The following is a 57,671-nucleotide window of genomic DNA, read 5'->3' as shown; positions in this document are numbered from 1 at the left end:
CATCTAAATATAAATCATCAAAATACGGTAAACCACGATCGTCTATTTCATATTCTTTCGTCACATCAATATAATATTGCACTAAATTGTGCCTATCATCTAACATAGCTGTAATCGCAAAGTTCTTTCCATTAATGAAATATTGAACCCACGTATACCCATCACTTGCAATACAAATTTCTTTACCATCATATTCTTTACAACTAGGCTCTCTCACCTTTTTTATATCCAGTATTCCGAGCATTCCCTCTTCCACTTGCTTAAGCCTATAACTCTTTTCTATTAGTCTTTTCCACGAAGAACCGTCACCATATTTACGTTTCATTATGTATACTCCTCTTCTATATACAGAAAAGCTCCCACATATTATGTGAGAGCTTGTTCATATTATAATTAAGCAGCTTGACCCTTTTCAGAAATCTCTTTTAAATAAGCTTGTCCTTTTTCAGCGTCATATTGACCTTCCCACTTAGACATAACTACAGCTGCTAAAGAGTTTCCTACAACGTTAACTGCTGTACGAGCCATATCTAAAATACGGTCAATACCAGCAATGAACGCTAAACCTTCAGGTGGAATACCTACTGTACCAAGTGTCGCTAATAATACAACGAATGATACGCCCGGTACACCTGCGATACCTTTTGATGTAACCATTAATACAAGTAATAATGTAATTTGTTGTGTAATAGATAAATCAATACCGTACATTTGCGCCAAGAAAATAGCCGCAATTGCTTGATATAAAGTTGATCCATCTAAGTTAAATGAATAACCTGTCGGAATAACGAAAGATGTAATTGCTTTCGGACAACCGAATTTCTCCATTTTCTCCATGATTTTTGGTAAAACTGTTTCTGAGCTTGCTGTAGAATACGCTAAGATCAGCTCGTCTTTTAAAATCTTAAAGAATTGGAAAATGTTAATTCCAAATATTTTCGCTGTAAGTCCTAAGACAACTACGACGAAGAAGATCATTGCCCCATATACGACAATTAGCAATTTCCCTAATGGAATTAATGAAGCAAGACCAAATGTAGAAACTGTAACACCAATTAGTGCAAACACACCAAATGGTGCAAATTTCATAACTTGGTTTGTTACATAAAACATTGCGTCAGCTACACCTTGGAAAAATTGAAGAACTGGTCTTCCTCTTTCACCAATTGCTGCTACACCTAAACCAAATAGTACAGAGAAGAAGATAATAGCAAGCATATCTCCGTCAGCCAATGACTTCATAATGTTTGTTGGAACAATATTTACAAACGTATCTGCAAATGAATGACTTTGTACTTGCTCTGTCGTATGTGTATATTTCGAAATATCTGTCTTTGTTAACTGCTCCATATTTACGCCTTTTCCTGGTTGGAAAATATTCGCTATTAATAGACCAACAATAATTGCAATTGTTGTAATAATTTCAAAGTAAATAATTGTTTTTCCGCCTAGTCGACCTAGTTTTTTAACATCGCCAACACCAGCAACCCCAACAACAATACTTGCTACAACAATCGGTACAACGATCATTTTAATTAATCGGATGAAAATATCACCAATTGGTTGTAAGTACTTCACAACAGCTGGATTATCAAAGAAAATCGCCCCAACCGCAATACCAAGCGCAAGCCCTATTAATATTTGCCATGCAAGTCCTATTCTTTTCATATTTGTTGTAACCCCCTCTTCGATGTGTCACTCTATCTCTCATTCTATCTCTATAAAACTAAGAAATTAAGAGTATTACATATTATTCGACAATTCACTACATTTTGTCCCTGTTAAAAATCATAAATCAAAATTTAAAATCTGACAACAAAATAACTTTGCCCGAATGCAAATAATTTTCTTGACAAAAAATAAACCCATGTTAGAAAACCTCACATGAGAACGATTCCTTACTAGTGTTTTATTAGCTTTCTAAGTACTATTTCACCCCATAAAAACTATTACTTTCCTCCTGTATTTTACAGATAAATCCCAAAATATACCTTTATTACAGCCATAAATAAAATGTAAGTACTATGACAATTAAAGTTGAAAAATGATAAATTCCGACAAAACTTAGCAATTTTATAAAGTTTTCTTTACATTATGATTACAACGATAGACACTCTTCTTCTTATGATATATAACATTCATAGGGAAAGGAGTCAGACAACTATGAAAAAGAAATTTGCAGCGTTTAGTGTTTTAGCAGCAGGAACGATTTTTGCTTCCCCGTTACTTTCACCCGTATACGCTGAAACAAATCAAGATAAATTATCTAACATTCAATCTGAATTAGAAGGCAAACAAAGTGACTTACAAAATAAATCAGTCGAGAAAGAACAAATAGAAAAAGAAATTCAAGAATTACAGAAGAAAATCGATGAATTAACTACTTCTATTAATAAAAACGAGGCTGAATTAAACGATACAAAAAAAGAAATTAGCAAAACACAACAAGTAATTACTGACAAAAAGAAACATATAGAACAATTACAAACAAACATAGATACACGTCAGGAAGTTATTAAACAACGATTACAATCTATGCAAGAAAAACCGCGTACAAATATCATTACAGAAGTATTAACAAACTCTACAAACATTGCTGATCTTGTTGATAATATGTACTCCGTAAGTTTAATATTAAACAACGATACAGATATTGTAAAAAAACAAACATCTGATCAAAATGCTGTAACTACAGAAAAAGAAGCTGTTGAGAAAAAAGAACAACAACTGAAAGAATCTGAGCAAAAACTAGAACAAAAACAACAAGAATTACAAAATAACCAACAGCAGCAACAGACTCTTATTAACGATCTACATACGAAAGTAGCAAAAGTAGATTCAGAGATTGAAGGATTAGAAGAATCCAAAGGCATTTTAGAAAATCAACGTCAAGCTGTGCAAAAAGCAATTGAAGAAGAAAAACGGGCCGAAGAAGCTCGTAAAGCGGAAGAAGCTCGCCAGGCAGAAGAGGCTCGCAAACAACAAGCTACTAAATCTACTCAAGCAACTCAAGCAGCTCCAACACCACATGATACAAACATCGGTGGCTTTATCAAACCAGCAGCTGGATCAAAAACTTCCGGATTTGGTGTACGTTCTTTAGATAACCATAAAGGAATTGACATCGCCGCTTCGGGAACGGTTCCAATTATCGCTGCTGCAGATGGCGTTGTTATTCGCTCAGAATTATCATCTAGTTACGGAAACGTAGTGTATTTATCTCACCGTATAAACGGAAAAACATATACGACAGTATATGCTCATATGAATAGCCGTTCTGTATCGAATGGACAAACTGTAAAACAAGGCGATCAGCTTGGATTTATGGGGAACACGGGCCAATCATACGGACAACATTTACACTTCGAACTTCATCTTGGAGAATGGAATGTCGGCAAGACAAACGCAGTCGACCCATCTCCTTATATCGGATTATAAAAAACCTCGGTACCTACCGAGGTTTTTATTTACACTTCACACAATATAGGCATTCTACATAGACTATAACTAAATGCCTATAGTTTACGAGGTGATCAATATGAATACGCAATTACAACAAAAAATAGAAGAAGCTAGAGCGACATTTATCGGCCGGATATTTACATTTGGCGGATCAGTTTTATTTTTAATCGGTTCATTCCTCGCAGTCACCACAGCCTATAAAGCGTATAATCGTCTATTACATTCAACAACATAAAAAAAGACGGGAGATCCCCGCCTTTTTTTATGCAAACATTTTAAATACACCTATCACATTTAAAAATACAATTATTACAGTTACCGGAATGACATAACGAAGTAAGAAGAACCAAATGTTAAATAACGTTTTCCCCTTCGTTTCCGTCACTTCTAATTCTTTCATCAACAACTCTTTACTCATTTTATTTGGTACAAATAATGAAATAGCTAGTACTCCTAACGGCAGCAATACGTTACTTACCGAAAAGTCGACTAAATCAAAGAATGTTTTCCCAAATATTTTCACGTCACTCATAATCCCAAATGATAACGCTGATGGAATACCGACTGCAAAAATAAGAATACCAATTAATAATGATGCTGACGGACGCTTCTTCTCATTACCTTTCGCAACAGATGCTACTACAATTTCAAGCATTGAAATTGCTGATGTTAAAGTCGCAAAGAAGAATAAAATTAAAAACATAATAAAGAAAAATTGACCAAATGGTATTTTTGCAAATACTGCTGGAAGGACGATAAACAGTAATCCCGGTCCTTCAGTCGGTTTAACTCCTAATGCGAAAATCGCTGGGAAAATTGCTAATCCTGCAAGTACTGTAACAAAAACAGTTAAACTTACAATAGATGTTGCCGATTTCGCTAAATGTTCCTCTTTCTTCAAATACGAACTATACGTTACCATTACCGAGGCACCTACAGTTAGCGAGAAGAAAGATTGTCCCATCGCATATAAAATTGTATCTGCTGTAAGCTTTGAAAAATCTGGTTTTAAGAAGAACTCTACTCCAGCAAAAGCACCATCGAGTGTTAACGCACGAACAATAATCGCAATAAATAAAATAAATAATAGCGGCATCATGTACTTACTTGCCTTTTCTATACCTTTCTCTACACCTTTACTTACAACAAAAATCGTACAAAGCATAAAGATAAATTGCGCTCCAATCGCACTTAACGGATTTGAAATCGTTTCACCGAACAATTGTCCATAATCAGCTACTCCATTCCAGAAACTTCCTGTCACACTATAATATAAATAAAGTAAAATCCATCCACCTACAACACTATAAAAAGATAGTACACTAAAACAAGTAACAACTCCCATACGACCAATCCAAGGATATAATTTGCTATTTGGCACTAGTACTTTATAAGCTGTAACCGCCTCTTTTTGCGTGCTACGTCCAATAACAAACTCCGCTATTAGAAGAGGCATACCTATAAATAAAGTTAGAAGTAAAAATACAAGGAAGAATGCACCTCCCCCGCCATTACCTGCAACATATGGAAATTTCCATATCGCACCAAGACCTACTGCGGCTCCGGCTGCTGCGAGTACAAAGCCTATTTTCGACGTCCATTGCTGTGTTTCTTTCATCATAAATTCTCCTTTTCTGAATATTTAAACTTTTGTTAATTATACACTTTCATTTCATACTCGCACACCTCCTTTAGAAAATAAAAAAGTCCCCTACACGCAAATATGCATGTAGAGGACGATATATGTAATGTAAATACCGTGGTACCACCTCAATTGGATTGATAAATCCCACTTGTTCAAGTACAGGAATAATTCCGATACTCTATCCTTTTAACGGCGGAACCCGGGTTGCCTACTACAATGTTCAACATACCTCTCGCAAGCCCATTCTGTATAATTTATCGTACCGGGCTCCCACCTAACCCCAGCTCTCTGAACGCATCAAATATACGTACTCTTCTTGCTCATCGATTTCATCTATTGAAGTTACTTGTGATTATAAATTATATTTTTATATTTGTAAAGCGCACTTTATCTTTTATTATTTTAAAACCTTCCCCTCTAATTCTCGCAAAAAACTTTCTCTTTCTCTCTCATTTTGCACATATACTGATTTCAACACTTCTTGGAGTAATATATTTCGTTCTCTCTTTTCTAACTGTAAATCTTTTAACTTCACCCTTACTTCATATAAAAAATCTAAATACGATTCATATGTCTCATCATATTTATTTGCAATCTCATCTCGAATTTTTTTTGCGAGCTTTGGGCTCGCTCCCCCAGTAGAAACTGCTATATTAAGCAAACCATGATGAATCGCTGCTGGAAAGTGAACATTACCACTTTCCGGATTTGTAATAACATTTACTAATTGATTCTCTGCGGCATCTTCAGCAACTTGTTCATTTAATATTGAATCACTACTCGCTGCAACAACTAAAAAAGCATTTTTAATATCACTTTTTTCATATTCTCTTTGATACCAACGAATTTTCTTTTCTTCCACAAGTTTTACTAAATTCGCATCTAATTCTGGACTGATCACAACTATATCCGCACCTTGTTTGAGTAAAGGAATAATTTTAAATCCTGCAACTTTTCCCCCACCAATAACAACAACGCGTTTCTCATTAACTCGCACTGTAAGTGGATACATACTGATCTCCTTTCAATAACTCCGTCGTTTTCTGAATTAACATATCTTGTAACGCTTCATTCTTCCCTAAATATGGAATGATTTTAATCTCTTCCAATGCATATTGGCGCACTTCTTTCTCAATATGTTTCATAAGTAAACCTGTAAATAACAAATAAGGTAGCACAACGATGTTCTCCACTTCCCGTTCTACAACTTCCTTCAATTTCCTCTCAAATTTCGGCTCCGCAGCCGCTAAATAACAAACCTCAACTTTTTTAATTTTCTCCTCAGCTTGAAATAAAGAGGCGATCCATTTTATATCTTGTAATACTTCAGGATCACTACTTCCTCTTGCAACGAGCAGAAGGGTCACTTCAGCCTTCCCTTCCTTTTCAATACCACTTCCGTTATATACTGATTTGATAAGTGTTTCTGATACACCAAACGGATTACCATAAGTCACTTTAACATTCGGATATTGATTCTTGAGCTTTACCAATTCAAATGGAATATCTTTCTTCACATGACCTGCCGCTAATAAAAAAACAGGGATGGCAATAATCTCCGTGGCCCCACGCTTCACACATGTACGAAAACCATCTTCAATAGAAGGATTCGCTAACTCTAAAAAACAAACTTCTTGAATATTCGCTTCTATACGACTCATACACGATGTAATAAATTGAATCGCCTCTTCTTTCGCTGTCTTCAAACGACTTCCATGACATATATATAAGACGGCTTTCATTTTACAACACTCCACTTACTTGATAAGCATTTTCCGTTTGCTTCTCAAACCAATGGATTTTTTCTCTAAAACGGACAACTTCTCCAATTACAATCATGCTCGGATTTTGAATTCGCTCTTTTTTCGCAACATCTACAATTGTTCCTAATGTCCCAACAACTGTACGTTGCATAGACGTCGTCCCCTGCTCAATAATAGCAGCTGGCGTACTTTTATCTTTTCCATGCTTCATAAGTTGCTCACATATGTAGGGCAAATTACTAACCCCCATATATATCGCTAAAGTCTCTACACCTTTCGCTAAACTTTCCCATTTCACTTCTTCTTCAGCACCTTCTTTCCTATGCCCAGTCACAATAGCAAAACTTGCACTTGCATCACGGTGCGTCACTGGAATACCAGCATAAGCAGGTGCAGCTATTCCAGATGAAATACCTGGGACGATTTCAAATGGTACACCTTGCTTTGCTAATGCTTCCGCTTCTTCTCCCCCTCTACCAAATACAAATGGATCGCCGCCCTTAAGCCTCGTTACTACTTTCCCTTTTTTCGCATACTTAATAAGAAATGTATTAATTGTTTCTTGCTTCATCGTGTGATAATTCGGGAGTTTCCCGCAATAAATTAAATCCGCGTCAGGCTTTGCGTGTGAAAGCAGCTCTTTATTCACAAGGCGATCGTATAAAATAACATCTGCCTTCTCAATACATTTCAACCCTTTAACAGTAATTAAATCTGGATCGCCAGGACCCGCTCCAACAATATAAACCTTCCCCATCATCTCTCCTCATTTCTACTATTAAAATGAAACTTCCATTCGTATATTAGAATGGAAGTTTTTATTTTTTCGTATTACTAATCTCTACTCATGAATAACAAATGCTGCACCTTTTCGAATCTTCTTTTTTTCAAACAAAGAAATCTCTTTTACCTCTGGCAACGGTAAAAAATGTTTTTCAAGCTCAATCTCCGCAAGCTTAAATGCCTGTTCTTCACTTTGAGCAACAACAACAATCGGAACAATATCACTCACTAATACAGCTTCAAATCGATATAAATCCATATTGTCCCCCCTAAGACGCTATGACTTCTTCTAACACGTTATTTAACGCTATTTGTAATGTGTCTACACCAACACGACCTACAAAATCATAAAATGTTTCGGCTGGTAATTTATTCTCTTTGAAATAACTTATAAATGATGCGAGTACATCAGGTAAATCCTCGCCATCTATTTTTCCTTTTAACTTTTGATTGTAGGCACCGCCATCTAACAACGTTCCACCTACATATATCTCAAATGCTTCAACAATTCCCTTTTCCTTCGTTTTCATTTTCACCCCTTGTAACCCAATGTCAGCAATTTGACGTTGACCACATGAATTCGGGCAGCCTACCATATGAATTCGAACTGGAACATCGAGTGCAATTTGTGTATCTAAGTATTCTGCAATTTTTCGTAATCTTTCTTTCGTTTCTACTAATGCAAGATTACAATATTCAATACCGGTACATGAAACCGCATGACCAATAAATGATTTTGGGCTTGCAGATATCGCTTCAAACAACGGTTCACTAAGTAATCCTTTTACATTTTCCGGAGGAACGTTCGGAATAATGAAATTTTGTGAATTACATGTACGAATTTGTCCATTTCCATATTGCTTTGCGATTCTTGCAATCTCAAACATTTCTTCTGCATGTAAACGACCTACCGGTACATTAAAACCTACATATTTTAATCCCTCTTGTTTTTGGTCTTGAACACCATAAAAATAGCCTGCATTCCATCCTTTGAGTGCACTTTCCCCTTTACTTTGTAAAGGCCCTGTATACTCTATTAGTTTCTCTTTAAATTTCTCTGCTCCCCAGTCCGCAACAAGAAATTTCAAACGGGCTAAATGACGTTTCTCACGATATCCAAAATCACGGAATATAGTAGCAATCGCAATTGCCACTGCCTTCACTTCTTCTGGTAAAACGAACACATCTAATTCATCAGCTAAATATGGACGGGCTGATAATCCTCCGCCTACTTTTATATGAAAACCAACTTTTTTCTCACCATCTATTTCTTTCGTAGCAGGTGTAAATGCAACACAGTTAATCTCTGCGTTTGCTGAGTTATAAATATTAGAACTAATAGACATTTTAAATTTACGTGGCAAATTAGAAAACTCTTCATTATGTTGGAAATAGTCATATACCTCTTTCACAATATGTGTCGTATCAAATAGTTCATTTGCATCAATTCCAGCAAGCGGATTACCTGTAATATTCCGCGTTATATCACCACAAGCCCCCGCTGAAGATAATCCAACTCTTGCTAATCTTTTAAAAATATCTGGTATTTGCTGAATTTCTAACCAGTGAAACTGAATCGCCTGTCTCGTAGTAATATCTATTACATCACGTCCATAATCCTCAGCGATAGAAGCAAGTACTTCTGCCTGCGCATTTGTAATAATCCCTGACGGAATATTTACCCGCATCATAAAATAACCAGCTTCTTTTGGACGTTGTAAATACAATCCCGCCCATTTAAAGGCATCCCACTCTTCTTTCGGAATAGATTCAAATCCATTTTCCGCATAGTAAGGAATATCATTAAAAATTTCTAATCCATCTTTTTCTAATTTATTTTTCTCCGTTTGATTTAGTTTTTCATTGTTAGCCCATACTTTTTCATAACTCATTTTTAAATCCCCCTATATAAAGTGAAACTTTAATCAGTAGAGTTTTGTTCATCCCACGCTGATTATTAGCCTTAACCAATCGGGTATTTACGGGCAGCCCGCCCCCCACCTAACTTCCTTGCCCCAATCGAACTTTGAGGTAGGAATTTTACTTCCCGGCAAATAGCGGGATAAAACTACGCTCTTGTAAGTACTTCACGATTTGTTCTGCACATTCTTCAATAGAATATTTGTGCGTTTCTACAATTAATTCTGCTTGCTCTGGCTCTTCATAAGGCGAATCAATACCTGTGAAATCCTTAATATCACCTTTTCTTGCCTTTTTATAAAGCCCTTTCGGATCACGTTTCTCACACTCTTCAATCGGACACTTCACAAAAATTTCAATAAATTCATCTGCCGCTAATAAATCTCTTACTTGTTTGCGGTCTACTCGAAATGGTGAAATAAATGCTGTAAGGACAACTGTTCCTTGATCTACAAATAACTTTGCCACTTCGCCAATACGTCTTATATTTTCCATGCGATCACTTTCAGAAAATCCTAAGTCTTTATTTAAACCGTGGCGAATGTTATCCCCATCCAGCACATAATTTCCAATATTCTTTTCAAACAGTTTACGAGCGACCGCATTCGCTACTGTAGATTTACCCGAAGCTGATAAACCAGTAAACCAAATTACAAAACTGTGATGTCCATTCTTCACTCTTCTCTCATCTTTTGAAACCGAAGCTGTATGCCAAGTAATATTCGTATCCATCTCGTTCTCTCCCTATTCTGTTACTACTTCTTTTTTTAAACCTTTAATTAGCACTTCTACTACTTCTTTACGACTAAATGTACTTGGCGGAATCTCACCGTTTCTTAATAATTCTCTTACTTTCGTACCTGATAAAATAACATGATCTTCTTTTCCGTGCGGACATGTTTTTGTTGAAGCCATCGCTTCACATTTCGTGCAGTAAAAACTATGTTCAAAGAATAGTGGTGTAATGCCTAACTCTTCTATCGTAAAATTCGTGAAGATTTCTTGCGCTTCGTATGTTCCGTAATAATCTCCTACTCCGGCATGATCACGTCCTACAATAAAGTGGGTACATCCAAAATTCTTTCTTACTAACGCATGAAATATCGCTTCTCTTGGTCCTGCGTAACGCATTGCAGCAGGAAATACACTTAAAAAGACACGATTTTTCGGATAATAGTTTTGAAGGAGTACTTCATAGCTTTCCATTCTTACATCAGCAGGAATATCATCCGATTTCGTTTCTCCAACGAGTGGATTTAAAAAGAGACCATCTACAATTTCAAGAGCAGATTTTTGAATATACTCATGGGCACGATGTACCGGGTTTCTCGTTTGAAATCCGACTACTGTTTTCCACCCACGTTTTTTAAATTCTTCTCTCGTTTCAATTGGGTCTAAATGATAAGAAGGAAATTGATTATTTTCAAAGCGTTTTGTTAGAATAATAGTTCCTCCAACGTAAACGTTTGGTCGTTCATATAATTTTTTCACTCCTGGATGAGCCTCATCCGTTGTTTTATATACAAGTAACGCTTCTTTTTCTTTATCTGGTACGAAAATATCTTCTATTTTAATAGCACCATATATATTTCCATTGTTGACAAGCTTTACTTCCTCTCCGGTCTTCAGGCTTTCTGCGACTTCTTCTGTTACCGGTAATGTAATTGGTATACTCCACACACTACCATTTGCTAAACGAAGCGTTTCTACGACTGAATCATAATCTTCCTTCCCCAAAAAACCAGTAAGCGGGCTATATCCACCTGTCGCCAATAGTTCTAAATCACTTAAAGCTATGTTGTCTAATTTAATTTCTTTTTCAATTTGTGATATATCATATGTCTCATCTATACAGTTTACTAATTCGTTTACTGTGCTCATTTTCTATATCCCCTCTTAGCTTTATTTCAAGATTCATCTTATTGATAATGAAGACCACATTCGGTTTTCACTTTCCCAGCCCATCTACCATCTCTTGAATCGCCACCATCCCCTACAGGTAAAGTACATTTCTCACACCCAATACTTGGATAGCCAACATCATGCAACGGGTTATACGGCAAGCTATGTTTGTATACATATCGCCAAACTTCTTTCCACGTCCAATGAATGAGTGGACAAACTTTAATAGATTGAAAACGATGATCTTGATTTATAAACTTTGTATGCTTACGTGTTTCTGATTGTTCCCTTCTTAAGCCCGATATCCATGCTTTTTCCACGACTAATGATTTTTCTAAAGGTAAAATTTTTCTAATCTTACAACAAAGATTCGGATTGCTCTCCCACAGTTTTTCACCATGCAACTTCGCCTGTTCATCAAGTGTAAGTTCTGGCTGCTTTTCTATAATATTCAATGAAGGAAATCGTTCCCTCACTCTTTGAATTAATTCATATGTTTCTTGAAAATGAACATTTGTATCCAAAAATACAACTTTAGCAGATGGATTTACTTGGTTTATAAGGTGCAGCAATACCATACCTTCGACCCCAAAGCTACATGCGTAGACGATTTCATCTTTATACTCTTCATAAGCCCAATTTAATACTGATAACGCGCCTTTTGTTTCATCTTCTTCCGAAAACGAAACAACATTTTCTTCCCACGTTTCATACGTCAACATGTTTTTTCCCCCTGTAAAAGCAAAAAGACGGTTTTAACCTAATGAAAATAGGTTAAAACCGCCTCTAGTTTTTCTAGTCAGCGCTTTTCACTTTAAACGTACTTTTTCACTTTTCTCTAACTGAATTACTTTTCCATCTTGCACAACAATTGTAATTGAGCCATATTTCATATCAGCAAGCATCGCTTCAATCTTCTCGGATACTTCATCAAAATGTTCCCGTACACCCACGCGAACAGCCCCCCTTTTTATTCATAAAAAAAATCTTTCCCATTTCGAAAAGACTGTTCGGTAATATATTTTACCTTATCTTTCAAAATGGATTCCATTTTGCTGGATTTAGCACCTTGCTTTCTATAAGCAGGTTGCCGAGCTTCTTCGGGCCAGTTCCCTCCGCTTCTCTTGATAAGCTTTGTATTTGTATTTTATCACAATTCTGATTTTTTTCAATCCTAGTTTTCCGATATATTTTAATTATTTTATTTTACAAAAAAGGAATTGCCCATCCGAACAACTCCTTTTTCTATTTAAACAAGCTCTTTAATACGTATGCGATCGTTCCCAATAATATTTTCATATGTTTCGCGTTCCACAACTACTTGCGATGTTCCGCCTTTTGCAAAGACAACGGCTGGTCTTCGAATCCGATTGTAATTATTCGCCATCGAGTACCCGTAGGCTCCTGTACAGGAAACTGCTAGTAAATCAGCAGAAGCGACTTTCGGTAAATGAATATCCCAAATCAACATATCTCCGCTCTCACAACATTTCCCCGCAATCGAAACGAGTTCCTCATTCTCATCATTCCCTCGATTCGCTAACATTGCTTCATAACGCGCACTATATAAAGCAGGTCTTAAATTATCTGTCATTCCACCATCGACTGATACATATTTCCGAATACCAGGAATATCTTTCACAGACCCAACTGTATAAATTGTTGTCCCAGCATCACCTACAATGCTACGGCCTGGTTCAATCCATATTTCTGGCAATGGATATTCACATACAGTAAATTGTTCTCTCACTGCACTTGTTACAGCTCGCACATATGTCTCAAGAGTTAACGGTGTATCCGACTCTGTGTAGCGTATTCCAAATCCCCCGCCTACATTTAACACTTTTACTACATAGTTTGTTTGCTCTCTCACTTCTTCTAAAAATTGGCGAAGAACTTCAATCGCTCGAACAAAGCCAGCTGTTTCAAATATTTGCGATCCGATATGTGAATGAATCCCTAGCACATTATAATTGGATTTTTGTAAAGCAAATCCAATTGCCTGCATCGCTTGACCGTTTGAAACGCCAAATCCAAATTTCGAATCATCTTGGCCTGTTGTAATATATTCATGTGTGTGCGCCTCTACTCCAGGCGTTACACGAATTAATATGTTCACAAACTTTCCATGTTGCATCGCTAAATCGTGTAAAACTTCTAATTCAAAGAAATTATCTACGACAAAACAACCGATATTCGCCTGAAGAGCCATCACTATCTCTTCTTCTGTTTTATTATTTCCATGAAAATGAATACGTGATGCTGGAAATCCTGCTTGGAGCGCAGTATATAATTCTCCTCCAGAAACAACGTCTAATGACATATTCTCTTCACGAGCTACTCGGCACATCTCCATGCACAAGAACGCCTTGCTTGCATATGCTACTTGATAAGAGAAACCACTTTCTTTAAAAGCACGATGAAATGCTCGGCATTTTCCTCGAATAGACTCTTCATCGTATACATAAAGTGGTGTTCCGTATTGCTTTGCTAGCTGCGTCGTATCGCACCCTCCAATTTCTAAGTGTCCTTGCCCATTAATTCGGCTTGTGCCGTGTAAATACATTTAAATTCCTCCCTTATTTCCTCTAAAACTCATAACCCCAATCTTCTATTCATTGCAGCACGCTTTTAGATAGACAAAAAACGCGCGGAACAATGTTCACACGCGTTTCTTATTAGGAAAAATATATATTGAAAAAATAAACGAGTTGTTATCTCCTCAAAATAAGAAACCGCATCAACATCTCCAAATAGCTCTCCATAAAATAAATCTTATGACAGTACTACATTTATTCAATGTAGTCCCAATATATGAATAAGATGGTTATTCTTATATTTCGGCAATAGTCCCTTTCAGCCTATGATCACAGATTCCATGAAATCTCCCATAGCTTACTCTTTCCTATCGCGGCCTCTACCTTTGAGAGTAGATGAGGTAAGTCTATTTAATTTTCAAACATCTAATTGTTGCTATTAACAATACCAAAGGACCATTTTATTTGTCAAACAATTTTTTATATTGTTTTTTTACAGTTTAATTTTGTATCATTTGGTAAGCGCTTTACTGAAATCTTTTTCACTTCCCATTCGCCTTCTTCGTTATTAAATGTAATCGTTACCTTCTCAAATGGGGGAGCAATTTTCCCAGCAACACGTTCATACTTTGTCACTTCAATACTTGCTTGAAATAAATATGTACCGCTATACACTTTTTTTAAACTAATAATTTTAGGACATTGATACGGTTTCAAACTTCCATATTGTTTTTCAATTGCTTTATTTATTTTTGGAAATAAAACAGAATAAAGTGCATCTTCCATAAGAGGTGCATCATATTGAGCTATTGACACACTCGGTGAGGTAAAAAGTATAACACTACTACATGCTATAAAATATAATAATTTTCGCATTATAACCTCCGTATTATCACGCGATTCTTTCTGCGTACGATAATTATCATACATAGAAATTCTGTTTTATTGTCTCCCACCACTCTTTTTCTACTCGATTATTATAAAAAAGCCCACAACTCTCTTTTATTTTCGTATAATGATACTCATAGTATAATAATCATAATAACAAAGGACTGTTCGTATATATAAAATGAGTCGTTAAGCAAACTGACTCACAAGAACTGTCATGCTTTTTAGGAGAGGAGTATATTATGCTACAACATCTGTTTCCAAAACTGCGATTTGCACTCGTTGCAGTCGTTTTACTATGGATTAAAACATATATTGTGTACAAGCTAGCATTTGATATTAAAATTGATAATTTCTTTGAAGAATTCATGCTTTTTATTAATCCACTAGCTGCGTTACTTTTATTTTTCGGCTTAGCTTTACTTGCATCTAAGCACCGAAACCGAATTATAATTGGAATCAGTTTTATACTGTCATTTATTTTATTTGGAAACGCAATGTTTTATGGGTTCTATAACGATTTCGTTACTTTCCCGGTTTTATTCCAAACAAACAATATGGCTGATTTAGGGACAAGTATAAAAGAACTCTTTACGTACAAAACATTACTTTTATTTGCAGATGCAATTATTTTAATGTTTATTTCGCGTAAATTCCCATCATTTGGCGACAAAACACCACTTTCCCGCTCAGAGAAGCGAACTTTCTTTAGCGGTGTAACAGCTTTATTAGCACTACAAATTGTTGTATCAGTTATTTATAAACCACAAATGTTCTCGCGCTCATTTGACCGTCAAACTGTCGTAAAGAATTTAGGTTTATACACATATCATCTATTTGATATTACACTTCAATCCAAGTCTTCAGCTGAGCGTGTATTTGCAAGTGGGGATGGATTTTCTGAAATCAAAAACTATACAGACTCAAAAGACAAACAAGTTGATAAAAACTTATTTGGAGCTGCAAAAGGTAAAAATGTAATTTTAATTTCAATGGAATCTACACAAAGCTTTGTTATTAATAAAAAAATAAATGGAAAAGAAATTACCCCATTTTTAAATGAATTTATTAAGGATAGTTTCTATTTCGATAACTTCTATCATCAAACTGGACAAGGCAAAACTTCTGATGCTGAATTTATCGTTGAAAACTCACTTTATCCGCTAGATCGTGGTTCTGTATTCTTTACTCATGCAACAAACGAATACACAGCGACACCAGAACAATTAAAGAAATACGGATATTCTTCTGCCGTCTTCCATTCAAATGATAAAACGTTTTGGAATCGGGATGTAATGTATCCTGCGCTTGGATATGATCGTTACTTTAATTTAAATGATTACGCAGGAACGGAACAAATGTCTGTCGGTTGGGGATTAAAAGATAAACAGTTCTTTGAACAATCTATTCCAAAGTTAAAATCTTTACCGCAACCGTTCTATACAAAATTTATTACATTAACAAATCATTTTCCGTTTCTTCTAAATCCGGAAGACCAATATGTTGATGAATTCAACTCAGAAAGTGGTGTTGTAAACCGCTACTTCCCAACTGTTCGTTACACAGATGAAGCTCTTAAATTATTTATTAAACAATTAAAAGAAGAAGGACTGTATGATAATTCCGTTATTGTCATTTATGGTGATCATTATGGTATTTCCGAAAACCATAATGCAGCTATGGCACAGTTCCTAGGAAAAGATACTATTACACCATTCGATTCTATGCAATTACAACGAGTTCCTCTTATTATTCATGTGCCTGGTCAAGAAGGAAAAGTTGTTTCTAAAGTATCTGGTCAAATTGATATTAAACCAACGCTCCTTCATTTACTTGGTATTAAAACAAATAAATCCGTTGAATTTGGAACTGACTTATTTATTAAAGAAAAAGACCCGCTTATGGTAATGCGTGATGGTAGCTTTGTTTCTGAAGAGTATGTTTATACAAAAAATATGTGCTACAAAAGAAGTACGGGTGAAGAAGCTGATATGACGCTATGTCAGCCGTATATTGAAAAAGCAAAAACAGAATTAAAACTCTCCGATAAATTAATTTATGGAGATTTATTACGTTTCGATCCTAATAATCAATATAAAACTGGAACGATGACAACGAAATTTGAATAGTAAAGGAAGCAACTTTATACAAGTTGCTTCCTCTTTTTATTTTCACTTAATTTTTAAATCATCCTTCTATGAAATCTTTCACAAATTGGTAATTTCTTTCGTATGAGGAATAAATTTATGGTATGATAAAATAAGTAAACTTTCATACACTAATTAAGAATTTATTACAGAAAGCAAGGGATCAGATTTTGTATAGAGCAGCTATTCCAAACTTATTTACGCTCGGAAATTTATATAGCGGATTTTTATCAATCGGCTATGCATCTTTAGGATATTATAAATCAGCTGCTATTTTAGTACTTATCGGGATGATGTTAGATAGTCTTGATGGTCGTGTTGCTCGTTTATTACGTGTTGATTCACAAATGGGAAAAGAGCTCGACTCGCTTGCAGATGTCGTAACATTTGGTGCAGCACCTGCTGTTTTAATGTATTACACATCTTTCTCAAACTACGGAATCATCGGATTATACATAGCGGGATTATTCCCTCTTTTCGGAGCATATCGTTTAGCACGATTTAATGTAACACCATCTTCTACTTCAATGAAATATTTCACTGGAGTACCGATTACAGCAGCGGGAGGGCTTGTTGCTTTCTTAACATTATTTTCACATACCATTCCAAAAATCGTTCTTATTACCGTATTTGTAACGTTCGCATTTTTAATGGTGAGCCGCATTCGTATCCCAAGTTTAAAAGATGTACCAATTCCACGATATAGCATCATTATTACACTATTTTTAGTTGGAATCATTATTACAATGTATCAAACAGGATTTGGCAATTTTTCTGTTTTCTTATTCATTGCCATTCCACTATATATTTTGTACATGTTATCTCAATTCATTAGACAAAGACCGTCTAAAAAAGCGAATAAAGAAAAATAAGAAAACCTTCCGAGTCCGGAAGGTTTCTTTTTATTTTGTGACTAATACCTTTTGATTTACAGGTGTTACTGGCTCTTCGCCGTTTAATACAGCTAAAATATTTCTGACAGCCATTTCAGCCATCGCATCACGAGTTTCAAACGTTGCATTCCCTACGTGTGGAGCAAGTACTACATTCTTTAACTCTTTTAGCTCTTCTGTAATTTTCGGTTCAAATTCAAACACATCAAGAGCTGCCCCTTCAATTTCATTCGTTTTTAATGCATGAGCAAGTGCTGCTTCATTCATAATTGGTCCACGTGAAGCATTTACAATATACGCTGTTTTCTTCATCATTTTAAACTGCTCTTCATCAATCATATGATGTAATTTCGGATTATAAGCACAGTTAATTGTAATAAAATCTGCTGTTTGTAATAATTTTTCCAACGTCACATACGTTGCTCCCAGTTCACTTTCAGCTTCAAACTTACGATTTGGCCCTGTATATAAAACATCCATTCCAAATGCTTTCGCACGTTTTGCAACAGCCTTCCCGATTTCTCCAAGACCAATAATTCCGATTGTCTTACCGTGGACTTCTCGTCCTAAGAAAAATAACGGTGCCCATCCGTTAAATCCAGTCGTACGACATAACGTATCCCCTTCAGGAATTCTACGCGCCGCTGCTAAAAGAAGTGCAAATGTTAATTCTGCAGTCGCTTCCGTTGATACTTTCGGTGTATTCGTAACTGCAATTCCTTTTTCACCCGCATACGTGTAATCAATATTGTCGTAACCAGCACCATAGTTTGCAACAATCTTTAAATGAGACGCTGCATCAATAACTTCTTTTGGCACCTTTGTCGAAAGTAAACTTAACAATGCATCTTTATCTTTTACACGCTCTGTTAATTCATCTATAGAAATTAATTCCTCTTTATCGTACATTTCTACATCATGATCTTTTAATAGTTCTAATCCAATTTCCGAAATTTTTCCCGCTACTAATATTTTTGCCACTACTAACACCTCTTCTATAGAAAATAAGATATCTCTTATATTTCATTGTAAGAAATCCACATATAAAAACCAAGGAATTTGATTATAGTTTTGAAAATCGACACTTTTCCATGAAAAAAGAGGAGATGCAACTCTCCCCTCTTCTTACGCTTTTTCCTGCGATTCTTTTCCGAGCTTCACATCAATAGTTCCTTCTGCAACCGTATCGCTAATTTGCTCCTCAATAACCGATTGAGATGCAGCATTCGTTTCAGAAGTATAAGCTTGTTGCTGTGCAACTTGTACATTTTGTTTATTTTGTTGTTTCGCCATTTCTTACCCTCCTTTTCATTCTTTCTTATTTTGAACAAAAAGGGTGGTTTTCATCAAAAAATTGCGTTTCATTTTGAATTTGTTACTTCTTCTTCAAGCGACCTCATTACTCTTGCTCGCTTCGTAAATGTTGCAACCTGAGTAACACCGTGCGCTCGTAATGTTTGTACATTCTCTTGTACATAGTTCCCTAAATCATTTGGATAATGGGCATCCGAAGAAATCGTAATTGGAACACCATACTTAGCTAATACTTGTAAATATAGTGGACTTGGGCACATTTCACGAACAGGATAACGATAGTACAATCCTGCATTTATTTCTGTTGCCGTATTCGTTTCTACTAACGCACAGGCAATTTCCTCATAATAAGAAAGCTGTTCATTCTCATCCAATCGATAATTAAATACCTTTATATTATCTAGATGAGCGATAATATCAAATAACTCGGTACGAATCGCACTCTCAACTGTTTTAAAAAACGTATCGTATAATGCGCGTAGGTCATGCACCTCAAAATATTCTTTCGTATCTGGATTATCAAATCCCCAGCCATTTAGAAAATGAACGGAGCCAATTACATAGTCAAAGTCTCCTAGCGCTAATAATTCTTTTAACTCTCCTTCACAACCAATAAAATAATCCGCTTCAATTCCAAGTTTAAGTGTGACACCTCTTTTACTCCATCGTTCTTTCGCCTCTTCAATTGCCTTTGTAAAATCATACAGTGAAACTACCCTTACTTGATCTAACCATTCTTTCTGTATACGACCGAGCTTAGAATCACTAATATCTACATATTTTTCATAATATCCTTTCGCTTCATGAAAACGATATAGATGATCAACAATTCCCACTTCTTTTATTCCTTTTCGCACAGCTTCTTCTAAATATAGATCTATCCATTCTGTTGTAAATGGCCCTTCCTTCACACGTTTTTGCAAACGCTCTTGTGTTTTCATAAGCCAATCCATAGAATGCCTTTCTTGAAGCGGTTCATAACATTCCAACGCTTCATTTATTTTAGCAAGCCATCCTATTGAATACGGTCCTTCTTCTAAGTGAAGATGATAATCTACTTTCATATACATTCCCCCTTATAATGTATCTATTTCCCTTCTATCCCCAACTCTCGAAAGCTTTCCATTTCGTTCTTTCACCTCTCGCATGACATCTTCCAATGCGATATTTTTTTCAGCTAATAAAACGAAACAGTGATAAAATACATCAACCATTTCTTTCACTACTTCTTCTTTATCATTATTTTTACATGCGATAATTACTTCAGCACACTCTTCACCAATTTTCTTTAAAATTTTATCTTCTCCTTTTGAAAATAAATAATTTGTATACGATTCAGGAAGTGGGCTTTCCTTTCGTTCTTCAATTGTTTTATACAGCAACTTAAAGGCATTTTCCATATGTATCCCCCTATATAATTTGATAGTGAAAACATGTCTTCTCCCCCGTATGACAAGCAGGTCCTACTTGTTTCACATTCACAACAATTGAATCTTGATCACAATCTAAGTATAGAGATTGCACATATTGAACATTCCCTGATGTTTCTCCCTTATTCCATAACGACTGCCTCGAACGAGAGTAAAACCATGTTCTTTTCGTCTCTAACGTTTTTTCATATGCTTCTTCATTCATATAAGCTAGCATTAAAACTTCTTTCGTACCTTCTTCGATGACAATTGTCGGTATTAATCCTTTTGAAAAATTAGGTTTCATAACCGCACCTCAACATTTGCATCTCTTAATTTTCGCTTTACACTCTGCACTGTCGCCTCACCATAATGAAAGATGGATGCCGCTAATGCTGCATCAACTGTTGTCTTTTGAAAAACTTCTATAATGTGATCCGTATGACCACAGCCTCCTGATGCGATGACTGGAATGGAAACACTTTTTGAAATTTCTTCTGTTAAACGAAGATCATATCCACTTTTCGTTCCATCTGCATCCATACTCGTTAACAAAATTTCACCCGCCCCGAGCTTAACAACACGCTTCGCCCATTCTATGGCATCCATTCCTGTGTCAACTCTTCCGCCGTTGACGTATACGTTCCATTTATCTTCTGCTACTTTTCTAGCGTCAATTGCCACGACAATACATTGTGATCCAAAGTGTTCTGCGCCCTCTTCGATTAGCTTCGGATTTCGCACTGCCGCTGAGTTTATTGAAACTTTGTCTGCTCCAGCTCTTAGTAAATTGTACATATCTTTCACACTTGAAATCCCCCCGCCAACCGTAAGAGGAATAAATACTTTAGCTGCTGTTTTTTCTACAACATCTATAATCGTTTTTCTTCCTTCATGAGTCGCTGTAATATCTAAAAATACGATTTCATCTGCCCCTGCCACGTTATATGCTTCAGCTATTTCAACCGGATCACCGACATCTTGTAATCCTATAAAATTTACACCCTTTACGACTCGCCCTTCTTTCACATCTAGACATGGAATAATTCGTTTCGCTAACATAACTTCGTTACCTGTAACACTTCTTCTAAATCAATCGTTTTCTCGTAAAGCGCCTTTCCAATTATGACACCATATATATTCATATCATTTAACTTTTTCACATCTTGAATAGATGCCACTCCTCCAGAGGCAATGAGACGAATGCCCACACTTTTTTGAAGTAACGCCAATTGTTCAAAATTTGGCCCTGCAAGCGTCCCGTCTTTCGAAATGTCTGTAAACACAATCGTTTGAACATCTAAACTTTCCATTTGTTTCGCTAAACTAATATAAGAAATTTCAGACAGATCAAGCCAACCTCTCGTTGCTACGAAGCCATTTTTCGCATCAATTCCAACAATGATTTTCTCTTTATATAGACGAACTGCTTCCTCTAAAAATGACTTATCATAAAGAGCTGCTGTTCCTAAAATCACTTTTTCTACACCTACTGACAATAACTTCTCCACCGCTACAAGTGAACGAATTCCTCCTCCCACTTGCACAGGAATACGTACCGCCTTACAGATTTTTTCAATGACGGGCAAATTTAACGACTCGCCAGCAATTGCACCGTCTAAATCAACAATGTGTAGTATTTCCGCTCCAAGCTTTTCAAATATGATTGCCTGCGCTACCGGATCTTCATTCATCACCGTTTCTTTACTAAACTCTCCTTGATAAAGTCTAACGCATCGTCCTTCTTTTAAATCGATAGCTGGGAAGATTTCCATGCTTCTACCACCCCTTGAAAATTTTTTAATATTTGCATGCCAATTTCACCACTTTTTTCTGGATGAAACTGTGCACCAAATACATTTCCTTTCGCTACAAACCCTGGTACTTGCATTCCATAATCACTTACTCCGCATACAATTTCATCTGGACAATCCGCGTAATATGAGTGAACATAATAAACGAAAGAACCATCCACTAATCCATTCCAAAGCGGAAATTCTCTTTCCTTCCTTAATTCATTCCATCCCATATGAGGAATTTTATACGAAACTTTTAACTTACGAATTTCCCCTGGTAGTAAACCTAACCCGCTACAATCTTTTAGTTCCTCACTTCGTTCAAATAAAAGCTGCATGCCCAAACATATACCGAGGAGAGGTTTTCCTATATCACAAACCTCTTTTAGTACACACACTAAATCTCTTTCTTCTAATACGTCCATCGCTTTCGGAAATGCACCTACTCCCGGTAAAATCACGCCATCGCTTCTCAATATCTCTTCTTTATCACTCGTTACAATGTACTCTGCCCCAATATATTTTAACGCTTGCTCTACACTGCGAATATTCCCCATTCCATAATCTATAATGGCAATCAATTACAACATCCCTTTCGTTGAATTTACACCAGTAATGTTGGCATTTTTTTCGACCGCTTCTCTAAGCGCTCTACCAAAAGCTTTAAATACTGCTTCAATTTTGTGATGCGTATTACTTCCGTATAGAACGCGCGCATGTAATGTAATATTGGCAGCATGTGCAACTGCTCTAAAAAATTCTTCCGTCAATTCTGTATCAAAATCCCCAAGCTTCGGATTTGTTAATTCCCCTTGAAATACACAATATGAGCGTCCACTTATATCAATTGCGACAAATCCTAAAGATTCATCCATCGGTACGTACGCTGAACCGTAACGATTAATTCCCTCTTTGTTTTGCAATGCTTCTTTCAAGCAATTTCCGAGTACAATTCCAACATCTTCAACGGTGTGATGTGCATCGACAAATGCATCCCCTTCTGCTTCAACTTGCAATCCAAATCTTCCATGTCTAGCAAATAAAGTAAGCATATGATCGAAAAAACCAACCCCTGTTTGAATAGATACATTTGTACTTTCATCAAGCTGCAAATTTAATTTAATTTTTGTTTCTGTCGTCTCACGTACTTGACTGGACTGACGCATTATTTTTCCTCCTCAAACCTTATTTGGATTGCTCTCGCATGTGCATGTAACCCTTCTTTATTTGCAAGCTCTACAATGTGATGCTGTACATTTTTTAATGCTTCCTCCGTATAAGAAATAAAACTTGATTTTTTCACGAAATCATCGACTGATAACGGAGAAAAAAATCTTGCCGTTCCGCTCGTTGGTAATACATGATTCGGTCCCGCTAAATAATCCCCGAGCGGTTCAGGTGCATATGACCCAAGGAAAATAGAACCTGCATGTTTCACATAATCTAGAGCATTCATCGGTTCTTTTATATGTAACTCTAAATGTTCTGGAGCAATTTCATTTGATAACTTTAGTGCCTCCTCTAAAGAAGGAACGATAAAGATGGCTCCATTTCTATTTATTGATTCACGTGCAATTTCACTTCTTGGTAACATTTCTAACTGTCTTTCTATCTCGTTTTCTACTTCTTTAGCTAGTTCCATATTCGTTGTAATACAAATCGCCGTTGCTCTCTCATCATGCTCTGCTTGCGATAATAAATCCGCTGCGATATATTTTGCATTACCTGTTTCATCCGCGACAACTACAATTTCTGATGGACCAGCAATCATATCGATATTTACTATTCCGTATACTTCTCGCTTCGCTAGAGCGACATACAAATTTCCCGGTCCAACTATTTTATCCACTTTCGGAATCGATTCCGTCCCGTATGCTAAAGCAGCAATTGCTTGCGCGCCACCTATCGTATAAATTTCATCTACTCCCGCAAGATTTGCAGCAGCTAATATATGCGGATCAATTCCTCCTTTCCTCGGCGGTGTTACCATTACAATCTTTTTCACACCTGCGAGTTTCGCCGGCAATACATTCATTAATACTGAAGAAGGATATGAGGCTGTCCCACCCGGTACATATACACCTACATTTTCTAACGGCCGAATGAGTTGCCCTCTAATTATGCCTTTACTTTCACAATCGAATATTGAGTGCTTCTTTTGCTTTTCGTGATACGAAACAATGTTTTTCTTCGCCTCTTTTAAAGCTTCTAAAAATGAATTCTCTACAAACATACTCGCTTGCTGTATTTCTTCTTCACTTACACGAAAATCTTTCATCTCTACATCATCAAACTTTTTGGTATAGAAAGATAAAGCTTCATCTTTCCCTTCCCTTACATTTCTAATGATTTCTCTTACACTTCTTTGAACAGTTTCTTCTATTATATTAGCGTTTTCTCTTAGCACTTTTACTTTAGATAATGCCTCCTTAAAGTCTTCATAAATGATTTTCATTTTAAGTCCTCCTATTTCCCTGATAAGATTTCTTGCTCCATCATATTTATAATACTGAATATTTCGTCTTTTTTAGTTTTTAAGGCTGCCTTATTTACAATCATCCGAGCCGATATAGAGTGCATTTCCTCAAATACAATAAGTCCATTCTCTTGTAATGTTTTTCCTGTTTCAACAATATCTACAATCGCATCTGCCAATCCAAGAAGAGGAGCGATTTCTACAGAACCTTCTATTTTAATTATTTCTACATCCTCTCCCTTATCATGAAAATAAGTAGAAGTAATATGCGGGTATTTCGTAGCAATTCTTTTCTTCCGGTAACTCTTCGGATTATACGTAGGAATAGAAGCAACACAAAACTTACAAATCCCCACTCCTAAATCCAGCATTTCATAAATATCTTTCTCGTTTTCCATTAAAATATCTTTTCCAACGATCCCAATATCAGCTACCCCATGTTCTACATAAGTAGCAACATCAACCGCTTTTACTAAAATAAATGAAACATTTGTATTTTTACTTTGAAATACAAGCTTCCGACCTTTATTTTTGAGATCGGAACAATCAATTCCAATCTGCTCAAAAAGTGGAATGACATGTTTTTCTAACCTTCCTTTCGTTAACGCAATTTGAATGTTACGCATGAAGCCTCTCCTTCTTTCTGGACTACCCATTTCTCATTCCATACATATTCCACTAAATATTCATTCTTTGCCTCAACGACCGTTCCTATTTTATTTTTTCTTGCAAATTGAAAGGTATCGCTTAAATTAGAGAATAGAGATAACCAAGCATTTTTCCCATCCTTTCGAAGTAAATTTCGTAACCTTTCTGCTTCCGCTAATCTATTTAACTCATAATGAATCACAATATCAATTTGATTTCGTTCATATGGTTCTTGCTGCTCTTGCAGGGCCTTCACAATTTGATTTACTTGTACCGCGAGTCCAACAGCTGGCAGCATTTCTCCAAAATTCCCAATTAGCTCATCGTATCTTCCGCCACTAACGATTTCTTCTCCAATTTCATATATATATCCTTTGAAAATAACACCTGTATAGTAATCTAAGTGTTGAATCATGCCCAAATCAATTGATATGTAAGAACCATATCCTAACGTTTCAATTGTTTCATACATTTCTTTTACTCTTGCAATTGCCATTTTCATTTCATTACTTGAAGCAAGCTTTTCTGCCTCCTCAATAACTTCTAAATTTCCAAATAGCCTTGGTAATTTCTCAAGTAATCTTACTGTCTCATCGCATCGATCTAATTTCTTTTCTCCGATAAAATTTGAGAGGGCAGCATAATTTTTACTTTCTATATACGTTCTAAGTACCCTTTCTTCTTCATCATGGATGGAGAGCTTTTTTACAATACATTTATATAACTGTACTTGCCCAATCTCAATTGTAAAAGATTGCACCTTCAACTTTTGAAGTGCTTGAATGACACTTATTACACATTCAATTTCAGCTCTTACATTATCAATCCCGATAACTTCAATACCACTTTGTACGATTTCATTATATTTTCCAGAATGGGATTCATTCGCTCGAAATACATTCCCGCTATACGTCACTTTAAGTGGCGTATCCCATCTCTGTGTTCCAATCACTCTTGCTAAAGGAATTGTCATATCTGGACGTAAAACGATAATCCTTCCCTTCTCATCAAAAAATTTATACATCTTCTCTTCATCTATCGGTCTATTTTGAAATGCAAAAACATCATAAAATTCAATTGTAGGTGTTCTTATTTCCTCATAACCTCTCTCTAAAAAAGTAAGCCTTAATTTTTGCTCCACTTCTTCAATTAACGTACATTCTTCGAATAAATAATCTCTCGTTCCATTCGGGTTCGCCCGTTTCCATTTTGTCATCTAAATTTTCACACCTTTCCCCTTCTAATGTATGCCTATTTCATTCACCTAAGCCGAAAATAAAAAGAGCCTTGTAGACAAAATACCTACAAGGCTCTTCAGTAGAGTGTAGGTACAACGGGAATAACCCTTGTACCTACACGTTTTCACGCTAGGTTCAAGGGTTTCATGTATGATGATGTAGTTGTGTAAGCATTGTAATAGATTTTATTGTATTCATAATACTTACTCCCTTTCTCCTCTGATTTTCACATAGTATATAACAGTTAATTTTGAATGTAAATACATTTTTAATATTCCGTCACTTTTTTTAATGTAAAGCCACTTTTCTTTCATACTCTTTTATTTCTTGTTCATATTGCATTGTAACACTAATTTCATCTAAACCATTCAATAACTTCTCTTTCCACATTTTCTCGATTGTAAAATGGAATCTGTGCATATTCGTTATAATTATTTCATTTTCTAAATCAACTGTGATTTGTTCCCTCGCATCTGTTTTTGCAAGTTGTTCACGCATATCTTTGTCCATTACAATCGGTAACATGCCATTCTTCATACAATTCATATAAAAGATATCGGCAAATCCTCCAGCGATAATAACGCGGAAACCATAATCAGCAAGCGCCCATGGAGCATGTTCTCTAGAAGAGCCACATCCAAAATTATCACCTGTGATTAATATGCTGGCTCCTTTTCTTTCTTGCGCATTAAGCGGGAAATTAGGGTTTTCTTGGCGATTATTATCATATCGCCACTCATCAAATAAAAACTTCCCAAACCCAGTTCTTTCAATTCTCTTTAAATATTGCTTCGGAATAATTTGATCTGTATCAATGTTATCATTCATCAGTACTGCGGCAGTACCTTTATGAATACGAAATGGCTCCATCATAACTCTCCTTTCTAATATCAACAAAATGACCATGTAACGCAGCCGCTGCCGCCATTGCCGGGCTAACTAAATGCGTTCGTGCTCCCTTTCCTTGTCTTCCTTCAAAATTGCGATTTGACGTAGAGGCACAATGTTCTCCTTCGGGCACTTGATCTGGATTCATACCTAGACACATTGAGCATCCGGGCTCTCTCCATTCAAATCCAGCTTCTTCAAATATGCGATGTAATCCTTTATGCATCGCTGCTTCTCTTACCCTTTGAGATCCAGGTACAACAAGTGCTCGCACACCTTCTTTTACTTTTTTACCTTTCACGACAGATGCAGCAATTTCTAAATCAGAAAGCCTAGAATTTGTACAAGATCCAATGAAAACATGTTGAACTGGAATGTCATACGTACTTTGTCCAGGACTCAACCCCATATAAGAAAACGCTCTTTCGTCATTTGCATCATGCTTTTCTGGCAATTTCTCATCAATCCGAACACCCATACTAGGATTTGTTCCCCACGTAACGTACGGCGCTAAATCCGTAACATCTACTAGAATATGTAAATCATAAGCTGCATCTAAATCTGTATAAAGTTCTGACCATTTTTCCTTAATAGATTCATAGTCTTTCGGCGCATATTTACGCCCTTTTACGTAAGCAACCGTTTTTTCATCTGGCGCAATAATGCCAGCCTTTGCTCCCCCTTCAATTGCCATATTGCAAAGCGTCATCCTCTCTTCCATATCCATAGCATGAATGGTCTCTCCGTAAAATTCCATTACGTAACCTGTTCCAACTGCTACTCCGTACTTTGAAAGAAGGTGTAAAATAATATCTTTCGCATAAACACCTTGCGGTAACTTTCCTTTTAACTCAATGCCCATCGCTTTCGGCTTTCGTTGCCATAACGTTTGCGTTGCCAATACATGTTCCACTTCACTCGTACCAATACCAAACGCTAGTGCGCCAAAAGCACCGTGTGTTGCTGTATGACTATCACCACAAACAATCGTTTTTCCTGGCTGTGTGAGTCCAAGTTCTGGTCCTATAACATGAACGATCCCTTGCTCTTCATCTCCGATATCCGCTAATGGCACCTGAAATTGTTTACAGTTTTCCCGAAGTGTATCTAGTTGCTGCTTCGCAATGCGGTCGGTAATATTCCAAACATCTTTCGTTGGAATATTATGATCCATCGTTGCAAATGTTAAATCTGGTCTGCGGACTGTTCGATTTGTAAGCCGCAAGCCTTCAAAGGCTTGCGGTGACGTTACTTCATGAACAAGATGTAGATCGATATATAATAAATCCAATCCATTTTCATTTGTCGCAACTACATGTCTTTCCCAAAGCTTATCTAGTAACCTTTTCCCCATTATCTTCCTCTCCCTACTAACGCTTGCTCTTCCATTTCTTGAATAACTGCCTTTGTAAATGAAGTTGTCGTTTCAGTCCCCCCGATATCTGCTGTACATTTTCCAGATTTAAGGACTGCAGAAACTGCTTCTTCAATTGCACATCCTTCTCTCGTTAATCCGAACGATTGCCCAAGCATCATTGCAACAGAACGCATCATCGCAATTGGATTCGCCTTATTTTTCCCCGCAATATCCGGTGCTGATCCGTGAATAGGCTCGTATAATGAAGGCCCCTTTTCAGCGTGACTTGCTGATGGAAGCATTCCTAATGATCCAGCTAATACTGAAGCCTCATCACTTAAAATATCACCAAATAAATTTTCCGTTACAATAACGTCAAATCTTCCTGGATTCCGAATTAATTCCATAGCCGCTGCATCTACTAAAATGTGTTCTACTTCCACATTTGGGTAGCGAAGTGCTACTTCTTCTGTCACATTTCTCCATAGTTTACTAGACTCTAAAACATTCGCTTTATCAATAGATGTTACTTTTTTCTTCCGCTTATTTGCTAATTGAAAGGCATACGAAACGATACGTTCAATTTCATGTCGATGATACGTAAGTGTATCTGTCGCCACTTCTTCCGTTCGCTCTTTCGGATAAGAAAAATAAATTCCGCCTGTTAATTCACGAACGACAACGAAATCAATTTCATCAGCATTTTTTAATGGTGATAAATGTGCAGTTGCACTTTCTACCGTTACAGGGCGAACATTCGCAAATACACCGAGTCCTTTTCTTAATGCTAATAATCCTTTCTCAGGCCTTTCTTTCGCACTATCCCACCTTGGTCCACCTACTGCTCCAAGTAAAACCGCATCACTCGCTAAACAGGCGGCAAGTGTTCGCTGTGGTAATGGTTGCCCAGTTAAATCGATAGCAACACCACCAAAGTACTCATCTTGCAAATGAAAATGATGTCCATATAGCCTTTCTACCATATGCAATACTTCCTTCGCACTTTCCATAACTTCTGGACCAACACCATCACCAGCTAAACAAACGATACGTTTTTCCATTTTTAACACTCCTTTTAACTGAATTTTCAGAACTTTTATTTGATAGGTGAGGAAAGCTTCTCTCACCTATCAAATATTTATTTCACAAGCGCTATAAGAGATTTTAATTTCCCTGCTGCATGGACATAAGCTCTCGCCGACGCTTCCAATACGTCTTGCGCAACTCCAAAACCTGATATTTGGTGACTACCTTCTTTTAATTCAACATGAACGTGAGCAAGTGCATCTTGACCTTGTGTAATAGATTGTATGCGATAATCTGCCAATTCACATTCTAATCCTAAAATTCTTTGAATCGCATTGTATATCGCTTCAATACTACCAGAACCAGTGGCTGCATCTTCATATACATTTCCTTCCTCATCCTTCAGCACAACTGTTGCGCATTGTGTACTATTTGATACGAAATGCACTTGTAATTGCGTAATGTTATATTGCTGGGCTGCAAATGCTGCTTCACCAAGCATAATTGCGCGTAAATCTTCCTCAGTAATTTCCTTTTTACGATCCGCCAATTTTTTAAATGCTTCGAATGCCGCATCTCGCTCTTCATTTGTAAATTCATAACCAAGCTCTTTCATTTTTTCCGTAAACGCATGACGGCCAGAATGTTTCCCAAGTACAAAGAGATTTTGAGATTCTCCTATAAGCGCTGGTTCGATAATTTCATAAGTTGTTACTTCTTTTAGAACCCCATCTTGGTGGATGCCTGATTCATGAGCAAATGCATTCGCTCCAACGATTGCTTTATTTTTCGGTACAACCATACCCGTTAACCTGCTTACTAATGTACTCGTTGCCTTAATCTCTTTTAAAGTCATCGAAGGTTCTGCTTTATAAAAATCTTTTCTAATATGAAGAGCAACCGCAACTTCTTCTAACGCTGCATTCCCTGCTCTTTCTCCAATGCCATTAATCGTTCCTTCTACTTGCACTGCTCCGCCTTCAACCGCAGCTAACGAATTTGCTACTGCCATACCAAGATCGTCGTGACAATGACAAGAAAAAATCGCTTTTTCATATGATGGAACGGATTCTTGTAAGTATCTAAAAAGAGAATAATATTCTTCCGGATTCGTATATCCAACTGTATCCGGAATATTAATTACATTCGCTCCTGCGCGAATCGCAGTTTCTACTGCTTCAGCTAAAAATGCTCTCGATGTTCTTGTCGCATCTTCTGCAGAAAATTGTACTGTCGGAAATAATGATTTTCCAAGCGTAACCGAACGATGAATACTATTTAACACATCTTCTTTTGACATACAAAGTTTATATTTCATATGAATATCACTCGTAGCTAGAAATACGTGTAGACGAGGAGATACAGCACCTTTCACAGCTTCATATGCTCTTCGAATGTCACTTTCTTTCGCTCTAGCTAAACTCATAACCGTAGCATTTTGAATTGTATTCGCGATGCGTTTTACCGATTGGAAGTCACCTTCGGAAGCTGCCGCGAATCCAGCTTCCATTACATGAATACCAAGCCTCTCTAATTGCCTAGCAATTTGTAACTTCTCTTGTTCATTTAAATTTACTCCTGGTGATTGTTCGCCATCACGAAGCGTTGTATCCATGAACAAAATCTGCTTCATATTATTTAATCCCTACCTTTACTCGCGGCTGTACGAAAGGCATCATTTCACGTAATTTACGTCCTACTACTTCGATTTCATGTTCATTCTCTTTCTCATTTGTCGCGTGGAAATTTGGTCTTCCTGCTTTATGCTCTGCAATCCAGCCTCTTGCAAATGTACCATCTTGAATTTCTGCTAATACTGCCCCCATCGCTTTCTTCGTATCTTCAGTAACAACACGTGGTCCTGATACGAAGTCTCCCCACTGCGCTGTATCTGAAACTGAATATCTCATATTTTCAAGTCCACCTTCATACATAAGGTCAACGATTAGCTTCAGTTCATGTAAACATTCAAAATATGCAAGTTCAGGCTGGTATCCCGCATCAACTAACGTTTCAAATCCTGCTTTTACAAGTGCAGTCACTCCGCCGCAGAGTACAGCTTGCTCTCCAAATAAATCTGTTTCTGTTTCTTCTTTAAACGTCGTTTCTAATACACCAGCTCTCGTTGCTCCAATTCCGTCAGCATAAGAAAGTGCTTTTTCAGTCGCAACTCCTGTTGCATCTTGATATACTGCAAATAATGCAGGAACAGCCCCTCCCTCGGCGAACGTACGGCGTACGAGATGCCCCGGTCCTTTTGGCGCTACTAGAAATACATCTACATTAGCTGGTGGTTTTACTTGATCAAAGTGAACATTAAATCCATGTGCGAACACGAGAGAGTTTCCAGCCTGTAAATTTGGTGCAATTTCAGCTTCATATACTTCTGGTTGTAATTCATCAGGTAATAGAATCATTACTACATCAGCTTTTTCCGCTGCTTCTGCTACTGTATATACAGAAAACCCATCTTCATTCGCTTTATCCCAAGACTTACCTTTTCTTAAACCTACTACTACATCAAATCCGTTATCACGTAAATTTTGCGCATGCGCATGACCTTGCGAGCCATATCCGATGATTGCTACTTTCTTTTCCTTTAATACATTTACTGTTACATCTTTCTCATAATAAACTTTTGTCATTTTCATTTCCCCCTATATTTAAATGATTATTGAATTAACATAACTTGCTTATCTTGTTTTTTCATACTACGTGTAAATGCTGTTACACCTGTTCTAGCAATTTCTTTTAAACCGTATGGACGAAGTAATTCAATTAACGCTTCTACTTTATCTTGCGTACCTGTTACTTGGACAACTATGGAATCCTTCCCAACATCTATTACAGCGGCTCGAAATGGTTCAATTAAACTATATAATTCTGCCCTCGCTACAGAAGTTGCTACTTTAATAAGAGCAAGCTCTCTAGCAATCATTGCTTCTTCTGTAATATCTGATACTTTCAGAACATCGATTTGCTTATGAAGTTGTTTAATTAACTGCTCAACTTGCTGTTCACTTTCAACATGTACAACAATCGTCATTCGCGATATATCTGATGATTCTGTATGACCTACTGAAATACTTTCAATATTAAAATGTCTTCGTGTCATAACCCCTGTAATTCTGTTTAACACACCACTTTGATTTCGAACTGTCGCTGTAACAATTCTCTTCACCCTTTTTCCACTCCCTCCATTTGGTGAACACCTTTTCCTGGTGCAACCATCGGCATAACCTTCTCTGATTGAAGTACACGACAATCGATTACGACTGGCTCTTGTAATTCGATCGCATGCTGGATTTGCTTCTTTGCAAGAAGTGGATCGTCAATACGAACACCTTTTATACCATACGCATTCGCAAGAGCGACGAAATCTGGTTGGCATGGCAATAAAGAATGTGAATATCTTTGATTGTAAAATTCATCTTGCCATTGTCTTACCATTCCTAAAGCTTCATTATTTAAAATAAATACTTTAACGGGTAAAGCGTGTTCTTTTAATACACTTAATTCTTGCAGAGTCATTTGAAACCCAGCATCACCAACAATTGCAATAACTAGTTCATCTCGCTTTGCAATTTGCGCACCGATTGCTGCTGGAAATCCGAACCCCATCGTTCCTAATCCGCCAGAAGTTACCCATTTATCTGGATTTTTCAACGGATAGTATTGTGCTGCCCACATTTGATGTTGCCCAACGTCTGTTGTTACAATCGCTTCTCCTTTCGTGATTTCATATAGCATATCAATCGCGTATTGAGGTTTAATACTTTCAGAATTTCGTTTATAAGAGAATGGATACTTTTCTTTTCTACTCTTTAATAAAGAGAGCCATTCATGATGATTTTCTTTCTTTCCTTCTGATTGAAGCAATACTTCTAACGCCTGCTTAGCACTTGCAACAATAGGAATCTCTGTTGGCACATTTTTCCCGATTTCTGCTGGATCAATATCGATATGTGCAACAGTCGCCCCTTTAGCAAAAAAAGCTAAATTCCCAGTAAGACGATCGTCAAATCTCGCACCTATATTAATGAGTAAGTCGCATTCATATAACGCCATATTGGCTGTGTAAGAACCGTGCATTCCCCCCATCCCTAGAAATAGCCCATCATCTGGCGGAAAACCACCAAGTCCAAGTAACGTATGCACAACAGGGATTTCATATTTACGGGCAAAACTTGTCAATTCTTTCGAAGCTTTCGCATGCAGTATACCTGCTCCAGCTAAAATTAACGGTTTTTTTGCGGTTTCAATTGCTTGTAGTAATTTGTTTATTTGAAGTAGATTCGGTTCATAATTAGGGTTATATCCTGGTAAATCCATTTGTACATTGCTACATCGCTCACCTTTCTCGACTACCATATCTTTCGGAAGGTCAATAACGACTGGTCCTGGTCTTCCTGTTTTAGCAATATGAAATGCTTCTTTAATAATTCGAGGTAAATCTGAGGCCTTTCGCACTTGATAGTTATGTTTTGTCACTGGCATCGTAAGTCCCATAATATCCGCCTCTTGAAAAGCATCGCTCCCAATTAACGTTGTTGCTACTTGGCCTGTAAATACAACAAGTGGCAATGAATCAATCATCGCATCCGCTAGACCCGTAATTACATTTGTAGCACCTGGTCCACTCGTTGCAATTACAACCCCTGGGTTCCCTGTAATTCTGGCATACCCTTCAGCAGCGTGAATTGCCCCTTGCTCATGCCTTGTTAAAATATGCGGAATTTCACAATCATACAGTGCATCATAGAGAGGTAAAACGGCACCACCCGGATAACCGAAAATCACTTTTACGCCTTCCTTTTCTAGCGCTTCTAACAATAGCTGTGCACCAGTTGCCAGTTTCTCTTCCGTTTTTGAAGACATTGTTCTTATAAGCCCCCTTTTTCAAACTTTTATACAATAAAAAAATCCTACGTCCACACTCCAGCTATGTGCTGAAGGGACGAAAGATTTCGCGGTACCACCCTTCTTTGCAAGAATACTCTTGCCTCAGTGATCCATAAATGGATCTAGCTAATAACGGAGCTACCGTCTAAGCCTAGACAAATGCTTTAGCTTAGCACTCAAGGGCGATGTTCGTCGACGTGAACCATCGGTTTTCAGCAACCACCGACTCTCTGTGAGGCTTCACAATCAACTACTCCTCCCTATCAACGCTTTCTTATGTTAAAAAAGTTGTTATCCAACTTTATTTTCTTCGTAAATTTTCTCTCCATCTTCTACAACTAACTTACGAAACTCTTCTAATAAACGGTTCGTATGTGGACCTGTTTGCCCTAAGCCAATCGTTCTACCATCTACTGTCGTAACAGCAATAACTTCAGCAGCTGTTCCTGTTAAAAACACTTCATCAGCTACATATACATCATGTCTTGTAAATAACTCTTCTCTTACGTCATATCCAAGTTTTTCGCCGATTTCTAAAATGGCGTTTCGTGTAATACCTTCTAACGCTCCAGCAGAACTTGGTGGTGTAATTAATTTATTTCCTTTAACAATAAACACGTTATCTCCTGAGCCTTCAGCTACATATCCTTGATCATTTAACATAAGTGCTTCTTGTACTCCAGCTAATTTCGCTTCAATACGAACTAAAATATTGTTTAAGTAATTTAAAGATTTTACTTGAGGGGATAAAACATCGGGACGATTTCGGCGCGTTGCAACTGTTACAACTGGAATCCCTTTCTCATAATATTCTTGTGGGAATAAAGATAATTGTTCTGCAATTACTACTACATTCGGCTTCTTACATGAATCGGGATCCAATCCAAGATTTCCTGCTCCTCTTGATACAACAAGGCGAATGTATCCATTAGATAATTTATTTTGTCGAATCGTCTCAACAACAATATTTGTTACTTCATCTAATGAATATGGAATTTCTAAAAGGATTGATTTTGCTGATTCATACAACCGGACAAGATGCTCTCTCAAACGGAAAACATTACCGCTATAAACTCTAATTCCTTCAAACACTCCATCGCCATATAAATAGCCATGATCATATACTGAAACTTTTGCCTCATCTTTTGGAACAAATTCTCCATTTAAGAAAATCCATTGCTCATTCACTAGAAGCGCCTCCTATGTTCTATGAATTTTTTATTGTTTCCTAGTTTACTCTCCTTTCTAAATAAATCAAGTGAATTTTTAGAAAATTTATAATTTTTAATCGTACGTACTTCTTTACTTATATTGATTTAACAACATTGTTAACGTTTACAAAAAGTCAAAAAATTTTTTTCGCCAATTTCCACTAAAAAAATATTTGTTTAAAAGAAGGATTTTCATCAATTGATACGAATCTATTGTATTCAATAAACGGACGTCCGATTTTATAAATCCGGGAATATATAACGACTTTTGCTGAAAAAGGGGGGAAATAACAAAAATAGCGCTGTCTAAAAATAACATTCATATTTTTCATTTCGTAATCATAATCCTATTTTTAAAAAACAATTTGTCAAAATGAAGGAGGAAATAAATATGGCGTGTGTACAAATTAAAGGAACGAGACAAGAGGTAGTAGAAATGCTGCAATTATTTGATCTAATGGATACGAAAGGTTTTTGTAAATTCGATAATTACGTAGAGGTAGAACCAAATACGCAAGAACATAATCATTTTATTGCTTCAATCGACATCCATTCAAATACTTCTTCTGCCCAAGATACATTAAACGATCAATTCGTTAGTCAAATGCTTACTGGCGTATATAACGACTAAACAAAGATTTACTTCCTACCGTCTTTTCATAAATGCAGTGAACTTGAGCATACTAGCAATTAGATGGTAGGAGGTGAGAATTATGGCTAGAATTGGCGTTGAAAACTCATTAACAGACGTTCAACAAGCTCTTCAGCAACAAGGTCATGAAGTTGTTACACTTAACTCAGAACAGGATACACAAGGGTGTGATTGTTGCGTTGTAACTGGGCAAGATTCTAATGTAATGGGCATTGCAGATGCATCAATTAAAGGATCAGTCATTACAGCTCACGGTTTAACAACGGATGAAATTTGTCAACAAGTTGAAAGTCGCACTTAAAAAATGAAAGAGGACTCCTTTTAAAAGGAGTCCTCTTTTTTATATTCACCTAACGGGAAAGTAACATATACTGGATGAAAGCCCTACCTCTCTCTCATCATTACGGTTCCACTGACCGCTCCTTGATTCACTAGTATACATATATAGCTTACAAATACAATTTATAGGGTTTGTTCACAAAAGTTGTTGATAAAATTACCCGATCTTTCGCAAACTTTTCGTATTGCATTCATAAGAGATATTTACTTTACACTAGCTGTAACCGAGACACGAATTAAAATTCTAACACCAATACAATAGCTTGTCAATATTTTTCCGCAAATTAAAAACAGACATTAACGGTTTGTCTGTTTTAGAATGGAGCTTTTTCTTTTATTACATATACAACAAAGCCGCTTACTAACATAAATAAGCCAACTACTAAGTTTTTGATATTAATCATAAATTCCTCTCCCTTATTCCACACATCATATATATTTACATTTCAATTATTCCGATCATCCTAAAGCGCACTTTTTCTAATATATCATAATTCCTAAAAAATGCAAGTTCACTTTTGACGACCATTCACAAATTTATCTACAGTGCTTGGTACAGTACTTAAAGCCTTTTCAATTAAATGTGTACTGCTGTTGAGATGTAATACTTGCACCCCATTAGAACCAACTACTAAAAAAGCTACTGGACTAATAGAAACCCCAGCCCCGCTTCCTCCTCCAAATGGATGCCCTTGCTTGTTCTCTTTATGCTGATTTTGCCCACCGTTATGTTTTTCAGTAATGAAACCCCCTTTAAAATCACTTCCACCAGCTCCAAAACCAAAAGCCACTTGAGATACTGTTAATACAACATTTCCGTCAGCTGTTGAAACCGGGCTCCCAACAATTGTATTTACATCTACCATCTCTTTTAAATTTGTCATTGCCGTTTTCATTAAATTTTCAATTGGATGTTCCATTATGTATTGCACCCTTTCCTCATTATTCCTTTTTATACTTTCCAAAATAGAGGAAGTCATACTAACTTTTCCTATTTCAAGAAAACATTTTCCTCCTTTTAATAGATATTACTGCCCGTTAATGCGGGATAAAAAAGAAAAAGAGATACATACTACTATTGAACCTTGTTATGAAAGGAGCCATGACTTTGACTGAGAAATTTGATGATTATAAAAGAAGAGATAGAATAGATAGTGATTATAGTGACTATAAAGAAGAGTATGCCGCTGAGGTTGCACCACAACGCATTGATTATGATTACGATGATAAAGATGTTGTAAAATCGTCCGCTGCTGGATCAACTGCTGGTTTTATCGCTCTTGCGCTATCTATCTTATCGCTATTTACATTCCCAACACTATTTGGTCTTGTTTCTGTTTTACTCGGTATTTACGCTTATAATCGCGGAGCTACTGTAACTGGCGGTATCGCTGCAGTTGTCGGTGGGATTGCTGCACTTATCGCAATTTTATTCCGAGTAGCACTTATTGGTTTATTGTTCTCCCTTTTCTAAAAAAGAAAAAGGTATCTCGCTTAACGCGGGATACCTTATCCTGTAAACACATCTTCCGATGGATATTTTATTTTTTGTTTTGCTGGTCGCGCTAAAGAGAACACAAGTGTTAATGGTCCAATTAATCCGCAGAACATAACAAACATAATAATACATTTTCCGAATGCCGATAGCTTTGCAGTAATTCCCATCGTTAATCCGACTGTACCAAACGCTGATATTGTCTCAAATAATAATTGAATAAAGCTGAAGTTTTCTGTAAGCATTAATATAAATACCGCTGCAAAAATAAGTATTTGACTGGCAACAGCAATCGCTAAGGCCCTCGTTACTGTCGACATTTTAATTGTACGCTGAAATAAAACAATTTCCTCCTTTTTTCTAAAGAAAGAAAGGACAGATGTAATTAAGATAACAAACGTTGTTAATTTAATTCCTCCACCTGTTGATACACTTCCTGCACCAATAAACATTAAAATCATCGTAAATAATATAGATGATTCTTCCATACCTCCATAGTCAACCGTATTAAATCCAGCTGTCCGCGGGGTAATACCTTGAAAGAAGGAAGCCCATAGTTTTTCATTTAAAGATAAATTCCCTAACGTCTTCACATTATTATATTCCAATACAAAAATTACAATCATTGCTATAACATTTAGCACTACTGTTCCAATAATCATTATTTTTGAGTGAAGTGATAATTTTCGAAAACTGCGACTATACCATATATCAATTAATACGGTAAAACCGAGTCCACCTATTACAATTAAAGAGCAAATCCCAATATTAATAATGGGATCTCCTACATATCTTGTTAAATTATCTGGCCATAAAGCAAAGCCTGCATTATTATAAGATGCAATTACATGAAAAATACTATAGTATAAACCTTTTCCAAAACCAAACTCTGGAATAAAGCGAAACGATAAAAAGATGACCCCAATAAGCTCAATACAAATCGAAAATATAAAGACACGCTTTACTAATTTTACAAGACCACCTATATTTGTTTGATTAAACGCTTCTCCAATTAATAAACGATGGCGTAATCCGATTTTTTTGCCTAATACCCAAACAATTAAAATGGCAATTGTCATAAGACCTAGACCACCTGTTTGAATTAAAAACATAATAACAATTTCGCCAAACATCGTAAATGTACTTGCTGTATCCACTACTCCCAAACCAGTTACGGTCGCTGCTGACGTTGCTGTAAAGAAAGCATCTACCCAACTAATATGTGCTTTCGTTGCGAATGGTAACTTTAATAACAAACCGCCAACCACAATTAAGCAGAAAAAACCTAACGCTAATATTTGTGGTGGGTTTAATCGTATAAGACGATTATACAGCCCTTGTTTTTTTGTTACTTCCATATCACTAACTCCCTTATTAAAGTGAAGCTTTCCCTTCATAAATAAAAAGCTTTTTAAAAGCCCTTAAAGAATTGGGACAAACCTTATATTCTTATAATATAGTTGAGCATAATCCTTTTTTTCATAGATTACAACTTTTATTTATATTCAGACTTCTTTTTTCTTTTATGCTGGAAAACTATATATCCTAACTCAATATTGCTAGCAATAACAATTTCATATGTACTATTTTTCAAATCCCCATATCTTTCACTCTATGTTCACATAGAGGTCACATTCACCTTTTATAGTATATGTATCGAAGCTGTTCCTCCCTAATTTATAAGACATTCCCCAGTGTCTTTGAATAGCTTCCATCCCTAATTAAATTGACATAAATTGTCCCCTTCCCTTGACCATCTTATATGTGATGGTCTTATTTTTTTGTCTTTCTATCTTTTATTTAAAACTTCCTCTCTCTTTCACTCTATGTTCACACAGAGGTCACATCCACCTTTTATAGTATATATATCGAAGCTGTTCCTCCCTAATTTATAAGACATTCCCCAGTGTCTTTGAATAGCTTCCATCCCTAATTAAATTGACATAAATTGTCCCCTTCCCTTGACCATCTTATGTGATGGTCTTATTTTTTTGTCTTTCTATCTTTTATTTAAAACTTCCTCTCTCTTTCACTCGATGTTCACACAGAGGTCACATCTACCTTTTATAGTATATGTATCGAAGTTGTTCCTCCCTAATTTATAAGACATTCCCCAGTGTCTTTGAACAGCTTCCATCCCTAATTAAATTGACATAAATTGTCCCCTTCCTTGACCATCTTATAAATGATGGTCTTATTTTTTTGTCTTTCTATCTTTTATTTAAAACTCCCTCTCTCTTTCACCCTATGTTCACATGAGAGTCACACCTATCTTTTATAGTATATGTATCGAAGTTGTTCCTCCCTAATTTATAAGACATTCCCCAGTGTCTTAAAGCAACTTCCATCCCTAATTAAATTGACATAAATTGTCCCCTTCCCTTGACCATCCTATGTGATGGTCTCTTTTATTTTCCAAACACAAAATCAATCTATCTGTACTTAAATAAAAACCTAAAAATTCAGAAAATATTGTCAAATTAGGTATTTTTTCGGTATAATTACTTTAGGAAGGAATTTCGCAAAAACAAAAGGGGGATTTTATTGAAACAAACAAAAGCAATCTTAATCGCATTATTTCTAGGTCTAGTTGTTGGACTCACTCTAAATTTAGCCGCTCCATCTATCTTTGAGCCACTAAATCAATATGTGTTCAACCCAATTGGTCAATTGTTTATTCGACTTATTAAAATGCTAGTTGTTCCTGTTGTGTTCATTTCTATCGTACTTGGTGCTGCCGGCCTTGGAGATCCGAAACAACTTGGAAGAATCGGTTTAAAATCAATTTCATTCTTTCTCGTAACAACTGCGGTTGCCATCTCTATAGCGGTTACATTTGCACTTATTATAAAACCAGGAGCTGGCGGTAATTTTAAAACAGAAGGTCTTAAGTATGAAGGTGCAAAAACTGAAACATCTTTCGTCGACACATTGCTAAATATCGTACCAGATAACCCAGCAAAAGCGATGGCTGACGGAAACATGTTACAAATCATTGCCTTTGCCGTATTGATTGGACTCGGTATAGCTATTTTAGGAAAACGAGTTCAAGGTATCCATTCATTACTTGAACAGGGCAACGAATTAATGATGTATCTCGTTAATCTCGTTATGAAATTAGCCCCAATTGGAACATTCGGTTTGCTCGCTTCATCCGTTGGTAAAATGGGGCTTGCAGGCGTCGCTGCGATGTTCAAGTATATGATTGTCGTTATGTTAGTACTCATTATTCACGGGGTCTTTGTATATGGTGGCTTATTAAAGGTATTAGCAAAAGAAAGTATTGTTCGTTTCTTTAAACATTTCGGACCAGTAATGGCAATTGGATTTAGTACATCTAGCTCTAATGCATCGCTTCCATTTGCAATGAAAACAGCACAAGATAAGCTTGGCGTTCCAAAAGCGATAAGCTCATTTGTACAACCACTAGGGGCAACTATTAATATGGATGGTACTGCCATTATGCAAGGGGTAGCAACTGTATTTATCGCTCAAGTATACGGAGTTGAACTTACATTACCGCAATTAGCTATGGTCGTATTAACCGCTGTACTAGCTAGTATCGGTACTGCTGGTGTACCAGGTGTTGGACTTGTAATGCTTACAATGGTTTTAAATCAAGTAAATCTACCAGTAGAAGGTATCGCTTTAATTATCGGTATTGACCGTATTCTAGATATGTCTAGAACAGCTGTAAACATTTCTGGGGATGCAATTTGCGCAATGATTGTCGCAAAATCAGAAGAAAAATATAATACTGATCAATCGGCAGCATCGTAAATCAAAAAAGGAGTGAATATATTCACTCCTTTTTTGATTTACTCCCTTTTTTAGAACGATATTCTTTCCCTTTATTATCATTACCAGTTTCAAATTCAGTGCTAAATTCCTGATTAAACTGGCCGGACTTTGGTGATCCTTGATTACCGCTCCCTTTACTACCGTTACGATTCGTCATATTTCTCCCTCCCTTCCTTGTATTAGTAGTATGGCGCTCTATCTTTTTTCATACACATTTTATTTTTTAACATCTATTACACACGAAAGAAGACCTTCCATATATAAGGAAGATCTTCTCTTTCATCACGTAAGCGTTTTCTTGTTTATAATCACTTAAATAAGTTTTTTGGAAATCGAAATCATTACATTCATTTCATCTTCTGAAAGTGTAGAGAATCTTTCTTGTAAATATTGTTTTTTCGCATCTTCCATTTTCGCAACTAAATCTTTCCCTTGTTCTGTAATCTCTAAATACACAACTCGGCGATCTGATGTAGAACGTGAACGAGTTACAAAACCTTTATTAATTAATTTTTCTGTAACAGCTGTAATATGACTATTCGACACATTTAATTCATTTGCTACACGCGATACCATTTCTTTATTCGTACGATTTAATATTCTCAGGACGATGAATTCATTCCACGGTATGTAACCACCGAATATTTTTCCGATATCATTACGCAATGTGCGAAACATAGCAAACACATTTGTCGATAGTTCTTCCATTAATTGCTCTCGATTTTGAGACAACTTTGACAGCTCCTTTTATTTCATTTAGTTAAATAAAAACCTTATTAATAATTTTACATGAAATCTTACTTTTTGTCACCTTATTTTCCCATAATTCGTAGTTTTTTAATATGTATTTCATGATAAAACGAAGTTAACTTCCAGAAAAAGGGGGTATTTTAATGCATGAGGAGGAGAAATTCTCAAATCTCAACCTAAAAGATAAAACGATTATCATTAGTATTATTGCTCTTTTTCTCATTATAATTTTTGCATTTATATTTTTTGTATATGTAGGAATCTTTCAAATTACAGGTATAGAGTATAGTTCACGTATTGCGTTACTTCTCTTTTTTTTATTAATCACTTTCTTAGACAGTATTACATTTTTCATCTTCAGTTTCTTCAAAGCGCTGCTATATACACTGACACAAAACATGCCAAATTGGATTTCTATTACTCTTTTCTCATTCATTGAAATTACACTAGATTGGTTCGTCATTCATACTGCTGATGATTGGATAGAAAGCGTACAAATGTCCAACATAGCTGAATTATGTGTCGTACTATTCTTTTTCCTCTTAAATAAATTATTAAGTGACGAGAAAGAGTAAGAATACAAGCTTTTCTATATAAAAATTGGTACAATGAAAGCAAATCTTACTAAAGAGGTGTTAATTATGAACTTACAACAATGGGCTGATAAAGGTATGTCCTTTGATACATATGTGAATGAAATGCAAGTAAACCAATACGAGCTACTACACATTTACAATAACTTTTTAATTCCAAATGAATTACTTCCTGTATTAGAAGAACGTCAAAATGACGGCTGGCGTGTTATCGTATTAACTGCTGATTGGTGTGGCGATGCTCTTTTATGCGTACCTGTTATGAAACGAATTTCTGAAGTTGCAAATATTGAAATGAGTTTATTAATTCGCGACGAAAACTTAGAATTAATGGATCAATATTTAACAAATGGAACAGCACGTGCGATTCCAATCTTTATTTTCATTGATAAAGATGGAAATGAACAAGCCGTCTTTGGACCACGCGCTCCAAAAGTACAAGAATTAGTAACTTCAATGCGCGCTACATTACCTGAAAAAGAAGATCCAACATTCGAAGAAAAACAAAAAGAAATGTATGCTAATTTCCGTGCTACATTAGCTGATGATACTTCTCTTTGGGAGCATGTAATGGAAAATATGGTGGAAAAAATAGTAAAATAAAAAACCTGCCGAGCTCGGCAGGTTTTTTTATTACATAATGAAGAAATAGAATACCGCAGCTAAAATGAAACGATAATAAGCGAACGGTGTTAGTTTCACACGAGATAATAATTTCAAGAATGAAACAATTGCAAGCATCGCAACAACGAATGCAGTTACAAATCCTGTTACAAATAGTGTTATATCTGCTGAGCTTAATACATCCCAGCTTTTAATTAAATCTAATCCACTTGCAGCTACCATCATCGGTACCGCTAAAATGAACGTATATTCAGCTGCCGCTGTATGCGACACGCGAGCTAATAAACCACCACTGATTGTAGAACCAGAACGAGAGAATCCTGGCCAAAGAGCTAAACATTGAAACACTCCAATTGTAAATGCCTGTTTATATGTGATTTCATCTAACGTTCTTGCTGTACTTGGTTTTGAAAACTTCTCAGCAACAATCATTAAAATACCACCGGCTACTAAGCTAATAACAACTGGTCCTGGACCAAATAAAACCTCTTTAATAGTGCTATGGAATAATACGCCAAGTATCCCGGCAGGAATCATCCCGATAATAATATGTAATAAATTTAACGATGGTCCGTCTGTTACTTTACCTATTCCAACTAACGACCATAGACGCTTCCAAAATATAACAACAACTGCTAAAATCGATCCCAATTGGATAACAACTTCAAAAACTTTCGCTCTCTCATCGTCAAATCCAATTAAATGTCCTGTTAAAATCATATGTCCTGTTGATGATACTGGTAGAAACTCTGTTAATCCTTCAACAGCACCCATGATTAAACCAATTAACCAATCAGCCACAAGTAGTGCCTCCTTAATAACAAATAATATGTAATTTTTTCACACCTTATCATAATACCTTATCCCTTTTCAAAGTGCATCCTTTTTTTATTGGTTTCATATGTTGTAGGCGCGTATTTCTTTTCTAATCTTTGATTAAATTGTATGATAGTAAGAGTTTGTTTTTTTATATGGAAAGGGGATTTTATGAAAGAAACTACTTCATTTTCACAAAAGTTAAAGCAATTTGTATTACTATTTTTTCCGATTTTCGTAACGCAAATGTCATTATTTGCGATGAGTTTTTTTGATACAACAATGTCAGGACATGCAAGTCCAACTGATTTAGCAGGTGTTGCAATTGGAACAAGTATATGGCTTCCAGTTAGTACGGGATTAACAGGAATTTTAATGGCTACTACTCCCATTGTTGCACAACTCGTCGGATCCAAGAAAAAAAAGGACGTTCCCCACGTTGTCATACAAGCAGTTTATTTAGCAATTTGTGCTAGCTTCGTTGTTATCCTCATCGGTTTCTTCGTCGTTTCACCTATTTTAAACGGCATGCGCTTAGAAGAACCTGTGGAACGAATTGCAGCTCAATTTTTAAGTATTATCGCAATAGGAATTATACCTTTATTCACTTACACTGTTTTACGTGGATTTATTGATGCATTAGGAAAAACTCGCACAACGATGATTATTACATTACTATCATTACCAATTAACGTAATATTAAATTACCTATTAATTTTTGGTAACTTCGGTTTCCCAAAGCTTGGTGGTGTCGGAGCAGCAATTGCTTCCACTGCAACATATTGGTGCATTTTAATTATTACAGTCATTATTATTCAGACGAAAGAGCCTTTTGCCTCTTTCAACATTTTCAAACAATTATATCGCCCTTCTCTTTCGAGTTGGACAACATTCTTAAAGCTTGGCGTTCCTATCGGATTTGCTATCTTTTTTGAAACGAGTATTTTCGCTGCGGTAACGCTCATGATGAGTAATTTTAGTACGACAACTATTGCAGCTCACCAAGCAGCTATGAACTTTGCTTCCTTGTTATATATGACTCCGCTAAGTTTAGCAATGGCAATGACTATTGCAGTCGGATTCGAAGTTGGAGCAAAACGTTACGATAATACAAAACAATACGGACTGATTGGAATTGGATTAGCCCTTGCCTTTGCTTTATTATATTCAATTCTTCTCTACTTCTTTGATAATCAAATTGCTTCTATTTATACGACAGATGCAAAAGTTCATCATTTAGCAAAAGAATTTCTTATCTTTGCGATTTTATTTCAAATTTCAGATGCAATTGCAACCCCTGTACAAGGAGCTCTGCGTGGGTATAAAGATGTAAATGTTGCTCTAATTATGACTTTAATTGCTTATTGGATAATAGGTCTACCACTAGGTTACATATTAGCAACATATACAGAATGGGCCGCAAAAGGTTATTGGATCGGTCTTATTATCGGTCTAGCATTTGGCGCTGCCTTCCTCCTTATCCGTCTCTTTCAAGTACAACGAAAATATACAACACAAAACAGCCGCTAATAATAAAGCGGCTGTTTTCTTTATGCATATTTTTTCTTGTAACGTATAATATAATGAAAAAGAAAGGTGGGTACATATGGACGACAAAGAAAAAAAGCAATCATTCGATGAAGAATTTGCCCCTGAAATTTCACCTGGATATCGGCAAGATGTACATAAGCCACCTAAATATAAAAACACTTCGTTTTTAATGGGCATTACCATTTTCGCCGCTGTATTACTCATACTTATCATTTTCGTTTATTTTTGATGAAAGGTGGCCTATTATATGAAGAAACAAAATTCCAATCGTTCCAAAAGAACTGTTAAAACACAAAAAGGATATGCAGGCGATTCTGTTCATACACTTAAACAAGTGGAGCAAGGAAATTTATATATTGCTCAAAAAGAACTTGGTCAACAAAATGAAAATCTTTAAAGGTCCTTAATTCCTTGAGGGCCTTTTTATTCCGCATTAAGTAGTACACCCCCAAATGATCTATTGAGCAATGAATTTCCTTTATTGTACGCGCTGCTTTTGTTCTAGCACCATAAATATATTATTAACCTTTACAATTTTCACTTCATAATTCAATTTCATTTCGCTTCTCTTACCATTTTCAGTACCCGCAACGTACGCTACAGCTTGATAGAGAAAACTCTCATCTGTCTCTTCACGTATCTCCTCGTTTGTAAATTTATACTCTAAATCTTGAAAACGATTGGGATAATAATTTTCTATTAATTGTTCATACCCTCTATTTAAAAATAGTTCTTCACCTTTTCGTTTCACATCTTCTTTATTATTAAACTCAAACACGGATAGTTGCTCGGTCACAAAATGCTCTCCTACCTTTTTCATTTCATTATGAGTTAAATTTTCTATACTTTTGTTCTTTAATTCCTTATTTAACTCGTACTGATCAATCGGTTTAAAGGTAGCAAAAACCTCCTCTTTATATGACCAAAACAATACAAAAGCGATACATAGAGAAATGATTAACAGTCTTTTTTTCGTAATACTCCCGCCCTTCTTCATAATGATAGCTATATTTTAACATATAGAAAGAAAATTCTGATATCATAAAGTAGAATAACTTAACTCAGAAACGAGGAACAATTATGGACTCTTACAAACATTATATAAAAGAAGCTTTGCCTAATCTTTCTATACATTCATATAAACAAAATGAAGAAGGTTGGGATAATGTAGCAATTATAGTAAATGATGAGCTACTGTTTCGTTTCCCGCGAAAACAGGAATATGCAATGCGAATTCCGTTAGAAAAAGAACTATGCACACTTCTCTCTTGTTCACTACATGAAATTAAAGTTCCAAAGTATCACCTATTCTATAAAAAGGAGACTGATGCTATTCCGCTTTGTAGTTACTATACTCTCATTCATGGTGAACCTTTAAAAACAGAAATAGTTACTACACTAGAAAAACAAGAACGAAAAGCACTTATTACACAATTAGCAACTTTCCTTGCTGCTCTACATAGTATTCCTCTAAAAAGTGTTACAGCGTTAGGATTCCCTATTGAAAAAACACTTACCTACTGGAAAGAGCTACAAACTAAATTAAATCAGTATGTTACTAACAATCTTACTTCGTTCCAGAAATCAGCCTTAAATCGTTTATTCGAGAATTTCTTTGCCTGTCTAGCTACATCTAAATTTCAAAATACAATCATTCACGCTGATTTTACACATCATCACATTTTATTTAACAAGCAGAACAAACGCATTTCAGGTGTTATCGATTTTGGTGATGCGCAAATTGGCGATCCTGCTTTTGATTTTGCAGGACTATATTATGATTTCGGACATGAGTTTACTACATCTGTATATGAACAGTACAGTACACTTATTTCTCATCATGATCCATTACTCATTCACCGCATTACTACCTTTTATCAATATAGTCCTTTACTACATAATATTATTTATAACTTTGAATCAGAGAATGAACTCGAATTCATTACAAGTACAGAACAACTAAAAACGATATTACAGGGATGAGATTACATTCTCTCCCTATATACTCTCTCCTCATACATCATTAACTTTTTATCCATTTCAACAATAACTTTATACAATTGAAATGCCTGTAAAATTTGCAGTTGAATTTCAAAAGGAGCATTTTGTTCTTTTAACCATTGAAATACTTTCGTTTCATCTTTCATTGATTATTCCTCCCTTTATCCCGCTATTTGCGGGTAGCCCGATTGACCTCCACTGATTAAAGTTTCACTTTATTAAAATCTGCTACAAATATACCGTAAATGATGAAAAGCTTTTCATGTCAATAACAAAAAAGGATGCAAAGTTGCATCCTTTAATGAACTATATTTTTCTTCTGTTTCGCTTCTTTCTTTACTTCTTCCCCTTGGCATTCACTACGAAACGCACAACTTATACACTCAGAACGAAAATGACGCTCTGTATAATGCTCAGGTTGCTGTAACATTTCTTTCATTCTAGATAAATCAGCCATTCCAGTTATAATATCTTCCTGTTTCGGAATGTACTCATACTTAGTTCCTTCTATTAAATTAATAACTTCAATTTTTCCTGGAAGAATGCCGAAAGCTTTATAACTGAATACTGTCATTAGCTTCTGACAAAGAGCAAGCATTTCCTCATCCGCATCGACAACATACTTTTTAATTACAAACGACTCAGCATTCCACTCACCAACTTCAAATGTCAATGACATGTGGACACCTAACTCTTCCATATATGTTTGAAACTTCTCGTATAAAAACAATGGTGGTGTCTGACTATCATCCCTTTCAACAAACTGTAATAAGTGATCCGTTAGCTTCGCTAATACAATATAGTACTCCGTCTTCGAAGCAAACATATTAATCCTTACTTTTTTCCAATACTTTTCTATTAATATTAAAAGTACAATTTTCGTTTGTTGACCCGCAGGTAGCGTGTAATACTCGTTAATAATTTGATTCACAATCATTTGCGCTATTTGTTGCCATTCAAATGAAGAAGGTTCTCTTCTTTTTATATGACGAAAGTAAAATTTATGCGGACACCGCATAAAATCATACAAATGATAATCTGTCATCGTTTTGATTGAGATTTTCTCATGCACTTGCTCTTCAGCTCCCTTCTGCCATTAAGAAAGGTGTTTTACAAATTCAGCTCCAAACTGTAAACATTTTTCTACATCTTCATCTTCTGGCGTTAATTCTACTTTTAGTCCTTCTAACACAACTGCTGCCCCGCGCTCTTGTAGCTTTTCTATTAAAATGTCAACCGCCACTCCGTATTTCGGATAAGCCGAATCACATGATCCGAATACTGCCGCTTTTTTCCCAGTTAAATCAATAGAATCCATTGCATCATAAAAATCTAAGAAATCATCAGGAAGATCACCATCTCCCCAAGTGTATGCACCTAAAATAATTCCATCATACTGTTCCAATATAGAAGCTTCTGGTGAATCCATAATATCAATAACTTCAATTTCATTTTCTGTTTCACGAATTACGCCGGCAATATGGTCAGCCATTTCCTCTGTATTTCCACTCATACTTGCAAAAATCATTACTAACTTACTCAACTGAACCTCTCCCTTTACTTTGTATCTCTTTTTCTGTTTGAATGCTCTTCTTCTCATCTACATATTCAGACCGAATTACATTTCGTTGCCATTCCATATGCTGATCAACATCTTTATTTTTATCTTTTAATCCCCTCCGTAGAAGGTGAAATTTTTTTCTCATTAACATGTCGCATCCATCCTATTGATAATAATTATCAATTTCAACTATATTTAGATTAATTGACATTGATTATCAATGTCAACAACTATTTTTAAAAAAATGATTAAAATGTACAAGCTTGTCCGTTAGCTATTCATATACTATAAATGAGCATAGTTCTTTCTCAGCCCTCTCTGACGGAAAGAAATAAAAGCAACTGCGATAGAGCGCAGTTGCCTTTTTTTGTTTTTCTATGATTTTAGTAATCTTATAGTCGTCTCTAAAAATAGCTCCACTCCACAAATTAATGCTGATTCATCCACGTCAAATTTCGGATGGTGATGTGGATAACAAGTATATATATTTTCATTACCTGTTCCTAACTTAATGAAACAACCGGGTGCTTTTCTTAAATATGCTGAAAAATCTTCCCCACCCATAGAAGGTTCAAGCTTCACAACACACTCATTCCCAAACAAATGTAGTGCACTTTCTTCTACTATTTTCGTAATATATTCATCATTAATAACCGGATCATATCCATATCGATACGTATATGTATACGATCCTCCATGTGCTTCTGTAATTCCTTTCACAATTTTTTCGATTTTCCCTTCTGCTTCCACCCTCAATGCTTGATTAAATGAACGAACAGTTCCCATTAAAGTTGCTGTACTAGGAATAATATTGTCAGCCACTCCCCCATGAAACTGCGTAACTGAAACGACTCTTTGCATGAAAGCACTTGTATTTCTAGATACGATATGTTGTAGATTTGTAATAATCTGCGCTCCGATAGCGATAGGATCAATCGTTTCTTCTGGCCGCGCCGCATGCCCTCCTTTGCCTTGGATCTCAACTGTAAATACGTCTGGTGCTGCCATCATCGGTCCATATACAATTCCTACATTCCCACTTTCCAAGCCAGACATAACATGTAAACCTATTACATAATCAACACCGTCCATAACACCCGCCTCGACCATTTCTTGTCCACCACCAGGGTATACTTCTTCTGCATGCTGAAAGAATAGACGAATTTCTCCTACAAACTCTTCCTTCATATTATTAAGCACCTCTGCAGTACTTAATAATATAGCTGCGTGAGCATCGTGCCCACATGCATGCATCATTCCTTTATTCACAGATGTATAAGATTTACTTGTCTCCTCTTGAATTGGCAAAGCATCTATATCAGCTCGAATCGCAATTACTTTCCCTTGCTTCACACCCCTTTTAATTGCTAGTACACTATACTTCGTCGGTCTCGTTACTTCAAAAGAAGAAAATGAGCATAGTGTATCATATATAAATTGCGAAGTTTCTTTTTCATGAAATGATAATTCCGGATACTTATGAAAATGCCTTCTCCATTTCACGATATTTTCTTCCGAAATTAGACTCTTCCACACTCTATTCATGATAATTTCCTCCTTTTCAAAAGAACTAGAAATTTTAAATTTTACTCCGTCTTAAATGATTAATAAAAACAAATACTGCATTTTTACGTATTCTTATAGTCCACTTTTATGTATTCACACAATCCACTTTCTATTTACATGTCAAACCCATTACAAATTCATGCTGAATGTAATATAATTGCTAAGTTAGGGATTTTCTTTTTTAGTATTTAGTGCTAATATCAGAAAAGAGCCTTTTGACTTATTTTTACCTAAAATGTGGGATTTTGTTTTTTTCACAATAATGTAGGACATGATACCTACAAAGAGCTATTATTTCATTAAGAGAGGGAAAGACATGGAAAGATTAAAAGAGATATGGTCTCGACCACTCACACAATGGGTTGCAAAGACGGTTTATTATCTTGCAATTTTATTTGCATTACTTTGGTTGTATGGATTCCATGATACAAACACAAGTACATTTATTTACAATGAATTCTAGGGTGGGAACGTTATGAAGTTATTAGAACAAATTGAAAAGTGGGCTGCAGAAACGCCTGATCAAACCGCTTTTGTTTGGCGAGATGCGAAAATTACGTACAAACAATTAAAGGAAGATTCTGATGCGTTAGCACATTGGATTTCTTCTGAGTATCCAGACGATCGTTCACCAATTATGGTGTATGGCCATATGCAACCTGAAATGATTATTAACTTTTTAGGATGTGTAAAAGCTGGACATGCTTACATTCCTGTAGATTTATCTATCCCAGCTGATCGTGTACAACGTATTGCTGAAAATTCTGGTGCGAAATTACTTTTATCGGCAACAGCAGTAACTGTAACTGATTTACCAGTTCGCATCGTAAGTGAAGACAACTTAAAAGATATTTTCTTTACTCATAAAGGGAACACTCCAAATCCTGAACATGCGGTAAAAGGTGATGAGAACTTCTACATTATTTACACATCAGGAAGCACAGGTAATCCGAAAGGGGTTCAGATTACTTATAACTGCCTTGTTAGCTTTACAAAATGGGCTGTAGACGATTTCAACTTACAAACAGGGCAAGTATTCTTAAACCAAGCACCTTTCTCATTCGATTTATCTGTAATGGATATTTACCCATCATTAGTAACAGGTGGTACACTTTGGGCAATCGATAAAGATATGATTGCGCGTCCAAAAGACTTGTTTGCTTCTTTAGAGCAATCGGATATTCAAGTATGGACTTCCACACCTTCTTTCGCTGAAATGTGTTTAATGGAAGCATCTTTCTCTGAGAATATGCTACCGAACATGAAAACATTCTTATTCTGCGGTGAAGTGTTACCAAATGAAGTAGCTAGAAAATTAATTGAGCGTTTCCCGAAAGCAACAATTATGAATACGTATGGTCCAACAGAAGCTACTGTCGCTGTAACAGGTATTCACGTGACAGAAGAAGTGCTTGATCAATACAAATCACTTCCAGTTGGCTATTGTAAATCAGACTGTCGCCTTCTTATTATGAAAGAAGATGGCACGATTGCACCTGATGGTGAAAAAGGTGAAATCGTAATTGTCGGTCCAAGCGTAAGCGTTGGATATTTAGGAAGCCCTGAATTAACAGAAAAAGCATTTACTATGATTGACGGTGAGCGTGCCTATAAAACAGGCGATGCTGGCTATGTTGAAAATGGTCTTCTATTCTATAATGGTCGTCTTGATTTCCAAATTAAGCTGCATGGTTATCGAATGGAATTAGAAGAAATTGAGCATCACCTTCGTGCGTGTTCTTACGTAGAAGGAGCAGTTATCGTTCCAATTAAAAAAGGTGAGAAATACGATTATTTATTAGCGGTTGTTGTTCCTGGGGAGCATTCGTTTGAAAAAGAATTCAAATTAACATCTGCAATCAAAAAAGAACTCAATGAGCGATTACCAAACTACATGATTCCACGTAAATTCATGTATCAATCTTCTATTCCAATGACACCAAATGGAAAGGTAGATCGCAAAAAATTATTGAGTGAGGTTACAGCATGACCGCATATGGATCATTTTATTTTTTCGCTATAGTGGGCATTTTATTAATACCTACTATCATAGCTGGATTAAAAGGTAAAATGTTGCGTAAATATAATGCCGTTTTAACATTAGTCATGATTGCTATTATCTTCTCGGATAAACCGAAGCAAGCGATTATGTTAGCCGCATTTATTATTTGGCAATATGCCCTTATTAAAGGCTATTTAATTTTAAGAAAACAAAATAATAGTACATTCATGTTTTGTGTAGCTGTTATTTTATCGATTTTGCCACTTATTTTGGCAAAAGTCGCACCATTTGTACCTGAATTGCATTTTATTGTTTTCGCAGGTATGTCTTATGTAACATTTAGAGCTGTACAAATGGTCTTTGAAGTTCGTGATAATTTAATTAAAGAACTTTCCTTCTTTAATTTCTGGGAATTCGTTTTATTCTTCCCTGCGATTTCAAGTGGACCTATCGATCGTTACCGTAGATTCCAAAAAGATATTCAAAAGCCGCCTAGTGCTGAGGAATATCAAAAGTTACTATATACAGGGTTTAACCGTATTTTCCAAGGTTTCCTGTATAAATTTATAATCGCGCACTTGATAACAACATATCTTGTAAAGGCTGTATTCGCCAATCAAGATACACTTTTATCTAATGTGATTTTTATGTACGCTACTAGCATGCAATTATTCTTTGACTTTGCAGGTTATAGTGCGTTCGTAATTGGTATCAGTTATATGATGGGAATTAAAACGCCAGAAAACTTTAATAAGCCATTCCTTAGTCGTAATATTAAAGACTTCTGGAACCGCTGGCACATGAGTTTATCATTCTGGTTCCGTGATTTTATTTACATGCGTTTCGTCTTTTTTGCAACGAAGAAAAAGTTAATTAAAAACCGTTACACAATTTCGTATATCGGTGCATTTTTAAACTTCTTCATTATGGGAATTTGGCACATCCAAGGAAGCGCTGTTGCGCAGTATGTTATTTATGGTCTATATCATGCCGCACTGTTTATTTTATTTGATATTTTCGAACGAAAAAACAAAAAGCATAAGTTTTGGCCAAACAATAAATTTACACACGTCCTTGCGATTGTAATTACGTTCCACGTTGTATGTTTCGGTTTCCTAATTTTCTCTGGACACCTTAACAGATACTTTTAATGCACCCTTCTTATTCCATTAAGAAGTTGCACATATAATATATTTCGGATATAAAGGAGATTTTAAAAATGGCAGAATTCAAAGAGCAAGTATTAGATATTTTAGAAGAAGTATGTGAAAACGATATTGTGAAAGAAAACTTAGATGTTCAATTATTTGAAGAAGGTATCCTTGATTCTTTCGCTGTAGTATCTTTATTAGTTGAATTCCAAGAGCGTTTAGATATTGAAGTTTCTATTTCTGATTTTGACCGTGACGAGTGGGCTACACCAAACATGGTTATTAAAAAGTTGGAAGAAATCCGATGAACAAAGCAAAATTTGGTCCGATGCTTTTAGCATTGGCCCTTTTTGCTGTATTCTTACTTATTCCAACGCGCTTTCTACTTCCACTTTTAAGTGATGAAAAAGTAGAACAAGCTGCTACTTCTTTAAAAGAAGAAAAGATTCAAAGTATGATTTTACAGCAAAAGATGTTAGCAGATCCAAAATATCTTCCGATGTACGGTTCATCGGAATTCGCACGTATGGATGCTTTCCATCCATCTAATTATTTTAAAGTAAAGCCTGAAGGATTTACGCCATTCCTTCTTGGACGCGGCGGAACACAAGACCTTGTACATGTGTTAAACTTCGCATCTACAATGGATCAATTGAAAGATAAGAAAATGGTATTCGTTCTTTCTCCGCAATGGTTTGTACCACAAGGTATTGACGAGACGCACTTTGCACCTAACTTTTCAAAACAACAAGGTTACCACTTCATTTTCAACAATGATTTAAAACCTGAAATGAAAAAACAAATTGCAAAGCGTTTATTAAACTTTGAGATTGTAAAAAAAGAAACTTTATTAAAAATTTCGCTTGAAGGTATCGCTTATGATGATACGAAGTATAAAGTAAAAGCACTTGCTGCTAAACCTTTCGCTTATATTTATCGTAACATTTTAGATCGTAAAGATTTATTTACAGCTATGTTTAATATTAAACCGCACAAAGAAAAGCTTGATCCTTCATTAAAACAAATGAACTGGGAAGAGGCTCGTAAACATGCGGATCAAACAGGTGCAGTAGAATCTGGATCTAATGAATACGGTATTGAAGATGATTATTTCAATAGCAAAATTAAGAAAAAATTAAAGCAACGTGAAGGTTACTTAAAAAATGATGCTTATGACCAATCGCCAGAATATGAAGATTTACAAATTGTACTTGATTTATTAAAACAATCTGGTGCAAAACCGCTCTTCATTTCTGTTCCTGTCAAAGGTCCTTGGTACGACTACGCTGGCTTCCCGAAAGAACGCCGCGAAGCATACTATAAAAAAGTTCATGAGCAAATCGAAAAAGCTGGTTATCCAATTGCCGACTTCTCAAATCATGAATACGATAAATACTTCTTAAAAGATCATATGCACTTAGGTTGGAAAGGCTGGGTTTACATCGACGAAGCCATCCAACAATTTTATAAAGCAAACTAATGAAAAGACCGCTTGAATTACTCAAGTGGTCTTTTTGTATATATTTTGTAATTGCTCGATTGCATTCTCCGCTTCTTTCATAACTCGCTCCACTACATGCTGAGCTGATTCGATTCGTGCCAACGATGCTGCCTGTCCTGCCCAAAGTGACATATATTCTTCCTTATTTTGCTTCGCTGCCTCTTGGCGTATTTTAGAAGTTAATACGTTTTGCACTGGATACATCGGAAGCCCTTCTTCTTTTCCTTCATGTCTCTCTATAAATTCATTCCGGATACCCCGTGCATATTTCCCGGAAAACGCACGAGTTACCGTTGTGCTCGTATCTGTACTATGTAAAACCGCTTCTTTATACACATCGTGCGTAATACTCTCTTCACTTGTTAAAAAGGCCGATCCCATTTGAACACCTTCTGCTCCTAGTGCCAATGCCGCAACAAGCCCTTGTCCGTTCATTACACCACCTGCTGCGACAATTGGGATATGCGGAACAGCTTCTACTAACTGAGGTACTAACGCAAAAGTACCAATCATAGCATCTCGTTCTTTCCCAATAAACGTTCCTCTATGCCCTCCTGCTTCGCTACCTTGTCCGATAATAATATCTACTCCTAGCTCGGCAAGTACTTTCGCTTCCTTCACATGGGTAGTTGTTCCGATAACTTTTATTCCACTTCTTTTTAAATCATTTATTTCTTCTTTTTCTAACGTTTGAAATGCAAAACTAACGACCGGTACTTTTTCATCTAATAGCACTTGTAATTGTTCCTTATAGCTTTTTGGAAGCTTTAACGTTCCTTCTACTTCTATACCTAATTCTCTATTCACTCCGCTTAGTAATACTTTCGCCTCATTTACCTTCTCTTCTTCTATTTGTATCTCTTTCGTTACAAGTAAATTAACACCGAAAGGCTTATCTGTTAGTTCTCTTATTCTATAAATCGCTTCACGAATTTGTTCTGGGCTCATATAGCCCGCTCCAAGCGTCCCTAATCCTCCGCTATTACTTACTGCTGCAACGAGTTCTGGCGTCGTAATCGCGCCTGCCATACCGGCTTGAACAACGGGATACTCAATTTTTAAT

At 36.1% G+C, this 57,671-nt stretch carries 66 protein-coding genes, 2 riboswitches and 2 other annotated features (2 of these 70 cut by a window edge); of the genes, 19 read left to right on the top strand and 47 right to left on the bottom strand.

The window, feature by feature from the left end; genetic code table 11:
- Both N2V79_RS07420 and gltP read right to left on the bottom strand, forming a co-directional pair.
- Positions 1–325 carry the 5' portion of a DUF402 domain-containing protein gene (locus N2V79_RS07420; protein WP_000824654.1) on the bottom strand. It extends 194 nt beyond the left edge of the window, so the window shows 325 of its 519 coding nt (coding positions 1–325); the start codon lies at positions 323–325; the stop codon falls past the left edge of the window.
- A gap of 68 nt (positions 326–393) precedes the next feature.
- Positions 394–1,668 (bottom strand): glutamate/aspartate:proton symporter GltP, encoded by a 1,275-nt coding sequence (gltP, locus tag N2V79_RS07415; protein ID WP_000821126.1) that lies wholly within the window; start codon positions 1,666–1,668, stop codon positions 394–396.
- 495 nt (positions 1,669–2,163) lie between these two features.
- Between gltP and N2V79_RS07410 the strand changes: the two genes are divergently transcribed.
- Together N2V79_RS07410 and N2V79_RS07405 are read left to right on the top strand one after the other, a co-directional pair.
- Positions 2,164–3,438, top strand: a complete 1,275-nt coding sequence (locus tag N2V79_RS07410; RefSeq protein ID WP_340719753.1) for a murein hydrolase activator EnvC family protein — start codon at positions 2,164–2,166, stop codon at positions 3,436–3,438.
- Positions 3,439–3,538: 100 nt separating this feature from the next.
- On the top strand, positions 3,539–3,697 hold the full coding sequence (locus N2V79_RS07405) for a hypothetical protein (protein ID WP_001095997.1): 159 nt from the start codon (positions 3,539–3,541) through the stop codon (positions 3,695–3,697).
- Between the two features lie 27 nt (positions 3,698–3,724).
- Here N2V79_RS07405 and N2V79_RS07400 read toward each other — a convergent pair whose 3' ends face one another.
- From N2V79_RS07400 to N2V79_RS07345, 12 genes are all read right to left on the bottom strand, one after another.
- Positions 3,725–5,080: a sodium-dependent transporter gene (locus N2V79_RS07400; RefSeq protein ID WP_053564908.1), complete on the bottom strand. Its 1,356-nt coding sequence runs from the start codon at positions 5,078–5,080 to the stop codon at positions 3,725–3,727.
- A gap of 111 nt (positions 5,081–5,191) precedes the next feature.
- Positions 5,192–5,440, bottom strand: a binding site (T-box leader).
- 64 nt (positions 5,441–5,504) lie between these two features.
- Positions 5,505–6,119, bottom strand: coding sequence for an NAD(P)-binding protein (locus N2V79_RS07395; protein WP_053564909.1), 615 nt, complete (start codon positions 6,117–6,119; stop codon positions 5,505–5,507).
- The gene (locus tag N2V79_RS07390; RefSeq protein ID WP_340719752.1) at positions 6,094–6,849 is read right to left on the bottom strand and encodes a sirohydrochlorin chelatase; all 756 of its coding nucleotides are present in this window, start codon (positions 6,847–6,849) and stop codon (positions 6,094–6,096) included. Before N2V79_RS07390 ends, N2V79_RS07395 begins: the two co-directional genes overlap by 26 nt.
- A gap of 1 nt (position 6,850) precedes the next feature.
- Positions 6,851–7,627, bottom strand: coding sequence for a uroporphyrinogen-III C-methyltransferase (cobA, locus tag N2V79_RS07385; RefSeq protein WP_069355300.1), 777 nt, complete (start codon positions 7,625–7,627; stop codon positions 6,851–6,853).
- A gap of 84 nt (positions 7,628–7,711) precedes the next feature.
- Positions 7,712–7,912, bottom strand: coding sequence for a DUF3906 family protein (locus tag N2V79_RS07380; protein WP_000366918.1), 201 nt, complete (start codon positions 7,910–7,912; stop codon positions 7,712–7,714).
- Positions 7,913–7,922: 10 nt separating this feature from the next.
- Complete coding sequence (locus tag N2V79_RS07375) at positions 7,923–9,545, bottom strand: nitrite/sulfite reductase (protein ID WP_000119611.1); 1,623 nt, start codon at positions 9,543–9,545, stop codon at positions 7,923–7,925.
- Between the two features lie 148 nt (positions 9,546–9,693).
- Positions 9,694–10,305: an adenylyl-sulfate kinase gene (gene cysC / locus N2V79_RS07370; RefSeq protein ID WP_029441817.1), complete on the bottom strand. Its 612-nt coding sequence runs from the start codon at positions 10,303–10,305 to the stop codon at positions 9,694–9,696.
- Positions 10,306–10,317: 12 nt separating this feature from the next.
- Entirely contained in the window at positions 10,318–11,454 is a 1,137-nt protein-coding gene (gene sat / locus N2V79_RS07365; protein WP_069355299.1) for a sulfate adenylyltransferase, read from the bottom strand.
- Positions 11,455–11,492: 38 nt separating this feature from the next.
- Positions 11,493–12,197 (bottom strand): phosphoadenylyl-sulfate reductase, encoded by a 705-nt coding sequence (locus N2V79_RS07360; RefSeq protein WP_000959018.1) that lies wholly within the window; start codon positions 12,195–12,197, stop codon positions 11,493–11,495.
- 87 nt (positions 12,198–12,284) lie between these two features.
- Positions 12,285–12,428, bottom strand: coding sequence for a YezD family protein (locus N2V79_RS07355; protein WP_000538896.1), 144 nt, complete (start codon positions 12,426–12,428; stop codon positions 12,285–12,287).
- Between the two features lie 72 nt (positions 12,429–12,500).
- Positions 12,501–12,609: riboswitch (SAM riboswitch) on the bottom strand.
- Positions 12,610–12,724: 115 nt separating this feature from the next.
- Positions 12,725–14,041: a diaminopimelate decarboxylase gene (gene lysA / locus N2V79_RS07350; RefSeq protein ID WP_000280643.1), complete on the bottom strand. Its 1,317-nt coding sequence runs from the start codon at positions 14,039–14,041 to the stop codon at positions 12,725–12,727.
- Between the two features lie 180 nt (positions 14,042–14,221).
- A riboswitch (Lysine riboswitch) is annotated at positions 14,222–14,403 on the bottom strand.
- An 89-nt stretch (positions 14,404–14,492) separates the two neighbouring features.
- On the bottom strand, positions 14,493–14,888 hold the full coding sequence (locus N2V79_RS07345; RefSeq protein WP_064531938.1) for a DUF3888 domain-containing protein: 396 nt from the start codon (positions 14,886–14,888) through the stop codon (positions 14,493–14,495).
- Between the two features lie 254 nt (positions 14,889–15,142).
- On the opposite strand from N2V79_RS07345, the gene N2V79_RS07340 reads away from it, so the two are divergent.
- Together N2V79_RS07340 and pssA are read left to right on the top strand one after the other, a co-directional pair.
- The gene (locus tag N2V79_RS07340; protein WP_000939084.1) at positions 15,143–17,029 is read left to right on the top strand and encodes an LTA synthase family protein; all 1,887 of its coding nucleotides are present in this window, start codon (positions 15,143–15,145) and stop codon (positions 17,027–17,029) included.
- 188 nt (positions 17,030–17,217) lie between these two features.
- The gene (gene pssA / locus N2V79_RS07335; RefSeq protein ID WP_000285417.1) at positions 17,218–17,919 is read left to right on the top strand and encodes a CDP-diacylglycerol--serine O-phosphatidyltransferase; all 702 of its coding nucleotides are present in this window, start codon (positions 17,218–17,220) and stop codon (positions 17,917–17,919) included.
- A gap of 30 nt (positions 17,920–17,949) precedes the next feature.
- On the opposite strand, the gene N2V79_RS07330 is transcribed toward pssA, so the two are convergent.
- From N2V79_RS07330 to ilvE, 20 genes are all read right to left on the bottom strand, one after another.
- A complete protein-coding gene (locus N2V79_RS07330; RefSeq protein ID WP_340719751.1) occupies positions 17,950–18,921 on the bottom strand; it encodes an NAD(P)-dependent oxidoreductase in 972 nt (323 codons plus the stop codon).
- Between the two features lie 144 nt (positions 18,922–19,065).
- Complete coding sequence (locus N2V79_RS07325) at positions 19,066–19,233, bottom strand: DUF4025 domain-containing protein (RefSeq protein WP_001118893.1); 168 nt, start codon at positions 19,231–19,233, stop codon at positions 19,066–19,068.
- A 68-nt stretch (positions 19,234–19,301) separates the two neighbouring features.
- Entirely contained in the window at positions 19,302–20,318 is a 1,017-nt protein-coding gene (locus tag N2V79_RS07320) for a histidinol phosphate phosphatase domain-containing protein (RefSeq protein ID WP_000861843.1), read from the bottom strand.
- 12 nt (positions 20,319–20,330) lie between these two features.
- The gene (gene hisE, locus N2V79_RS07315) at positions 20,331–20,654 is read right to left on the bottom strand and encodes a phosphoribosyl-ATP diphosphatase (protein WP_000426355.1); all 324 of its coding nucleotides are present in this window, start codon (positions 20,652–20,654) and stop codon (positions 20,331–20,333) included.
- Positions 20,655–20,664: 10 nt separating this feature from the next.
- Positions 20,665–20,970 carry a phosphoribosyl-AMP cyclohydrolase gene (hisI, locus tag N2V79_RS07310; protein WP_069355298.1) on the bottom strand — a complete coding sequence of 102 codons (306 nt, stop codon included), beginning with the start codon at positions 20,968–20,970 and terminating at the stop codon, positions 20,665–20,667.
- Complete coding sequence (gene hisF, locus N2V79_RS07305) at positions 20,967–21,725, bottom strand: imidazoleglycerol phosphate synthase cyclase subunit (protein ID WP_023521478.1); 759 nt, start codon at positions 21,723–21,725, stop codon at positions 20,967–20,969. The genes hisI and hisF overlap by 4 nt, the downstream gene beginning before the upstream one ends.
- On the bottom strand, positions 21,719–22,438 hold the full coding sequence (gene hisA / locus N2V79_RS07300) for a 1-(5-phosphoribosyl)-5-[(5-phosphoribosylamino)methylideneamino]imidazole-4-carboxamide isomerase (RefSeq protein WP_000402295.1): 720 nt from the start codon (positions 22,436–22,438) through the stop codon (positions 21,719–21,721). Before hisA ends, hisF begins: the two co-directional genes overlap by 7 nt.
- Positions 22,411–23,040: an imidazole glycerol phosphate synthase subunit HisH gene (gene hisH / locus N2V79_RS07295; RefSeq protein WP_053564913.1), complete on the bottom strand. Its 630-nt coding sequence runs from the start codon at positions 23,038–23,040 to the stop codon at positions 22,411–22,413. Before hisH ends, hisA begins: the two co-directional genes overlap by 28 nt.
- Positions 23,041–23,625 (bottom strand): imidazoleglycerol-phosphate dehydratase HisB, encoded by a 585-nt coding sequence (hisB, locus tag N2V79_RS07290; protein ID WP_053564914.1) that lies wholly within the window; start codon positions 23,623–23,625, stop codon positions 23,041–23,043. It lies immediately after the preceding gene.
- Positions 23,625–24,914 carry a histidinol dehydrogenase gene (gene hisD, locus N2V79_RS07285; protein WP_069355296.1) on the bottom strand — a complete coding sequence of 430 codons (1,290 nt, stop codon included), beginning with the start codon at positions 24,912–24,914 and terminating at the stop codon, positions 23,625–23,627. The genes hisB and hisD overlap by 1 nt, the downstream gene beginning before the upstream one ends.
- Before the next feature lie 11 nt (positions 24,915–24,925).
- The gene (gene hisG, locus N2V79_RS07280; RefSeq protein WP_029441809.1) at positions 24,926–25,561 is read right to left on the bottom strand and encodes an ATP phosphoribosyltransferase; all 636 of its coding nucleotides are present in this window, start codon (positions 25,559–25,561) and stop codon (positions 24,926–24,928) included.
- Positions 25,537–26,799 carry an ATP phosphoribosyltransferase regulatory subunit gene (locus N2V79_RS07275; RefSeq protein ID WP_000170292.1) on the bottom strand — a complete coding sequence of 421 codons (1,263 nt, stop codon included), beginning with the start codon at positions 26,797–26,799 and terminating at the stop codon, positions 25,537–25,539. The genes hisG and N2V79_RS07275 overlap by 25 nt, the downstream gene beginning before the upstream one ends.
- A 310-nt stretch (positions 26,800–27,109) precedes the next feature.
- The gene (leuD, locus tag N2V79_RS07270; RefSeq protein WP_340719750.1) at positions 27,110–27,691 is read right to left on the bottom strand and encodes a 3-isopropylmalate dehydratase small subunit; all 582 of its coding nucleotides are present in this window, start codon (positions 27,689–27,691) and stop codon (positions 27,110–27,112) included.
- Entirely contained in the window at positions 27,669–29,063 is a 1,395-nt protein-coding gene (leuC, locus tag N2V79_RS07265) for a 3-isopropylmalate dehydratase large subunit (protein WP_064531914.1), read from the bottom strand. The genes leuD and leuC overlap by 23 nt, the downstream gene beginning before the upstream one ends.
- Entirely contained in the window at positions 29,063–30,127 is a 1,065-nt protein-coding gene (gene leuB / locus N2V79_RS07260; RefSeq protein ID WP_053564917.1) for a 3-isopropylmalate dehydrogenase, read from the bottom strand. Before leuB ends, leuC begins: the two co-directional genes overlap by 1 nt.
- A 77-nt stretch (positions 30,128–30,204) precedes the next feature.
- On the bottom strand, positions 30,205–31,725 hold the full coding sequence (gene leuA, locus N2V79_RS07255; protein ID WP_000809597.1) for a 2-isopropylmalate synthase: 1,521 nt from the start codon (positions 31,723–31,725) through the stop codon (positions 30,205–30,207).
- 1 nt (position 31,726) lies between these two features.
- Positions 31,727–32,737, bottom strand: a complete 1,011-nt coding sequence (gene ilvC / locus N2V79_RS07250; protein ID WP_340719749.1) for a ketol-acid reductoisomerase — start codon at positions 32,735–32,737, stop codon at positions 31,727–31,729.
- A gap of 26 nt (positions 32,738–32,763) precedes the next feature.
- Positions 32,764–33,273, bottom strand: coding sequence for an acetolactate synthase small subunit (ilvN, locus tag N2V79_RS07245; protein WP_000822952.1), 510 nt, complete (start codon positions 33,271–33,273; stop codon positions 32,764–32,766).
- Complete coding sequence (gene ilvB, locus N2V79_RS07240; protein WP_053564920.1) at positions 33,270–34,970, bottom strand: acetolactate synthase large subunit; 1,701 nt, start codon at positions 34,968–34,970, stop codon at positions 33,270–33,272. The genes ilvN and ilvB overlap by 4 nt, the downstream gene beginning before the upstream one ends.
- Positions 34,971–35,042: 72 nt before the next feature.
- Positions 35,043–35,270, bottom strand: a binding site (T-box leader).
- Positions 35,271–35,285: 15 nt separating this feature from the next.
- Positions 35,286–36,182 carry a branched-chain-amino-acid transaminase gene (ilvE, locus tag N2V79_RS07235; protein WP_001005486.1) on the bottom strand — a complete coding sequence of 299 codons (897 nt, stop codon included), beginning with the start codon at positions 36,180–36,182 and terminating at the stop codon, positions 35,286–35,288.
- 414 nt (positions 36,183–36,596) lie between these two features.
- Here ilvE and N2V79_RS07230 point away from each other — a divergent pair, with 414 nt between their 5' ends.
- Together N2V79_RS07230 and N2V79_RS07225 are read left to right on the top strand one after the other, a co-directional pair.
- Positions 36,597–36,836 carry a DUF3911 family protein gene (locus tag N2V79_RS07230; protein ID WP_000752514.1) on the top strand — a complete coding sequence of 80 codons (240 nt, stop codon included), beginning with the start codon at positions 36,597–36,599 and terminating at the stop codon, positions 36,834–36,836.
- An 82-nt stretch (positions 36,837–36,918) separates the two neighbouring features.
- On the top strand, positions 36,919–37,158 hold the full coding sequence (locus tag N2V79_RS07225) for a YkuS family protein (RefSeq protein ID WP_069355291.1): 240 nt from the start codon (positions 36,919–36,921) through the stop codon (positions 37,156–37,158).
- A gap of 352 nt (positions 37,159–37,510) precedes the next feature.
- Here the strand turns inward: N2V79_RS07225 and N2V79_RS07220 are convergent, their stop codons facing one another.
- A complete protein-coding gene (locus N2V79_RS07220; RefSeq protein ID WP_000608227.1) occupies positions 37,511–37,600 on the bottom strand; it encodes a hypothetical protein in 90 nt (29 codons plus the stop codon).
- A 108-nt stretch (positions 37,601–37,708) separates the two neighbouring features.
- Positions 37,709–38,176, bottom strand: coding sequence for a GerW family sporulation protein (ytfJ, locus tag N2V79_RS07215; protein ID WP_069355290.1), 468 nt, complete (start codon positions 38,174–38,176; stop codon positions 37,709–37,711).
- A 128-nt stretch (positions 38,177–38,304) separates the two neighbouring features.
- Between ytfJ and N2V79_RS07210 the strand changes: the two genes are divergently transcribed.
- Positions 38,305–38,670 (top strand): imidazole glycerol phosphate synthase, encoded by a 366-nt coding sequence (locus N2V79_RS07210; RefSeq protein ID WP_327879735.1) that lies wholly within the window; start codon positions 38,305–38,307, stop codon positions 38,668–38,670.
- A 35-nt stretch (positions 38,671–38,705) separates the two neighbouring features.
- On the opposite strand, the gene N2V79_RS07205 is transcribed toward N2V79_RS07210, so the two are convergent.
- Complete coding sequence (locus N2V79_RS07205; protein WP_000454115.1) at positions 38,706–40,049, bottom strand: TrkH family potassium uptake protein; 1,344 nt, start codon at positions 40,047–40,049, stop codon at positions 38,706–38,708.
- Between the two features lie 1,186 nt (positions 40,050–41,235).
- Here N2V79_RS07205 and N2V79_RS07200 point away from each other — a divergent pair.
- Complete coding sequence (locus N2V79_RS07200; protein ID WP_000814809.1) at positions 41,236–42,471, top strand: dicarboxylate/amino acid:cation symporter; 1,236 nt, start codon at positions 41,236–41,238, stop codon at positions 42,469–42,471.
- Between the two features lie 22 nt (positions 42,472–42,493).
- Here N2V79_RS07200 and N2V79_RS07195 read toward each other — a convergent pair whose 3' ends face one another.
- Together N2V79_RS07195 and N2V79_RS07190 are read right to left on the bottom strand one after the other, a co-directional pair.
- A complete protein-coding gene (locus N2V79_RS07195; RefSeq protein WP_000184928.1) occupies positions 42,494–42,649 on the bottom strand; it encodes a hypothetical protein in 156 nt (51 codons plus the stop codon).
- 155 nt (positions 42,650–42,804) lie between these two features.
- On the bottom strand, positions 42,805–43,224 hold the full coding sequence (locus N2V79_RS07190; RefSeq protein ID WP_000081434.1) for a MarR family winged helix-turn-helix transcriptional regulator: 420 nt from the start codon (positions 43,222–43,224) through the stop codon (positions 42,805–42,807).
- A gap of 161 nt (positions 43,225–43,385) precedes the next feature.
- Between N2V79_RS07190 and N2V79_RS07185 the strand changes: the two genes are divergently transcribed.
- Both N2V79_RS07185 and N2V79_RS07180 read left to right on the top strand, forming a co-directional pair.
- The gene (locus N2V79_RS07185) at positions 43,386–43,817 is read left to right on the top strand and encodes a YrvL family regulatory protein (RefSeq protein ID WP_197242156.1); all 432 of its coding nucleotides are present in this window, start codon (positions 43,386–43,388) and stop codon (positions 43,815–43,817) included.
- Between the two features lie 33 nt (positions 43,818–43,850).
- Entirely contained in the window at positions 43,851–44,438 is a 588-nt protein-coding gene (locus N2V79_RS07180) for a thioredoxin family protein (protein WP_002040836.1), read from the top strand.
- A gap of 30 nt (positions 44,439–44,468) precedes the next feature.
- On the opposite strand, the gene uppP is transcribed toward N2V79_RS07180, so the two are convergent.
- A complete protein-coding gene (uppP, locus tag N2V79_RS07175; RefSeq protein WP_340719748.1) occupies positions 44,469–45,260 on the bottom strand; it encodes a bacitracin resistance undecaprenyl-diphosphatase in 792 nt (263 codons plus the stop codon).
- Positions 45,261–45,446: 186 nt separating this feature from the next.
- Between uppP and N2V79_RS07170 the strand changes: the two genes are divergently transcribed.
- The 3 genes from N2V79_RS07170 (at position 45,447) to N2V79_RS07160 (ending at position 47,223) form a co-directional block, all read left to right on the top strand.
- Positions 45,447–46,805 (top strand): MATE family efflux transporter, encoded by a 1,359-nt coding sequence (locus N2V79_RS07170; protein ID WP_340719747.1) that lies wholly within the window; start codon positions 45,447–45,449, stop codon positions 46,803–46,805.
- 76 nt (positions 46,806–46,881) lie between these two features.
- Complete coding sequence (locus N2V79_RS07165) at positions 46,882–47,055, top strand: hypothetical protein (RefSeq protein ID WP_000341062.1); 174 nt, start codon at positions 46,882–46,884, stop codon at positions 47,053–47,055.
- An 18-nt stretch (positions 47,056–47,073) separates the two neighbouring features.
- A complete protein-coding gene (locus N2V79_RS07160) occupies positions 47,074–47,223 on the top strand; it encodes a hypothetical protein (RefSeq protein ID WP_000744623.1) in 150 nt (49 codons plus the stop codon).
- Between the two features lie 81 nt (positions 47,224–47,304).
- Here N2V79_RS07160 and N2V79_RS07155 read toward each other — a convergent pair whose 3' ends face one another.
- Entirely contained in the window at positions 47,305–47,823 is a 519-nt protein-coding gene (locus N2V79_RS07155) for a hypothetical protein (RefSeq protein WP_029441798.1), read from the bottom strand.
- A gap of 83 nt (positions 47,824–47,906) precedes the next feature.
- Between N2V79_RS07155 and N2V79_RS07150 the strand changes: the two genes are divergently transcribed.
- Positions 47,907–48,809: an aminoglycoside phosphotransferase family protein gene (locus tag N2V79_RS07150; RefSeq protein WP_053564926.1), complete on the top strand. Its 903-nt coding sequence runs from the start codon at positions 47,907–47,909 to the stop codon at positions 48,807–48,809.
- 2 nt (positions 48,810–48,811) lie between these two features.
- Here N2V79_RS07150 and N2V79_RS07145 read toward each other — a convergent pair whose 3' ends face one another.
- The 5 genes from N2V79_RS07145 to N2V79_RS07125 all read right to left on the bottom strand — a co-directional run bounded on the left by N2V79_RS07145 (position 48,812) and on the right by N2V79_RS07125 (position 51,933).
- The gene (locus N2V79_RS07145) at positions 48,812–48,973 is read right to left on the bottom strand and encodes a hypothetical protein (RefSeq protein ID WP_000651086.1); all 162 of its coding nucleotides are present in this window, start codon (positions 48,971–48,973) and stop codon (positions 48,812–48,814) included.
- 152 nt (positions 48,974–49,125) lie between these two features.
- Positions 49,126–49,899: a hypothetical protein gene (locus N2V79_RS07140; RefSeq protein ID WP_265938396.1), complete on the bottom strand. Its 774-nt coding sequence runs from the start codon at positions 49,897–49,899 to the stop codon at positions 49,126–49,128.
- A 24-nt stretch (positions 49,900–49,923) separates the two neighbouring features.
- The gene (locus tag N2V79_RS07135; RefSeq protein ID WP_000041153.1) at positions 49,924–50,370 is read right to left on the bottom strand and encodes a flavodoxin; all 447 of its coding nucleotides are present in this window, start codon (positions 50,368–50,370) and stop codon (positions 49,924–49,926) included.
- Positions 50,363–50,539, bottom strand: a complete 177-nt coding sequence (locus N2V79_RS07130; protein WP_000929009.1) for a hypothetical protein — start codon at positions 50,537–50,539, stop codon at positions 50,363–50,365. Before N2V79_RS07130 ends, N2V79_RS07135 begins: the two co-directional genes overlap by 8 nt.
- A 224-nt stretch (positions 50,540–50,763) precedes the next feature.
- Positions 50,764–51,933, bottom strand: a complete 1,170-nt coding sequence (locus N2V79_RS07125; RefSeq protein WP_340719746.1) for an amidohydrolase — start codon at positions 51,931–51,933, stop codon at positions 50,764–50,766.
- 337 nt (positions 51,934–52,270) lie between these two features.
- Between N2V79_RS07125 and N2V79_RS07120 the strand changes: the two genes are divergently transcribed.
- The 5 genes from N2V79_RS07120 to dltD all read left to right on the top strand — a co-directional run bounded on the left by N2V79_RS07120 (position 52,271) and on the right by dltD (position 56,587).
- Positions 52,271–52,417, top strand: a complete 147-nt coding sequence (locus tag N2V79_RS07120) for a teichoic acid D-Ala incorporation-associated protein DltX (protein ID WP_000440293.1) — start codon at positions 52,271–52,273, stop codon at positions 52,415–52,417.
- 12 nt (positions 52,418–52,429) lie between these two features.
- Positions 52,430–53,944, top strand: coding sequence for a D-alanine--poly(phosphoribitol) ligase subunit DltA (gene dltA, locus N2V79_RS07115; protein ID WP_098680111.1), 1,515 nt, complete (start codon positions 52,430–52,432; stop codon positions 53,942–53,944).
- Complete coding sequence (dltB, locus tag N2V79_RS07110) at positions 53,941–55,107, top strand: D-alanyl-lipoteichoic acid biosynthesis protein DltB (RefSeq protein ID WP_053564929.1); 1,167 nt, start codon at positions 53,941–53,943, stop codon at positions 55,105–55,107. Before dltA ends, dltB begins: the two co-directional genes overlap by 4 nt.
- Before the next feature lie 68 nt (positions 55,108–55,175).
- Positions 55,176–55,415, top strand: a complete 240-nt coding sequence (gene dltC, locus N2V79_RS07105; RefSeq protein WP_000807310.1) for a D-alanine--poly(phosphoribitol) ligase subunit DltC — start codon at positions 55,176–55,178, stop codon at positions 55,413–55,415.
- A complete protein-coding gene (gene dltD, locus N2V79_RS07100; protein WP_001030272.1) occupies positions 55,412–56,587 on the top strand; it encodes a D-alanyl-lipoteichoic acid biosynthesis protein DltD in 1,176 nt (391 codons plus the stop codon). Before dltC ends, dltD begins: the two co-directional genes overlap by 4 nt.
- 21 nt (positions 56,588–56,608) lie before the next feature.
- Here dltD and N2V79_RS07095 read toward each other — a convergent pair whose 3' ends face one another.
- Positions 56,609–57,671 carry the 3' portion of an NAD(P)H-dependent flavin oxidoreductase gene (locus N2V79_RS07095; protein WP_340719745.1) on the bottom strand. Its footprint extends 26 nt past the window's final position, so the window shows 1,063 of its 1,089 coding nt (coding positions 27–1,089); the start codon falls outside the window, past its right edge; the stop codon is at positions 56,609–56,611.

The organism is Bacillus sp. CH_70, assembly GCF_038007045.1.
Taxonomy (GTDB): Bacteria; Bacillota; Bacilli; order Bacillales; family Bacillaceae_G; genus Bacillus_A; species Bacillus_A cereus.
Note: the sequence above shows the minus strand (reverse complement) of the source record. Positions and strands in the feature narration are given on the sequence as shown.

Bases quoted from the DNA above. Each gene is read 5' to 3' on its own strand.
- hisD (WP_069355296.1), bottom strand. From the start codon at position 24,914: ATGAAAATCATTTATGAAGACTTTAAGGAGGCATTATCTAAAGTAAAA.
- N2V79_RS07410 (WP_340719753.1), top strand. From the start codon at position 2,164: ATGAAAAAGAAATTTGCAGCGTTTAGTGTTTTAGCAGCAGGAACGATT.
- hisI (WP_069355298.1), bottom strand. From the start codon at position 20,970: ATGAAACCTAATTTTTCAAAAGGATTAATACCGACAATTGTCATCGAA.
- N2V79_RS07400 (WP_053564908.1), bottom strand. From the start codon at position 5,080: ATGAAAGAAACACAGCAATGGACGTCGAAAATAGGCTTTGTACTCGCA.
- cysC (WP_029441817.1), bottom strand. From the start codon at position 10,305: ATGGATACGAATATTACTTGGCATACAGCTTCGGTTTCAAAAGATGAG.
- N2V79_RS07405 (WP_001095997.1), top strand. From the start codon at position 3,539: ATGAATACGCAATTACAACAAAAAATAGAAGAAGCTAGAGCGACATTT.
- N2V79_RS07165 (WP_000341062.1), top strand. From the start codon at position 46,882: ATGGACGACAAAGAAAAAAAGCAATCATTCGATGAAGAATTTGCCCCT.
- N2V79_RS07180 (WP_002040836.1), top strand. From the start codon at position 43,851: ATGAAAGCAAATCTTACTAAAGAGGTGTTAATTATGAACTTACAACAA.
- N2V79_RS07325 (WP_001118893.1), bottom strand. From the start codon at position 19,233: ATGGCGAAACAACAAAATAAACAAAATGTACAAGTTGCACAGCAACAA.
- N2V79_RS07225 (WP_069355291.1), top strand. From the start codon at position 36,919: ATGGCTAGAATTGGCGTTGAAAACTCATTAACAGACGTTCAACAAGCT.
- N2V79_RS07170 (WP_340719747.1), top strand. From the start codon at position 45,447: ATGAAAGAAACTACTTCATTTTCACAAAAGTTAAAGCAATTTGTATTA.
- dltB (WP_053564929.1), top strand. From the start codon at position 53,941: ATGACCGCATATGGATCATTTTATTTTTTCGCTATAGTGGGCATTTTA.
- hisB (WP_053564914.1), bottom strand. From the start codon at position 23,625: ATGCGTCAGTCCAGTCAAGTACGTGAGACGACAGAAACAAAAATTAAA.
- leuA (WP_000809597.1), bottom strand. From the start codon at position 31,725: ATGAAGCAGATTTTGTTCATGGATACAACGCTTCGTGATGGCGAACAA.
- gltP (WP_000821126.1), bottom strand. From the start codon at position 1,668: ATGAAAAGAATAGGACTTGCATGGCAAATATTAATAGGGCTTGCGCTT.
- N2V79_RS07130 (WP_000929009.1), bottom strand. From the start codon at position 50,539: ATGTTAATGAGAAAAAAATTTCACCTTCTACGGAGGGGATTAAAAGAT.
- lysA (WP_000280643.1), bottom strand. From the start codon at position 14,041: ATGTATTTACACGGCACAAGCCGAATTAATGGGCAAGGACACTTAGAA.
- ilvC (WP_340719749.1), bottom strand. From the start codon at position 32,737: ATGACAAAAGTTTATTATGAGAAAGATGTAACAGTAAATGTATTAAAG.
- N2V79_RS07375 (WP_000119611.1), bottom strand. From the start codon at position 9,545: ATGAGTTATGAAAAAGTATGGGCTAACAATGAAAAACTAAATCAAACG.
- dltA (WP_098680111.1), top strand. From the start codon at position 52,430: ATGAAGTTATTAGAACAAATTGAAAAGTGGGCTGCAGAAACGCCTGAT.
- dltC (WP_000807310.1), top strand. From the start codon at position 55,176: ATGGCAGAATTCAAAGAGCAAGTATTAGATATTTTAGAAGAAGTATGT.
- N2V79_RS07150 (WP_053564926.1), top strand. From the start codon at position 47,907: ATGGACTCTTACAAACATTATATAAAAGAAGCTTTGCCTAATCTTTCT.
- hisE (WP_000426355.1), bottom strand. From the start codon at position 20,654: ATGGAAAATGCCTTTAAGTTGCTGTATAAAACAATTGAAGAACGAAAG.
- sat (WP_069355299.1), bottom strand. From the start codon at position 11,454: ATGAGCACAGTAAACGAATTAGTAAACTGTATAGATGAGACATATGAT.
- N2V79_RS07205 (WP_000454115.1), bottom strand. From the start codon at position 40,049: ATGGAAGTAACAAAAAAACAAGGGCTGTATAATCGTCTTATACGATTA.
- N2V79_RS07230 (WP_000752514.1), top strand. From the start codon at position 36,597: ATGGCGTGTGTACAAATTAAAGGAACGAGACAAGAGGTAGTAGAAATG.
- N2V79_RS07345 (WP_064531938.1), bottom strand. From the start codon at position 14,888: ATGCGAAAATTATTATATTTTATAGCATGTAGTAGTGTTATACTTTTT.
- N2V79_RS07120 (WP_000440293.1), top strand. From the start codon at position 52,271: ATGGAAAGATTAAAAGAGATATGGTCTCGACCACTCACACAATGGGTT.
- N2V79_RS07195 (WP_000184928.1), bottom strand. From the start codon at position 42,649: ATGACGAATCGTAACGGTAGTAAAGGGAGCGGTAATCAAGGATCACCA.
- N2V79_RS07155 (WP_029441798.1), bottom strand. From the start codon at position 47,823: ATGAAGAAGGGCGGGAGTATTACGAAAAAAAGACTGTTAATCATTTCT.
- leuB (WP_053564917.1), bottom strand. From the start codon at position 30,127: ATGGAAAAACGTATCGTTTGTTTAGCTGGTGATGGTGTTGGTCCAGAA.
- N2V79_RS07360 (WP_000959018.1), bottom strand. From the start codon at position 12,197: ATGTTGACGTATGAAACGTGGGAAGAAAATGTTGTTTCGTTTTCGGAA.
- N2V79_RS07380 (WP_000366918.1), bottom strand. From the start codon at position 7,912: ATGGATTTATATCGATTTGAAGCTGTATTAGTGAGTGATATTGTTCCG.
- N2V79_RS07390 (WP_340719752.1), bottom strand. From the start codon at position 6,849: ATGAAAGCCGTCTTATATATATGTCATGGAAGTCGTTTGAAGACAGCG.
- N2V79_RS07220 (WP_000608227.1), bottom strand. From the start codon at position 37,600: ATGATTAATATCAAAAACTTAGTAGTTGGCTTATTTATGTTAGTAAGC.
- cobA (WP_069355300.1), bottom strand. From the start codon at position 7,627: ATGGGGAAGGTTTATATTGTTGGAGCGGGTCCTGGCGATCCAGATTTA.
- ilvB (WP_053564920.1), bottom strand. From the start codon at position 34,970: ATGTCTTCAAAAACGGAAGAGAAACTGGCAACTGGTGCACAGCTATTG.
- N2V79_RS07125 (WP_340719746.1), bottom strand. From the start codon at position 51,933: ATGAATAGAGTGTGGAAGAGTCTAATTTCGGAAGAAAATATCGTGAAA.
- hisG (WP_029441809.1), bottom strand. From the start codon at position 25,561: ATGCGTAACATTCAAATTGCGTTAACGAAAGGAAGGTTAGAAAAACAT.
- N2V79_RS07320 (WP_000861843.1), bottom strand. From the start codon at position 20,318: ATGAAAGTAGATTATCATCTTCACTTAGAAGAAGGACCGTATTCAATA.
- N2V79_RS07395 (WP_053564909.1), bottom strand. From the start codon at position 6,119: ATGTATCCACTTACAGTGCGAGTTAATGAGAAACGCGTTGTTGTTATT.
- leuC (WP_064531914.1), bottom strand. From the start codon at position 29,063: ATGGGGAAAAGGTTACTAGATAAGCTTTGGGAAAGACATGTAGTTGCG.
- N2V79_RS07275 (WP_000170292.1), bottom strand. From the start codon at position 26,799: ATGACAAAATGGAAACGGGCGAACCCGAATGGAACGAGAGATTATTTA.
- hisA (WP_000402295.1), bottom strand. From the start codon at position 22,438: ATGGAAATCTTCCCAGCTATCGATTTAAAAGAAGGACGATGCGTTAGA.
- N2V79_RS07145 (WP_000651086.1), bottom strand. From the start codon at position 48,973: ATGAAAGATGAAACGAAAGTATTTCAATGGTTAAAAGAACAAAATGCT.
- N2V79_RS07185 (WP_197242156.1), top strand. From the start codon at position 43,386: ATGCATGAGGAGGAGAAATTCTCAAATCTCAACCTAAAAGATAAAACG.
- leuD (WP_340719750.1), bottom strand. From the start codon at position 27,691: ATGGAGCCATTTCGTATTCATAAAGGTACTGCCGCAGTACTGATGAAT.
- dltD (WP_001030272.1), top strand. From the start codon at position 55,412: ATGAACAAAGCAAAATTTGGTCCGATGCTTTTAGCATTGGCCCTTTTT.
- ytfJ (WP_069355290.1), bottom strand. From the start codon at position 38,176: ATGACTTCCTCTATTTTGGAAAGTATAAAAAGGAATAATGAGGAAAGG.
- hisF (WP_023521478.1), bottom strand. From the start codon at position 21,725: ATGTTAGCGAAACGAATTATTCCATGTCTAGATGTGAAAGAAGGGCGA.
- N2V79_RS07160 (WP_000744623.1), top strand. From the start codon at position 47,074: ATGAAGAAACAAAATTCCAATCGTTCCAAAAGAACTGTTAAAACACAA.
- N2V79_RS07340 (WP_000939084.1), top strand. From the start codon at position 15,143: ATGCTACAACATCTGTTTCCAAAACTGCGATTTGCACTCGTTGCAGTC.